Origin of the sequence: Pseudomonas sp. SMN11 (assembly GCF_052041945.1) — a bacterium.
Lineage (GTDB): Bacteria > Pseudomonadota > Gammaproteobacteria > Pseudomonadales > Pseudomonadaceae > Aquipseudomonas.
This window is the reverse complement of record NZ_JBKGGW010000042.1, coordinates 1-53,885: the sequence shown is the minus strand read 5'-3', so window position 1 is coordinate 53,885 and position 53,885 is coordinate 1. Positions and strand designations below refer to the sequence as shown.

The window sequence follows — 53,885 nt, the reverse complement described above, 5'->3', positions numbered from 1 at the left end:
ACACAAGGCCGCTCCTACAGGAGACCGCGATCCCTTGTAGGAGCGGCCTTGTGTCGCGAAAGGAGGGCAAAGCCCTCCCAACACACCGAACCTGCGGAAAACCGAGGCCCAAAGAGGCCCACCGCTCCCCCATCAACTTGCTGACTGCCCCATGTACACCAAGAATTTCGTCAACCCGTGCCCCGACTGGGCCACGGCGCTGCTCAACGGCTTCAGCCAGGTGCTGCTGCTGCGCAACCCCCTGTGCGGCCTGTGCTGCCTGCTGGCCATCCTGCTGACCGCCCCCGACCTGGTCGGCGGCGCCCTGCTCGGCGCCCTGTCCGGCCTGCTCACCGCCCAACGCCGTGGCTACGACCGCGCCGACCGCCAGGCCGGGCTGTATTGCTACAACGGCGTACTGATCGGCATCCTGATCAGCGCCGTGCTGCCCTGGTCGGTCATCCTGCCGCCGCTGATCATCGCCGCCGGCGGCCTGTCGAGCATCATCACCCACCAATGGCGCAAGCGCGGCGGCAAGCTGCTGGTCGCCTACACCGCACCCTTCGTGCTGCTGGGCTGGGTTGCCCTGTTGTTCGCCAGCCCCGCACCCAGCGGCTTCGTCGACGCAGAACCTGTGTATGCCCTGGCGCGGGGCGTCGGGCAGATCTTCCTGCTCGACCAGCCGCTGGCCGGGTTGCTGATCATCATCGGGATGTTCATTGCCAACCCCTATGCGGCCTCTTGGGCCGTGATTGGCTCGATGATCGGTGGCTCAGTGGCGCTGCTGGCTGGTGAGGGGCAAACGGTATGGATGGGCTTGCACGGATTTAATGCCGCGCTGGCGGGGTTGGCATTCAGTCGACACCGCGAACGACCCTGGACAACACTTCTCGCAGTTGGTCTGGCACTTGCGCTCCAGCCGATGTTCGACCTCATGCCGATTGCAGGACTCACTGCACCTTTTGTCATTGCTTGCTGGCTGATGCACTGGACCATCCACTTAGTGCCGTTTGCTAGAAGTAACAGCGGTGATCATTTGCAAAATTAAAGCCGAACTTAAGGGTTTTCGGCCTCTTGCCGGACATCTCTCACCAGCACTGACGCACCACCCAGGATATTCTTGGGCTTCACTGCATTTTCAGAATAATTTGGCCCGGTATTCTGCGTTTGCGCTGTCTTTGCCAAGACACGCCCGCCCGATAGCAATTTAGTATTTCTTACGGTGTGCTTCGAATAAAACAGAACCGTATCAGCTAGTAAGAGGATGCTCCGGAGTCCATCCAGAATCTGAGCCTTCAACGCCACGTTTTCCGGATCGGCTCTCACGATGGCGGAAAATCCTCCTTGACTGTTCCGGAACACAGTCAAAGGGGGGACATTTGGCTCAGCATATCGTGCTACGGAAACATGGGTTTTAGTCTCAGGAATCGGCATTGCTTTGAGTGCTTGCGTGGCGCGTGGCTTGTTGAGACCGTGCTTGGCGATCAGCGCCGACAGCTCTTTTACTCGACCTGATGGGTCAATGTTGTTTATCGGGTCTCCAGAGCAATAGGCGTAGCAATTGAGGCCGCCGGCCCCGAATGGGCTAAGGTCATCTGGACTATGGAAACGGCAAATCCCAGGTTGAAAAAGACGATACCCGTTTCCCAAAAGATAGCCTTTTGTTAGCGGCTCAACAGCTTGGCCGTTGAACCTCATAACGCTTCGTTCCTTATCAGCCGCCTGGTATCCATACACCGTATAGGACAGATGGGCATGCTCCCCGGCCAGTACCCTATCCGCCAGTCCCAGCTGCAACAGGCCGTCGTGTCCCTTCTCGAGATTAGGCATTACCGCTGTCCCCAGATCGTTGAACCGGCTCATATTTTGATGAACCCACAGTCAGATTCAAACTGGTAGTTTTATCAGGTCGGGTACACCCCCGTACCATCATCAACACCAACCTGCCCCTGCTTCTGGAACCAACATAAATGTCCACGCAATCCGCCCTACGGGAACGCCTATACATCATGGTCTTCCAGACCGACACCGTAGCCGGCCGCCGCTTCGACAAGATCCTCCTGCTGATCATCCTGGCCAGCCTGGTCACAGTGATCCTCGACAGCATCGACGAGGTCCACCAAGGCTACGCCGGCCTACTGGCCGCCATCGAATGGGGCTTCACCGCAATCTTCCTGGCCGAATACCTCACCCGCTTGTATTGCTCGCCCAAGCCACTGCGCTATGCCTTCAGTTTCTACGGCCTGGTCGACCTGCTGGCGATCGTGCCGGGGATCATTGCCCTGTACTACAGCGACGCCCAGTACCTGCTGATCATCCGGGTGATCCGGATGTTGCGGATCTTCCGCGTGCTCAAGCTCAGCCCCTACCTCAAGCAGGCGCACTACCTGATGGACGCGCTGCGTGGCAGCAAGCAGAAGATCATCGTGTTTCTGGTGACGGTTTCCACCCTGGTGACGGTGTTCGGCACCTTGATGTATGTGATCGAAGGGCCGGAGCATGGCTTTACCAGCATCCCCAAAGGGATCTACTGGGCCATCGTCACGCTGACCACGGTGGGTTTCGGCGACATCGTGCCGAAGACGCCGCTGGGGCAGGTGCTGTCATCGCTGGTGATGATTACCGGTTATTCGATCATTGCCGTCCCGACCGGAATCTTCACCGCCGAGCTCGCCAACGCGATGCGAGGGGAACAGCTGCAGCACTCCTGTCCGACCTGCAGCAAAAAGACCCACGAACATGGGGCGGCGTTCTGCTCAAGGTGCGGGAATGCGTTGTTTCCGAAGTCCAGTTGATAAATACACTCGTCGCTAGACCCACGTACCAGCGCCAGCTCGCAACAGTTCAAGCTCGGCATCAGCGGCCCATAGCCGTTGCTGATAAGCGGCCAAACGCTGCTCGCTAAGCTTCAAGCGAAATGCTAAAGCGCTAACGTGAAACTGACTGCTGGCTAACGCCTTCTCGGCGAGAATCAATTGATTATCTATGCCCATCGCGCTTGATACGAGGCTCAACTCAAACCCAGACTCACCGCGGACCATGTTGTAAGGCCTGTCATCACCCAGCACTTGGATGCTCGCGCCTGGCACCTTTAGCATCGTCGCATGGCTTTTTACCTCGACAATGTTCAACCCCAGATCTTTGGCGTGCTTGGTAAGCCCAGTTTTTGGTAAAACTCTCAGGAGCTTTAAAAAGCCCGAAATCGATAAATGTCTCAGGAAGAAAGGCGCGCGTCCTGAGGGGTCTACCTTATTGACAGGATCTCCTTTGCAGTAGGCATAAGCATTGATTCCTCCAAACCCGAATGGACTCAGCTGATCAGCACTCAAAAACCTCCCCAAAACTGGACTAAACAACCGATAACCGCTGCCCAGCAGATAGCCTTGGGCAAGACAATCGAAAAACTCACCGTTAAATGCGAGCAAGACAGGGCCACCATGGTATCGATAGCCATACGAGCAATAAGCGTACTTCCGAGACTTGCCTTCAACTCTACTCATGCCATGGATGCTCCCTAATCTCTCGGTTCATCACATCAATTGCACAGCCAGTGCGCAACTGTCAGATCTACCAGGTAAGCCAAACCGCATAAGCAAAGACTCATTCAATCTTTAACCCTCCAAGAACAAAACGGTATAGTCGCTGGCACATTGCCAAACCTTTGATCCACAACAAGGAATGCGTCGTGAAAAAACTCTTCACCGCCTCGCTGCTCGCCGCCGGCCTGGCCCTCGGCAACCTGGCCCAGGCTGCCCCGACCCTGCTGAACGTTTCCTATGACGTGATGCGTGACTTCTACAAGGACTACAACCCGGCCTTCCAGAAACACTGGGAAGCCGAGCACAACGAGAAGGTCAATGTGCAGATGTCCTTCGGTGGCTCGAGCAAGCAGGCGCGTGCGGTGATCGATGGCCTGCCGGCCGATGTCATCACCATGAACATGGCCACCGACATCAACGCCCTGGCCGACAACGGCAAGCTGGTGCCGGACAACTGGGTGACCCGCCTGCCGAACAACAGCGCGCCGTTCACCTCGGCCACCGTGTTCATCGTGCGCAAGGGCAACCCCAAGGCGCTGAAGGACTGGCCGGACCTGCTCAAGGACGGCGTGCAGGTGATCGTGCCCAACCCGAAGACTTCGGGTAACGGCCGCTACACCTACCTGTCGGCCTGGGGCTATGTGCTCAAGCAGGGCGGCGATGAAACCAAGGCCCGCGAATTCGTCGGCAAGCTGTTCAAGCAGGCGCCAGTGCTCGACACCGGTGGCCGAGCCGCCACCACCACCTTCATGACTAACCAGATCGGCGACGTGCTGGTAACCTTCGAGAACGAAGCCGAGATGATCGCCCGCGAGTTCGGCCGCGATCAGTTCGAAGTGGTCTATCCGAGCGTGTCGGCCGAGGCCGAGCCGCCGGTGAGCGTGGTCGACAAGGTGGTGGCCAAGAAAGGCACCCAGGCCGTGGCCGAGGAATACCTGAAATACCTGTGGTCGCCAGCGGCCCAGGAAATCGCCGCGCAGAACTACCTGCGCCCGCGGGATGCGACGGTGCTGGCCAAGTACACCGACCGCTTCCCGAAAGTCGACTTCCTGTCGGTGGAGAAGACCTTTGGTGACTGGCGTACCGTGCAGAAGACCCACTTCAATGATGGTGGCGTGTTCGATCAGATCTACACCAATCAGCAGTAATTGATGTAAGCAGGACCGGCCTCTCGCGGATAAATCCGCTCCTACAGCCGCGAAGAGGCCGGCACAGGCAACACACCAATCGAACTTTCCCCACCCATCACCCTCAGTTTCTTGAGTAACCCTGCCCCGCTCACCCCGGCCCAAGGAGTACTCCAGTGCTGCGCTTTCTCTCCACCCTGCTGCTCGGCTGCCTGCTGAGCACCCATCTGCTGGCCGCAGACCCCGCCCCCGCCGACGAACAACCCGCCGAACCGGAACCGGTACTGCAAGGTGGGCTGCTCGGCGCCCTGGCCGACGGCCTGGACAGCGCCGCCCAGGAACTCGACCTCGACGCTCACCTGGTCGATGCCTGGCGCCTGCGCACCGACCGTGCCGCCCAGGAAGTGGAACGCCTGGTCGATCGTCACTCGGCCAGTGATTCGCTGCAACTGGCCGGCAACTTCATCCTGCTGACGCTGACCTGGGCCGCCAGCTTCGCCTTGCTGACCACGCTCGGCCGCTGGCTCAGCAAACGTCTGGGCGGCACCCCATGGCTGAGCGCGCGCCAACGCGCCAGCAGCCTGCTTGGCTACCTGCTGCCATACACGCTGCCGGCGCTCGCCAGCCTGCCGCTGACGCTGTACCTCAGCCGTTTCCTCGACCCGTCGATTGCCCGCGCCTTGGGCCTGAGCCTGGCCTACGCAACGAGCAGCGGTCTGTTCTCGACCTCGATCATCCTCTGCCTGATCACCCTCTTCGATGCCGGCCACAAGCGCGCGGCGGTGGCGGTGATCAAGCGACTGGCGCCGCGCCCGCTGTTCCTGATCGGTTTCCTTGCCGCCTGGAGCGACGCTTTGACCAGCCCGCAGATCGCCCGCCAGCTGGGTGGCAACATTACTGCCAGCGTCGCCGTGATCACCGGCCTGACCGCCACGTTCGTCTTTGCCAGCCTGGTTATCCGCCTGCGCCGCCCGGTCGCCCACCTGATTCGCAACCGCAACTACAAGGACCGCGTACAGCACCGCGCCGTGCAAGAGACCCTGCGGATCTTCTCGGCGGTGTGGTACCTGCCAATTCTGCTGATGATACTGGTCTCGGCCATCCATCTGCTCGGCGCTGGCGAGGAGAGCCAGAAGGCGCTGCAGAACGCCTTGCTGACCACGGTACTGCTGGTTTCCACCGTGTTCCTCAGCACCCTGCTGCAACATCTGCTGGCACCCCAGGGCAGCGATCCGGCCCAGCGTGTGCGGCCCTACAAGGAACTGCTACGCAGCCTCGCCCATGCGCTGCTGCGCATCGCCATGGCAGTAGCCTTCATCGAACTGCTGGGGCGCATCTGGGGCTTCTCGGTGATCGACTTCGCCCTGAGCAACAGCCTCGGCCAGGCGATCAGCAATTCACTGTCGAGCATCGGCCTGATCCTGCTGGTCACCTGGCTGCTCTGGGTGGTGCTCGATACCGCCATCCAGGAAGCGCTCAAGCCCGCCGTCGGGCGCCGCGCCTCACGCCAGCCGAGCACCCGGGTGCGCACCATCCTGCCCATGCTGCGCAATGCGGTGAAAGTTATCCTGATCGTCATCTGCACCATCACCACCATGGCCAACCTGGGCATCAACGTAGCGCCGTTGCTGGCGGGTGCCGGGGTGATCGGCCTGGCCATCGGCTTTGGCTCGCAGCAACTGGTGCAGGATGTGATCACCGGGTTATTCATCCTGATCGAGGACACCATTTCGATCGGAGACTGGGTGGTGCTCGACTCCGGCCATGCCGGCACCGTCGAAAGCCTGACCATCCGCACCCTGCGCCTGCGCGACGGCAAGGGCTTCGTGCACTCGGTGCCGTTTGGCCAGATCAAGGCCGTCACCAACCAGTCGCGGCAGTTCGCCTATGCGTTCTTCTCGGTGCAGTTCACCTACGACAGCGACGTCGACGAGTCGCTGGGGCTGATCCATGAGGTGGGGCAGTCGATCAGCGAAGACCCACTGCTGCGCATCAACCTGCAAGGGCCGCTGCAGGTGTTCGGGGTCGATCGCATGGACTTGAACGGGTTCGTGCTGACGGCGCAATTCCGCACCATTTCCGGTGGGCAGTATGCTGTGAGTCGGGCGTTCAATGAGCGACTGAAGAAACGCGTGGACCAGACCAACAAGGTGAGTTTTGCCCAGGTGTATCCACTGCCTGTGCAAGCTCTGGGCGCTTGATGTCGCCTGTGCCGGCCTCTTCGCCGGACGATCCCACTCCTACAGGGACCGCGGCCGGCACAGGTAACTTTATACCTGGCGGAATACCAATGCTTTGAGCCCCCCTGCCGGGTCCACATCGGGAAACTCCGGCGGGTTTTCCAACCGCTCGACGAAGGCCAGCGAAGGCGCCTGCTCCGCCATCCCTTCGATCAGAAACTCCGGCCCGATCCCCGGGTCGTTGACGCAGGCCAGCACCGTCCCACCTTCACTCAACAACTCTGGCAAGCGCCGCAGGATCTTGGCGTAGTCCTGGGTCAGCACGAAGCTGCCACGCTGGAAGGTCGGTGGGTCGATGATGATCAGGTCGTAAGGCCCGTACTTGCGCACCTTGCCCCAGGACTTGAACAGCTCATGCCCCAGGTAGGCGACCCGCGATGCATCGTGCCCGTTCAGGCGATGATTATCGCGTCCCCGCGAAAGCGCTGACTTGGCCATGTCCAGGTTCACCACCTGTTCCGCACCGCCAGCAATCGCCGCCACCGAGAAGCCACAGGTGTAGGCGAACAGGTTCAAAACCCGCTTGCCCGCCCCCTGCTCACGCACCCAACGCCGGCCGTAGCGCATGTCGAGGAACAGGCCGTTGTTCTGCCGCACACCCAGGTCGAGCAGATAGGTCAGGCCGTCCTCGACCACCTCGCGCTGCTGGCAAGGTTCGCCCAGCAGCCATTGGCCTGGGCTGTCGGGCAGATAACGATGCTGGATGAGGATCGCCTGGCCGGTCCATTGCGGGCGTTCGGCCAGGTTGCGCAGCATGGCTTCCAGCTCGCCCAGCTGGCCCTCTGGCGGTTCGCGGAACAGCGCCACCGACAGTACACCCTGCAGCCAGTCCACCGTGACCTGCTCCAGGCCCTCCCAGCAACGACCGCGGCCGTGGAACAGGCGGCGGGTTTCTGCAGGGGCAGGGTCAATGGCAGCGAGCAGGTGCTGTTCGAGGGTGTGGATCGGCGAAGTCATGGCGGGTCGCAAGCAAATGAAAAGGCCGCCATTCTACCCCTTGGCCGGCACTTGTGCAGAACGGAACCACCAGCCCTGCTGCATGCCGGCTGCCGCCAGCAGTATCAACGCCACCCCCACCCACTGCAGCGGCGCCAGGCGGTGCCCGAAGGCCACCCAGTCGACCAGGATCGCGGCAATCGGGTAGATGAACGACAGCGCACCGGTCAACGCCGTCGGCAGGCGCTGGATGGCGCTGTACAACAGCACATACATCAAGCCGGTGTGGACCATGCCCAGGGTCACCAGGCTGGCCAGCGCCGACGGCTCGCCAGGCAGCCCGCCCAGTTTCACCCACGGCGCCAACAGCAGCACCCCGGTGGCGACCTGGATCAACGCGATCAGGTGAGGTGGCGTGCCTTTCAGCCGTTTGATGATCAACGCGGCAATCGCATAGAGGAAGGCCGCGCCCAGCGCCAGACCAATGCCTTGCAAGTAGTCCTCACCACTGGCCTGCCCCGCGCCGTGGGCACTGACGATCGCCAGCATGCCAAGGAATGCCACGCTCAGCCAGGTGACCTTGGCGGCGGTGATCTTTTCACCCAGAAACAGCGCCGCCAGCCCCACCAGCATGAACGGCTGGACGTTGTACACCGCCGTGCCGATGGCAATCGACGCCCGCGAGTAGGAGGCGAACAGCAGCACCCAGTTCCCAACGATGGCCACCCCACTGGCGATGGCCAGCAGGAATGCGCTACGGGTCATCACGCCCGGCTTGAGAAAGCCGAACGCCGCGCAGATCGCCACCAAGGTGCCAGTACCGAATACGCAGCGCCAGAACACCACTTCCAGCACCGGCTGCCCCGACACCAGCACGAACCAACCAATGGTGCCGGAAATCAGCATGGCGGCGACCATTTCCAGCGAGCCACGGCGCAATGAACTCTCCATCTCACACCTCCCTTGGATGATGGCCATAGTATGCAGAGGGTAGCCATGCACCTTCCAGCGGATATCCAAGGCAGACCAGCCAGTTCACCTTTACTATCAAGGCAACATTCTTGATTTGCCTGATGAGGTAAGCATGACCGACGCAATCGACCAACTGCTGATCAATGCCTTGATGGAAGACTCACGCCGCTCGCTCAAGGCCCTGGCGCAGATCAGCGGCCTCTCCGCTCCCAGCGTCAGCGAGCGCCTGCGCCGCCTGGAAGAGCGCGGCGTACTGCGTGGCTACACCGTGGAAGTCGACCCGCGCAGCTTCGGCTACCAACTGCAGGCGATCGTGCGCATTCGCCCGCTGCCGGGACAGTTGCAGGAGGTGGAGCGGCAGATCATCGCCATACCCGAGTTCACCGAGTGCGACAAGGTCACCGGCGAGGACTGCTTCATCGCGCGGCTGCATGTGCGCTCGATGGAGCAGCTCGATACCCTGCTCGACCGCATCAATGTCCTGGCCGAAACCAACACCGCGATCATCAAGAAGAGCCCGGTGAAGCGACGGTTGCCGCCGATGGACTGAATGTATCCAGTAGAACCGCAAAATGTCTATTTTTTGTACACAAAAATGTCACCTTAAGTGCCATTTTTGTGTGCAGTTTTCTAGGTAACGCCCCAATACGTTACACATCCCGCGCAACTAATTCTGACCAAATGATCAACTAACAAGCCAACTTGAAAATTAAACCTGTTCATTTGGTCAGCTTATATTCCCTTCATTTCATAAACTTAATTTTCAATCGCTTAGATTCAAACTAATGGCCATCGCCAACTCGTTTTTCTCTGGCATGGAACTCGCTTTTGTGTGTTCGTGTTTTGTATACAAACCTTACGGAACATAAATACACAAAAACTCGCGACGCCGGCACAACACCGGCCGCCGCGCCCAGAACCCAGTGATGCCAAGCTGCACCGACGAGATGGCGAGCCCGTGCGCATGCCCGCTCATCGCAGTCCACGTGCATCAGGAGCCTGCCGGAATGAGTACCAGCCTCGACCTTGCCCCTGAACTATCCGTCGCCAGCACCAGCCCCTCTTCTACCCTTGCAGGCGAGATGCCGCCGCTCGCATTGAGCCCACGCCTGCATAACCGAGACCTTGCCCCCACCCGTATCGAAGGCCGCCGCTGGGGCCGCTACAGCATCTTTGCGCTGTGGACCAACGATGTGCACAACATTGCCAACTACTCCTTCGCCATGGGCTTGTTCGCCCTTGGCCTGGGTGGCTGGCAGATCCTGCTGTCGCTGGCGATCGGCGCGGCACTGGTGTACTTCTTCATGAACCTGTCCGGCTACATGGGACAGAAGACCGGGGTACCGTTCCCGGTGATCAGCCGCATTGCCTTCGGCATCCATGGCGCGCAGATCCCGGCGCTGATCCATGCGGTCATCGCCATCGCCTGGTTCGGCATCCAGACCTACCTGGCCTCGGTGGTGCTGCGCGTGCTGCTCACTGCCGTGTGGCCGCAGGTCGCCGCCTATGACCACGACAGCATCCTGGGCCTGTCTAGCCTGGGCTGGGTGTGCTTCGTGGCGATCTGGCTGGTGCAGCTGGTGATCCTCGCCTACGGCATGGAGATGGTGCGCCGCTACGAGGCCTTCGCCGGCCCGGTGATCCTGCTGACCGTGGCCAGCCTGGCGGTGTTCATGTACTTCAGGGCCGATGCGCGCATCGCCTGGTCGGTGGCCGAACCGCTGACCGGCTATGAGATGTGGCGCAACATCTTCGCCGGTGGCGCCCTGTGGCTGGCGATCTACGGCACCCTGGTGCTGAACTTCTGCGACTTCGCCCGCTCCTCGCCGTGCCGCAAGACCATCCGCGTCGGCAACTTCTGGGGCCTGCCGGTTAACATCCTGGTGTTCGCCATGATCACCGTGGTGCTGTGCGGCGCGCAGTTCCAGATCAACGGCCAGATCATCGACAGCCCGACCCAGATCGTCGCCAGCATCCCCAGCACCCCGTTCCTGGTGCTCGGCTGCCTGGCCTTCCTGATCGTCACCGTGGCGGTGAACATCATGGCCAACTTCGTCGCGCCGGCGTTCGTGCTGAGCAACCTGGCGCCCCGCCACCTCAACTTCCGCCGCGCCGGGCTGATCAGCGCAACCCTGGCGGTGCTGATCCTGCCCTGGAACCTCTACAACAGCCCGCTGGTAATCGTGTACTTCCTGTCCGGCCTGGGCGCCCTGCTCGGCCCGCTGTACGGAGTGATCATGGCCGACTACTGGTTGCTGCGCAAAGGCCGCATCAACGTGCCGGAGCTGTACACCGAACACCCGACCGGTGCCTACCACTACAGCAAGGGCATCAACCTGCGCGCCGTGGTTGCCTTCGTGCCCGCGGCACTGCTGGCCATCATCCTGGCGCTGGTGCCGAACTTCCATGGCATTGCGCCGTTTTCCTGGCTGATCGGCGCCGGCATCGCTGCCGCGGTGTACCTGCTGATCGCCCCGCGCAACCGCCAATACCACGATGTCAGCGGCGAGTGCATCGCCGTCGACCACAGCAGCCATTGATCAAGGAGGACTGCCCATGCGTATTCTGATCGCCAACGTCAACACCACCGAAGCCATCACCGAGGCCATCGCCGAGCAGGCGCGCAGCGTCGCTGCGCCCGGCACGGAAATCATCGGCCTGACCCCTTGGTTCGGCGCCGAATCGGTGGAGGGCAATTTCGAAAGCTACCTGGCCGCCATCGCCGTGATGGACCGGGTGTTGGCCTACGACGGCCCCTACGATGCCGTGATTCAGGCTGGCTACGGCGAGCATGGCCGCGAAGGCCTGCAGGAGTTACTCGACGTGCCAGTGGTGGACATCACCGATGCCGCCGCCAGCACCGCCATGTACCTGGGCCACGCCTATTCGGTGGTGACCACCCTTGACCGCACCGTGCCGCTGATCGAGGACCGCCTGAAGCTGTCCGGGCTGTATGACCATTGTGCCTCGGTGCGCGCCAGTGGCCTGGCTGTGCTGGAACTGGAAGAAGACCCGCAACGCGCGGTGGAGGCCATCGTCGAGCAAGCCGAACGTGCCGTACGTGACGACAAGGCTGAGGTGATCTGCCTGGGCTGTGGCGGGATGGCCGGGCTGGATGAGCAGATCCGCCAGCGTACAGGAGTGCCTGTGGTCGACGGCGTGAGCGCGGCGGTGACCATTGCCGAGTCGCTGGTGCGGATGGGGCTCAGCACGTCCAAGGTGCGCACCTATGCCACACCGCGGGCGAAGAAGGTGCTGGGCTGGCCGATGAAGTTCGGGCGTTAATACCGCTTCGTCTGTTCCGGCCTCTTTGCGGGGCAAGCCCGCTCCTACAGAATCGCGCTGGACCTGTAGGAGCGGGCTTGCCCCGCGAAAGGGCCGGCACATGTCAACACAGTAATCGAGCCAACCGCTCCCCGCTGCCACAGGCCAAGGTAAACCCCAAAGCTCCATGCCCCAGGTTCAGCCACAGGTTGCGATAGGCGCAAGCCCCTACGATGGGTACCCCGGTCGGCGTCGCCGGTCGCATCCCCGCCCATTCCACCGCCCCCGCGTAATCCGCCGCCCGCGGCAACGTCTCCAGCGCCTGCCGGCGCATGCTGTCGAGCCTGCGCGCATCCACCGTTTCGTCGTAGCCGACGATATCCACCATCGCTGCTACTCGCAGTTGCTCGTCGAGCCGCGCGTAGACGATCTTGCGTTCGTAGTCAGTAATGCTTAGCTCAGGCGCCCGATGCTCCGTGGCTATCGGTGCCGTCAGGCTGTAACCCTTGAGTGGGTAGACCGGCAGTCGCAACCCCGGCAGCGCCAGCCCGGCACTTCGATGACCGGCGCACAACACCAGGCGCTCGACATCCATCTGTTCACGCCCCAGTTGCAGTGCCACCACCTGATCATCACGTGTGATCAGGCGCGTGACCGGGTTGCCCAGCAGGAACTGGCACCGCCCGGATGCGCGCAAGCGCTCTGCCAGCCGCTCGCAGAAGCGATGGCAATTGGCGACTTCTTCATCCGGGGTCAGCACGGCGCCGATAAAGGGCGCATCCGCCAACGCCGGCTCCAGCGCCCTGACGTCGCTGGCACCGAGCACTCGTTGACGATCCGGATCGAGCAGATGCTCACGCCCATGGGCGAACGCCCGCTCACTGCGAAAGGCCACCAGCTTGCCGTTCTGCCGCCAGGCAAAGTCGCTCAGGCCGTCGTCTTCACGCCAGCGTTTCAGGATGGCCTGGCTGTGCAAGGCCAGCTCCAGCAGCTGTGCGGCGTTACGGCGATTGACGCTGCTGCGGCAAGCCATCACGAACGCCAGCAACCAGCGCCATTGGGCAGCATCCAGACGCAAGCGCAGGCGCAGTGGCGAGTCGCCCCGCAATAACCAGCCAAGCGCCTGCCACGGCACACCGGCGTCGGCCAGCGGCGCCACATAGCGATAGGAAAGTTGCCCGCCATTGGCAAAGCTGGTCGCCGAGGCCAACTGGTCTCGCGCCTCAACCAGCACCACCGGCAGGCCTTCGCGCACCAGCGCATAGGCCGTGGCCAGGCCGACAACGCCACCACCGATTACCGTCACCCGTTGCGTCATTGCCCTTCCCTGTCATGGCTTCCCTGCCAAGACAGTAACAGCGGATCAGGTCGGGCAGCTATGGGCGCCGCCGTTGAGGCCCTGGCGCACGTTGCGGCTGAGCAGGCTGGCCTTGCCGTCGTGCCAGGTCAGGGTAAGGACGTAGAGGGTATCGAAATCATCGCCATTCCAGTCTTCGGTGATCACCCGCTCATCACCCAACGCCTTGCCGGCCACGGCATTGATCAGTTCCGGCAGGTAGCCATGGGACCAGGCGGTATAGACCGTGGCGTTGCGGTACTTCTCGCTGACCAGTTCGTCGGCGAGCTCTTCGGTGTCGTTGGCAGCGAAGTCGATATTGACCGGCAAACCCAGGCGAATGGCGCTGGGGCTGATGGTCATCAGCGGGCGGATGTAGCTGTAGCTCTGGTCCTGACTCCCTTCCTCGACATGCCGCGTGGGGTTGGCCGCGAACACGTAATCCGCCTTGCCGAAACGCTCCGGCAGCAAGGTCGCCAGGTCCAGCGCGCGATTGAGGCCTTGGCAGTTCAGTTGCCCCAGGCCTTCACCAGGCTTTTCGGCATGGCGCAGGAACACCAGCGTCTGGGTGCCGTCGACCGGTTGAGCGCGGCTTTCGACCACTTCCAGTGCCAGCGGCGCAGCCGCAGCGACGAGGGCCAGGCTGAGCAACAGGTGGCGGCGACGTCGAATGAAAGATGGCAACTTCATGTAGGCAGGCTCTTGTGGCAAAAGGTATCTGGGTACCCGCCACATTGCCCCGCGGCCCATGCCGCAGGGCATCCGTGTTAGTGATTGCCATCCTTGGCAACGAGCAGGACTCAGAGTGTCCGCAACCCGTTTGGTTCCTCCTTGAGTGTGGATGCCGTTCCCTAGGCAAGGATTACGTTAGAGCATGCGTGTTGCGGAATTATGTCGAGTGCGAATCGGTGATGACCACATCGAAGACCTGCTCGATCACCTGTTTCGGCCCCTGGTTCAGACTCCAGGTAAAGAACACGAGAAACCCGAGCAAGAAAACGAAGAGAACAGAGCCGACGAGACTCTGAGCGACGCCCAGCCAAAATCCTGGTTTGGCATTTCTGATTTCGATGCTGGCCTTTTCGGAATAGAAGCGATCGAGCTCAGCAGCCTGGGTGGCAATCGATGCGTCCAGAAACCCCTGAACAAGCTGGCTCGCCTGATTGCGATAGCTTTCCAGCTGCGTAGGGCTGTTACTGACATCGTGAAACGGAGCCATGTTTTCGTCTCTTGGCTCCCTGTCATGCTTGACCTTGAAGGACTGGATAAACTCAATTTTCTGTCGTTTGTACAACGAGTAGGCAATGATCCCGAGCGTATCCTGATCACTTTCCACAAGGACCGAGTAGATGTGGTTGTAACAGCCATCGGCCATGAGACTGTTAGTCCTTCCGTAGACGTGTGTATGCGCTTTCAAACGCCGCGTTCAGCTCCGAACGGGTTTTCCGAGTACTCGTTAGAACACCTGCGAGTTCCCGTGGCAGAGGAACTTCCATTCGGCCACCCGACGCCACCAGCAGAGCGTTCGCTTCACGGATAACCTTCGAGGAAAAGTGCGATTTCATGGGCATGGCACCCTCTTGACTCGTTGAGAGCTGCAAGGTTAGCCGTCTGGCAAAAACACCACAATCAGATGCAAACCAACAGATCGTGTAGTCCTTTTCCGCCAAGTGTAGGAAGCGGACTACTCAATCATCCCGCGTCAGCACTTCCAGCAATTCGATCTCGAAGGTCAGGTCCGAATTCGGCGGAATCGCCCCCACGCTACGTTCGCCATACCCCAGGTGCGCCGGCACCTGCAGCTTGCGCTTGCCACCCACGCGCATGCCCATCAGCCCCTGGTCCCAGCCTTTGATGACACGGCCGGTGCCAATCACGCACTGGAACGGTCTGCCACGCGACCACGACGAGTCGAATTCGCTGCCGTCGGCCAGCCAGCCGGTGTACTGGGTAGTGATAAGGGCGCCTTTGACGGCGGCTTTGCCGTCGCCTTCGACGAGTTCGGTGATCTGCAGTTCGCTGCTCATGGGCAAGCTCCAACGCTGGAATTCAAGGGCGCCCTTTTCTCAGGAATGAACCGGTTTGGCAAGCTCACGTGGTGTTCCATGCTGACGCATCGACCACAACACCCCGCCAATCACCAGCATGATCGCTGCCGCTTCCAGCAGGCTCGGCCCGGCTTGCCGCCAGAGGAAGGCATACAACAGCGCGAACAGGGTCTCGAATACGATCAGCTGCCCGCTCAAGGTCAGCGGCAAGCGTTTGGACGCAGCGTTCCACAGCGCCGTAGCCAGCCACGAACCGAGCACTGCACAGCCCAGGCAAGCGCCCCAGAACAGCCACCAACGCGCCATCGGTGCCTCCACTTGCAGCTGCTGCGGCTGCCACATCGCCAGGGCGGCCACCATCAGCAGGCTGCTCAGGCCGGTCAGCACGCCGATCAACACCGACCACTGGTGGCTGTCGAAATGCCCACTCTGCTTCAGATAACGGCTGTTCTGCACCGCGTACCAGGTCCAGCAGGCGAGCGCGGCCAAGGCGTAGAATAGCCCCATGAGCTTGTCGCCGATGTCGCCCGGGGCGAAGGCAAAGGTCTCCAGGTTGATGCACAGCATGCCGGCAAGAATCAGCGCCAGCGGGCCGACCAGCCGCCGGATCGGCACTGCACCGCTGTCGTTGCGGCCATACAGGGTGATGGTCAGCGGCAACACACCGACGATCAGTGAGGCAGGTGCCACGCCCAGGCGCTGGATTGCCGCCACCAGGCAGATGAAGTACAGCAGGTTGCCGATCACTGCCAGGCGCAGCAGCATCCAGCCATCCGCCAGGGTCAACTGGCGCAGCTGCCGGGCCATCGGCACCGCCAGCAACAACGAGATCAGGCCGACCATCGCATAGCGCACGCTGCTCAGCAGCATCGGGTTGAACTCCGGCAACAGCTCCGGAACCATCAGTACCATGCCCCATAACGCACCGGCCCCGCCGGCATACATCACACCGCGCTTCACGCTTTCCGCTCCTGTTCGTGGATGCGCGCAGGCTAACGCTGTGCAGGGCCGACGGCAAAGGATCTTTGCGCATGCGGGCATTCCTGTGGGAAATGGCTCAGCCAAACTGCTCGAAGGCTTGCTCGCCGGTCAATTCCTTGGTCGGGTTGGCAAAGCAATACCAGGCGGGTTTCTGCTCGACGAATATCTGCAGGTCGAAATCCCAGGCCTCGTCGCCATCCAGCAGGCCTACCGGGACCGCATAGTGGTCCTTGTCCTTGAGCCGGTAAAAAAGGTGCGTGCCACAACGGCTGCAAAAACCACGCTGGGCCCACTCGGACGAGTCGTAGACCGCCGGCGCCCGCCCCTCGAAGACCGGCGTGTGGCTGCAGTCCACGACCAGCAGCGGGCCGCCTGTCCATTTGCGGCACATGTTGCAATGGCAGGCGCTGATGTGGGTATTGTCGACAGTGACCCGCAGACGGGTTTCACCGCAGAGGCAGCTGCCGTTTTTTTCCAGGGTCATGATGGGGCTCCTTGCAGATTGGGTCAGCAAGTATAGATCGGGCCCCACAGCTCGGAGCCCTCAGCCTATCCGTTCGGTCAGATGTACACCCTACCGCGCAGGTACAACGCCGCACGCCCACTAATGATCACCCGGCCATTGCCTGGGACTTCACAGTGCAACTGCCCTTTGCGCGCCCCCCCCTGCTCGCAGCTCAGCGAGGACTTGCCCAGTCGCTCGGCCCACAGCGGCGCCAGCGAGGTATGCGCAGAGCCCGTGACCGGGTCTTCATTGACGCCGACCCGCGGGCCGAACCAACGGGTGACGAAGTCGTAGCCACGGCCAGCGGCAGTGACCGCGATGCCACGCACGTCGAATGCCGACAAGGCGACGAAATCGGGCTTCAGCGGGTCGAGCAGCGCGGCGTCATCGACCACTACCACATAGTCGTCGGAGCGGTAGACGGCCTTCGCCGCGCTCAGGCCCAGCGCCTCCAGCAAGCCGGCCGGCACCTCCACGGCTTGCGGCTGCTTGGCCGGGAAGTCCATGGCCAGCAGGCCGTCGGCGCCACGGCTGACCCGCAACTCGCCACTGCGGGTGTTGAAGCGCAGCACTTCGGCTTGCTCGCCCAGTTGTTCGAACAGCACGTAGGCCGAGGCCAGTGTGGCGTGGCCGCACAGGTCGACTTCAACGGTGGGGGTGAACCAGCGCAGGTCGAACGTCTCGCCATTGCGCACGAAGTAAGCCGTTTCCGACAGGTTGTTCTCTTCGGCGATGCGTTGCAGCACATCGTCCGGCAGCCAGCTTTGCAACGGGATCACCGCCGCCGGGTTGCCACCAAAAGGCTCAGCGGAGAAGGCATCGACCTGGAAGATTTCGAGTTGCATCAAACGCTCCTTGTGATCCGGGCAATGCCGGGTGGGTATCGAAAGAGTTACGCGCGGACCGGCGTGAGCACCGGTTCGCCGGCAAAAAAAGCCTGCAGGTTGCGCAGCACCAGGGCCACGGTGTCACGAGCGGCCTCGGGCGACTGGCCGGCCACATGGGGCGTGAGCACCGTATTGCTGAGGGCCTTGAGGGCATCTGGCACGGCGGGTTCGTCATCGAACACATCGAGTGCGGCACCGGCAAGCCGGCCTTGTTCAAGGGCTGATACCAGCGCCTGGGTGTCGACCACGCTGGCCCGGGCGATATTCACCAGGTAACCCTCTGCGCCCAGTGCCTCGAGCACCTGGGCATCGACCAGATGGCGGGTGTTGGCGCCACCCGGGGTGGCAACGACCAGGATGTCGACGGCATCGGCCAGGTGCAACGGGCTGTCATACCAGGTGTAAGGCACGTCGGTTCGCGGGGTGCGGCTGTGATAGCTGATATTCATGTCGAAGCCCAGGCTGGCGCGTTGGGCGATGGCCTGGCCGACCGCGCCGAGCCCTAGCAGGCCCAGGCGCTTGCCGCTGACCGACGGGCTGATCACCCGGTTCCACTCGCCACGACGGGTGCTGGCATCGGCGCGAGGGATGTCGCGCAACAGCGCTAGCAGCATGGCCAGGGTGTGGTCGGCGACTGCCGCGGCGTTGGCGCCGGCGCCATTGGTGACGGTGATGCCACGGGCGGCAGCGGCGGCCAGGTCGACCTGCTCGTAGCCAGCCCCGATCACGCAGATGATCTGCAGCTTGGGCAAGGCGGCGATTTCAGCGGCGGTCAGGCCCAGCGGCCCACGGGTAAGCACGGCGGCTATCTGGCCGGCATGGCGCTGGATGGCGTCGGCGCGCATTTGCGGGGAGGGGGCACGAATCAGGCGGTAGCCGGCCTTTTCGAGTAATGGCAAGTAATCATCGACGGTTTCTACCAGTACCAGGACTGTCTTGCTCATGCCACCTCCGAGTCAATTCGAAAGGGCATTATGCGGAGTCAACGGCCAGTACAGTCAATCGAAAAATAAGGGGAAACTGTACTGTATGGGTTATCAGGTCAGTAGGAGCGGCCTTGTGTCGCGAAAGGGCTGCAAGGCAGCCCCAGCAATCGATGCTCTGTCGCCGAAATCCTGGGGGCCGCTTCGCGGCCCTTTCGCGACACAACGCCGCTCCTACAATTACTGCCCGTAAGCGCGCCCCAGCCCGCCGGGTACACCGCTGCTGTCGGTTTCCTGCCATGGGCCGTCCGGGTTCAGCGACCAGCTCCAGCCATTGTCATAGCGGTAGTAGGTGCGCTGCCGGTAAAAGACATTGGTCTTGTTCTCCAGCACATACACCCCGAGCTTCGGATCCCAATGGCTGGCACCACCCGGCGGTGGTGCGAAGCTGGCGGAGGTGCGTGGCATCGGCTTGGGAATCGCCGCAGGCTTGCTCGGCTGTGTCGATGGTTGACCACCTGGCAGCGGTTTCACCGCAGGCCCCTGATGCGGCGGCACTGTCTCGATCGGCGGCGATGGCTGCTCATAGGGTTGATGCGCCGTACACGCGGACAACCCCAGGGCCAGGGTGATCAGGGTCAGGCGGACGGTGCTGTGCATGGCATTGTTCTCTTACTGGTCTGGGCTGTCGATGGTCAGGTGCTGGGTGGCCTGGGTGGTATTGGCCAGGGGCGCGCCCTGGCCGACCCACTCGCCGCGGGTCGGCTGGCCGGCGCGCGATACGCGTGCAACCAGTTGGACTTCGGCGAACTGGGACAGTTTCATCTGCGGCAGCATAGCGTCAGCATCGGACAATTCCACCTCCAGCGGCAATTGCGCCACGGTGACCCGCTTGGCCGCCAGCGGCATGGGCGGGCCGTTACTGGCACGGGCGAAGATGAACACGGTGTCGTCAGGCTTGACCTTGTCTTTGAGCGCCGTCGCCAATTCCACCCGCACCTTCAGGCGGGCTGCAGTGGCCTGCACTTTGCTGCCGGTGCTGCCCAGGCGCTCTGCGGCGCGGTCGATGCCACCTTGGAGCGCCGCCCGCGAGGCATCGCGTTCGGGCAGTTGCGCCAGCAGGCGGTTCCAGTAGTCGATGGCTTCCTGGTAGCGCTCGCCCTCGAAGGCGGCGATGCCCCGCAAGCCAAGGCTGGTGACTTCGTTCGGGTCGGCCTTGAGCGCTTCGTCGGTCAGCGCCTGCACCTGCGCGCTCCATTTTTTCTCAGCGGCGAAATACAGCGCCTGGGCCCACTGGCCCAGCAGCTCGGGCTGGCGACCGGCCAGTGCCACGGCGCGCTCGTAGGCCCGTGCCGCATCGGCCGGGCGCTGCTGGGCCATGTAAGCCCGGCCCAGGAAGTACAGGCCTTCGGCCGAGTCCGGCTGTGCCTGCACGGCACGCTCGAGGCGCGTGGTCATTTCGTCCATTGTCTTCGGTGCCGCGGCGAATTCCTGGGTCAGCTCGACCTTGTCCGCTGCGCCGAAGTGCAGGTACAGCCCCAATGCCAGTACTGGCACCAACACCGCCGCCAGCAATGGCAGGGCTTTGCCCAGGTGCCCCTGGCGTGCGGGTTCCGCGCCTTCGGTGTCGGCCAGCAGCTCACGGGCCGCCTCGTCGCGGCCCTTGGCCATTTGCGCCTCGTCGAGCACACCGGCGGCCTGCTGGGCGGCCAGTTCGGCGACGCGCTCCTGGTACAGGGCGACGTTCAACGCGGTGCGGTCTTCTTCCTGCTGCTGGCGACGGCCACGCAGGATCGGGATCAGCAGAAAGCCGAGGGCAGCGAGCAGCAGCAGGCCCGCGCTAAGCCAGAATTCAGTCATGGGTCTGTTCTTTTTCCAGCAGTTTGGCGAGACGTTCGCGTTCTTCGACGGACAATTCCTGAGCAGCCTGAGACGCCGGGCCACGGCGACGGCGAACGATCACCGCCAGCACCACGAAGCCACCGGCCAGCAGGATGCCCGGGCCGAACCACAGCAACCAGGTGCGGCCGCTGAGCGCCGGCTTGTAGCGCACGAAGTCGCCATAGCGGTCGACCATGAAGTCGACGATCTGCTGGTTGCTCTTGCCTTCGCCGAGCATGCGGAAGATCTCGCGACGCAGGTCGGCGGCGATCGGTGCGTTGGAGTCGGCGATGTCCTGGTTCTGGCACTTGGGGCAGCGCAGTTCCTTGGTCAGCTGCTGGTAACGCTCGCGCTCGGCGTCATCGCGGAACTGGTAGGTATCGATGGCCGCCCTGGCCACACCGGCCAGGCTCATGCCCAGCACGGCAGCTGCCAGCCAGCGCCTCATGGCTTGACCTCGTCGACCAGGCCTTGGTACAGCGGCGCCAACTGCTCGCGCCAGACGTCGGCATCGACGATGCCGACGTGCTTGTAGCGGATGATGCCCTTGGCGTCGATGAGGAAGGTTTCCGGCGCGCCATACACGCCCAGGTCCAGCCCCAGGCTGCCCTGTTCGTCGCGGATATCCAGCTGGTACGGGTTGTGGAACTCGGCCAGCCACTTCTGCGCAGCAGCGTTGTCGTCCTTGTAATTGATGCCGTGGATCACCACGCCCTGCTGGGCCAGCTGGTTCAGGTACGGGTGCTCGACCTTGCACGACGGGCACCAGGTGGCCCACACATTGACCAGCGCTGGCCGGCCGTGCAGGTCGGCCTGGGTCAGGTTGCGGTCACCCTGGGTCGACGCCAGGACGAACGCCGGGAACGGCTTGCCGATCATCGCCGATGGCAGCTCGTCGGGCTTCAGGAACAGCCCCTTGTAGAGGAAAACCGCCATCAGCAGGAATACCGCCAGTGGCACCACCATGATCCAACGCTTCATGCAGCAGCTCCAGACACGCCCAGGGCTTCACGCACCCGGGTCTTGACCTTGACGCGATAGCGCCGGTCGAAGGCCGCCAGCAACCCGCCCAGGCCGGTCAACAGACCGCCCAGCCAGATCCAGCGGACGTAAGGCTTGATATGCACGCGCACCGCCCAGGCGCCGTTCTCCAGCGGCTCGCCCAGGGCAACGTACAGGTCCCGGGTGAAACCGGCATCGATGCCGGCCTCGGTCATCATCGACTGCTGCACGGTGTACAGGCGCTTTTCCGGGTGCAGGGTGGTCACTTCGCGGCCGTCGCGGCTGACCACGATGGTGCCTTTGTCGGAGATGAAGTTCGGCCCCTCGAAGTGCTTGGCACCCTCGAACAGGAAGTGGTAACCACCCAGCTCGACGCTCTCGCCCGGTGCCATGCGCAAATCGCGCTCGGCGCTGTTGTTGCTCGACAGCACCACGCCCAAGGCACACACCGCCAGGCCCAAGTGCGCCAGCTGCATGCCCCAGTAGCTACGGGAAAGGCCCTGCACGCCCTTGGTCAGGCCCTTGTGGCGGGTCTTGTCGACGATGTCACGCAACCCTCCAAGCACCACCCAGGCCGCCAGTGCGAAGGCGCTGAGGATCGGCCAGTCGAGATCGTCGACGACGAAGCCGGCGACCGGCGCCAGCACCGCGCTGCCGATCAGCACCGGGGTCATCATGTTTGCCAGCCACTTGCCGGGGGTGTCCTTCCAGCGCACCACCACGCCCACGCTCAGCACTACCATCAGCAGCGCCATCAGTGGCAGGAACAGGGCATCGAAGTAAGGTGGACCGACCGACAGCTTGGCCCCGGTCAGGGCATCGAGCACCAGTGGGTACAAGGTGCCCAGCAGGATCATCGAAGCCGCCACCACCAGGATCAGGTTGTTGGCCAACAGCAAGGTTTCACGCGACCACAGGGCGAAGCCGACCTGGCTCTTGACCACCGGGGCGCGCAGGGCGAACAGGGTCAGCGAGCCACCTACCACGAACAGCAGGAAGATCAGGATGAAAACGCCGCGCGCCGGGTCCGCAGCGAACGCATGCACCGAGGTCAGCACCCCGGAGCGCACCAGGAAGGTCCCCAGCAGGCTGAGCGAGAAGGCAGCAATCGCCAGCAGCACGGTCCAGCTCTTGAATACGCCGCGCTTTTCGGTCACCGCCAGCGAGTGGATCAGCGCAGTACCCACCAGCCAGGGCATGAACGAGGCGTTTTCCACCGGGTCCCAGAACCACCAGCCGCCCCAGCCCAGTTCGTAGTAGGCCCACCATGAGCCCAGGGTGATGCCGACGCCGAGGAAGGCCCAGGCGACGATGGTCCAGGGCCGCGACCAGCGTGCCCAGGCCGCGTCCAGGCGCCCGCCGAGCAGCGCGGCGATGGCGAAGGCGAAGGCTACCGAGAAGCCCACATAGCCCATGTACAGCATCGGCGGGTGGACGATCAGGCCGAAGTCCTGCAGCAGCGGATTGAGGTCACGGCCGTCGGTCGGCACCTGCGGCAGCAGGCGCTGGAACGGGTTGGAGGTAATGATCAGGAAACTCAGGAAACCGACGCTGATCATGCCCATCACCGCCAGCACACGGGCCAGCATCACCTGCGGCAGTTGCCGCGAGAAGATCGACACGGCAAAGGTCCAGCCACCGAGGATCAGTGCCCACAGCAGCAACGAGCCTTCGTGGGCGCCCCAGACGGCACTGAACTTGTAGTACCACGGCAAGGCGCTGTTGGAGTTGCTGGCCACATAGGCGACCGAGAAGTTGTCGGTCATGAACGCGTGGGTCAGGCACGCGAAGGCAAACACCAGGAAGGTGAACTGGCCCCAGGCCGCCGGGCGCGCCAGGCTCATCCACAGGCTGTCGCCCCGCCAGGCACCTAGCAGCGGCACCGTGGCCTGCACGGCGGCGAAGCAGATCGCCAGGATCATCGCCAGCTGACCGAGTTCGGGGATCACCAGTGCCGCGTTCATGGCTTGGCCCCCGCACCGTTGGCCGCCTGGCCGCTTTCCTTCAGGGCCTTGGTGACCTCGGGTGGCATGTACTTCTCGTCGTGCTTGGCCAGCACTTCGTCAGCCACCACGACGCCCTCGCCATTGAGCTTGCCGAGGGCAACGATGCCCTGCCCTTCACGGAACAGGTCCGGCAGGATGCCGCGGTAGGTGATTGGCACCGACTTGTTGAAGTCGGTGACCACGAAGCGCACGTCGAGTGAATCGGAGGAACGTTGCACCGAGCCCTTCTCGACCATGCCGCCGGCACGAATGCGCGTGTCCAGCGGCGCCTCGCCGTTGGCGATCTGGGTCGGGGTGTAGAACAGGTTGATGTTCTGCTGCAGGGCGCTCAAGGCAAAGCCGACGGCTACCGCAACTCCGACCAGCAGGCCGAGGATAATGAACAGGCGTTTCTTGCGCTGCGGATTCACTGGTGGTTCTCCCGGCGCAAACGGCGCGCCTCATCTTGCAAGTAGCGACGGCGGGCCAGCAGCGGTGCAGCGACATTCAGCGCCAGCACCGCCAGGCAGATGCCATAGGCCGACCAGACATACAGGGCATGGTGGCCCATGGCGAGAAAATCGCCGAACGAAGCAAAACTCATCGCGCGGCCCTCCGCCCCAGGCTGTTCAACACTTCATCCTTGACCCAACTGGCGCGCGCCTCGCGCTTGAGCACTTCGAGGCGCATGCGCAGCAGCAGCACGGCCCCGAAGAAGCAGTAGAAGCCCAGCGCTGTGCACAGCAGCGGCAGCCACATCTCGGCCGGCATCGCCGGTTTTTCGGTGAGGGTGAAGGTCGCGCCCTGGTGCAGGGTGTTCCACCACTCCACCGAGTACTTGATGATCGGAATGTTGATCACGCCGACAATGGCCAGCACCGCGCAAGCCTTGGCCGCGCTGTCTCGGTTGCTGATGGCCTGGCCCAGGGCAATGATGCCGAAGTACAGGAACAGCAGGATCAGCATCGACGTCAGCCGTGCGTCCCAGACCCACCAGCTGCCCCAGGTCGGTTTGCCCCAGATGGCCCCGGTGACCAGCGCCACGGCGGTCATCCAGGCACCGATGGGTGCCGCGCACTGCAGGGCGACATCGGCCAGTTTCATCTTCCACACCAGCCCCACCACGCCGGCCACTGCCAGCAGTACATAGCAGGACTGCGCCAGCATCGCCGCCGGCACGTGGATATAGATGATGCGGAAGCTATTGCCCTGCTGGTAGTCCTCGGGGGCGAAGGCCAGGCCCCAGACCACGCCGGTGACCAGCAGCAGCACGGCGGAAACGGCCAGCCATGGCAGCATGCGGCCGCTGATGGCATAGAACCATTTCGGCGAACCCAGTTTGTGGAACCACGTCCAGCTCATTTTCATCAGGTACATCCAGGGTATTAGCCGGGCTTGAGAGCCCGGGACTCGTTATTCGCCGACGCTGATCTTCAGGCCGGCCGCTATCGCAAAGGGCGCCAGGGTAACTGCCAGGGCTGTCAGGCTGGCGAGCCAGAGCAGATGGCCAGTGGCAGGCATATTCTGCAATGCCGCCTGCAGTGCACCACTGCCCAGGATCAATACAGGGATATACAACGGCAGAATCAGCAACGCCAGTAACAAACCACCGCGCTTGAGACCGACCGTCAGCGCCGCGCCAACAGCGCCCAGCAAGCTCAATACCGGCGTGCCCAGCAGCAGTGAGCTGAGCAATACCGGCAGGCAGTGGCTAGGCAAGCCCAGCATCAGCGCCAGCAATGGCGCCAACAATACCAGCGCCAGCCCGGAAAAGATCCAGTGCGCCAGCACCTTGGCCAGCACCAGCATGGCCAGCGGGTGCGGCGACAGCACCCACTGCTCCAGCGAACCGTCCTCGAAGTCGCTGCGGAACAGGCCATCAAGCGACAACAACACGGCCAGCAAGGCCGCGACCCAGACCAGTCCAGGCGACAAGGTTTGCAACAATTGGCTTTCCGGCCCCACCGCCAGCGGGAACAGCGCCACGACGATGGCGAAGAATACCAGCGGGTTGGCCAACTCCGCCGGGCGGCGGAATAGCAAGCGCGCTTCGCGGCGCAGCAACAGGATGAATACGCTCATGCCGCCCATTGCCCCAGATTGAGTTCCCGGTAGCCGGACGGCTTGCGTTCCAGCGTGTGGTGCGTCGTCAGCACCACCGTGCCGCCCTGTTCGCAGTGAGCGGCCAGGTGCGCTTCGAGCTGGGCCACGCCCTGCTTGTCGAGGGCGGTGAAGGGTTCGTCGAGGATCCACAGCGGCGGGCTGTCCAGGTGCAGCCGGGCCAGGGCCACGCGGCGCTGCTGGCCGGCAGATAGGGTATGGCAGGGAACGTCTTCGAAACCGCGCAGCCCGACCGCTTCGAGTGCCGACCAGATGGCTTCAGGGGTAGCCGGTTGGTGCAGCGCACAAAGCCAAGTCAGATTTTCCTCCGCCGTCAGCAGGTCCTTGATACCGGCAGCGTGGCCGATCCACAGGAGGATGCTGGCCAGGGCGTGGCGCTGTTCGCCGAGCGGCTGGCCACCCAGCAGGATCTGCCCGGCAGTCGGCTGCATCAGCCCGGCCAACAGGCGCAGCAGGCTGGTCTTGCCGCTGCCGTTGGGGCCGCTGATCTGCAGCATGTCGCCGGGGCGCAGCTCGAAATCGAGGTGCTCGAACAACAGGCGCCAGTCGCGCTCGCAGGCCAGGCCCACGGCTTGGAGGTGAAGGGTCACGGATTCGCCTTATCTATATGCTTCTCAAGTCGCCCCACTCGCTGCCGTTATACTGGCAGTGACAGGCGGCAGGCATTATTACATGTGCTGCCACGCTGCCAAGAGGGCGGGCTCCACAGGTTGTATACAATCATGACTGAAATCAATAGTCTCGGCGCACAAACCGCCATCAATCCGCAGGCGATCAAGGCCCAGCTGACCGGTGAGCTGCTCAACCTGACCCAGGCCCAACCCGGCTTGCTCAAGCCCGGCGAAACCGCCCAGGCCGAAGTGCTGACGATGCGCCAGAGCGGCAGTAGCTTCCAGTTGGTGCTGCAAGTGATCCAGGCCAGCGGCAGCCATACCCAGGTCCAAGCCACTGCCAGCCAGCCGCTCGCGCAAGGCAGCCAGTTCACCGTCAGTCAGCCCGAGAGCAACCGCCTGGCTGTCATGGTGCAGCAGGCCAGTGCCAACAACGTCGCCACCCTCACCCAGCTCGATACCAGCAAGGTGCCAGTCGGCACCCTGCTGCAGGGCAAGGTCCTGACCAACCAGCCATTGCCCCAAACGGCGGGCGAAGTGGCCAGCTTCCGCTCACTGGTCAGCCTGCTCAACACTGCCCAGGCCGGAGCCACGCTGACCATCGACAGCCCGCGTCCATTGCCAATCGGCAGCCTGCTCAGCGCTCTGGTGCAAGGCGACCAGTCGCTGCGCTTTGTGCCACTCAGCGGTCGCCAGGAACAATTGAACATCGCCCAGCAGCTGCTGACTCAGCAGGGCCGCCAGGCCTCCCTGTCCGGTTTGCTCGGCGCGCTGCAGCAGATTGCCAACAGCCCGGGCAGTGACGGTGAACTGCGCAGCACCGCCAGCAACCTGCTGGCCAGTCTGCCGGATGCCCGCCAACTCAGTGACGGCAAGGCGCTCGCCCAAGCCTTGAGCAACAGCGGCGCCTTTCTCGAGGCCAAGTTGCTTGGCGGCATCAGCGCCAGCGTGGCCACCGACCTCAAGGCACAACTGGTGCGGCTGGTGGCGCAGGCCTCGGTCAGCGCGCCAGCCAGCCCGGTGACTGCCGCCAGCACCCTGGCCCAGGCGCTGCCGGCCATGGCCCGCAGCGCACTGGGCATGCTCGACCGGGTCAGCCCAAGGACACCGCCAGGCGCATTCCCGCTGCCATCACGGTTGCTGCAGGCCATGGAAAACGAAGGCGACCTCCAGCAATTGCTGCGCCTGGCCGCCGCCGCCATCTCGCGCCTGCAGAGCCACGCCCTCAGCAGCCTGCAACAATCCGGCACGCTGGATAACGGCAACCTGCAGACCACCTGGCAAACCGAAATACCTGTCCGCCACGGCCAGGAGTTCATCCCTCTGCAAGTGAAGCTGCAGCGCGAAGAAACCCCGGAACAACAGGCCGAGCGTCAGCAGCGTGAGCAACAAGACCCGCTGCAGGCGCTGTGGCGGATCGACCTGGCCTTTGATCTTGCCCCACTGGGCCCGCTGCAAGTCCAGGCACAACTGGTTCAAGGACGCCTGTACGGTCAGTTGTGGGCCGAGCGCGAGCAGACCGCGCGGCTGATCGACAGCCAGCTCGGCGCTCTGCGCGAACGCTTGCTGGCCCGCGGCCTGGAAGTTGGCGACCTGGAATGCCACCCCGGCATTCCACCACAGGGCCCGCGCACGCGGGTAGAACAACGCTGGGTGGATGAAACTGCATGATCGACAAGCAACCTCGACAGGCCATTGCCCTGAGCTATGACGGCCAGCAAGCTCCGACCTTGACCGCCAAGGGCGATGACGAGCTGGCTGAGGCGATTCTGGCGCTGGCCCGCGAACACGAAGTGCCGATCTACGAAAATGCCGAACTGGTGCGCCTGTTGGCGCGCCTGGAACTGGGTGAGCAGATCCCTGAAGCGCTTTACCTGACCATTGCCGAGATCATTGCCTTTGCCTGGCAACTGCGCGGCCGGGTTCCGGTCGGCTTCAGCGAAGAGCCTGTCGCCGAGCGCGACATCACGCCCGACCCATTGCGCCTGCCCCCAGGCCGATCCCTGTAGATATCTACCGCAGCCAGCGAGCCTCGACGTCGCAGCCTTGCCCGTTCCTCCAACCGAGCAAGGTAAACCCCATGTCTGCCAGCAGAATCAACGCCAGCGGTGTGCAGTACGTCCGCGACCACTTGAGCAACATGCCACGCCCCGATCGCGAGGCAAATCGGCGGATCCGCCAGTGGCTGGCCCAGCGTGGCCTCGACCTCGACCCCGAACAGATCGATGTCGTCACCTTGCATTACCGCGCTGATGGCCCGCGCGCCTACCTGGCGGCAGTGACCCAGCGCCAGAGCCTGGCACAGGCAGTGCTGGGCAACTGGCAAGGTGAATCCAACAATGACCTGCTCGATGCCCTGATCAAGCCCTCTTGGGCCGGCACCCTGCCCGACGGCCCGTTGCGCATGGTCGAAACCTTGCCGGCACCAGCCCTCAATCACTCTGGCGCGGCCTACGAAGTGTTCAATGGCCTGTTCCGGCGAACCAAGCCCGCCCGTTACGACGCCTCGACGCACCTTCCGATAGCTGCCGAGGCCTTTCAACAGTTCATTACCGCGCTGGACTTCCACACGCCATTCAAAGCCATGCTGGACGATTACTGGCGCAACCATCTGCTCAGCTACCGATTGTCCAGCAAGCTCAATTTCATCGCAGCCTGCAACCTTCAGGTCACACAAGGCAGCCTCAGCGACGCCGGACGGCACCTGGCCTGGCGTGCAGCCGACCTGCTGCCGCGCGGCCAGGGCCTGCGCCTGAGCACCCTGAACATTTATGGCTACGCCGCAACCGACCTGCTGTACATCAACGACGCCAGCAGCGATCTGACACTGCTCTATGCCCCAGGCAACAGCGCTCCGCTGCTAGAGTTCGCCAGCGAGACGCTACTCAAGGACTGGGTTGGCCAACAATGCAAGGCCCCCGCCAGCCGCCAGGCCCTCAGGCAGCATTTCAGGCTGGCCGACGGCCCCCAGGGCCTGGACTTCAGTGGCCTCGATACCGCCCTGGAAGGCTTGGGCGAATATCCCCGCAGGCACCGTTTGCCGCCGGAACACGGCTTTTTCAACGACGATGGCACCTGGTCGCCCCGCCACTATGTGAACTATCGGCCTGGCAAATACAGCCCCCGAATCGATGGCGACCTGTTCCAGGCCCTGGCTGAGCGGCAGCGCCAGCGCAGCTACGACGATGCCGACTTCATCATCACCAACGACAGTGACGTCACCAGGGCACGTTGGCGCACCTACCTGAACACCACGCTCAACCTGCTCGGGCCGCTGAGCCTTGTGATACCTGGCCTGGCACCGCTTCTGGCGTTTGGTGGTATCGCCCAGCTCGGCCTTGGGCTGGACCAAGCCATCAATGGCAAGGGCCTGCAAGACAGGCAAGACGGGGTGGCCGACATCGCCTGGGGCTTGCTCAATGCCGTGCCGCTGATCGTGCACGGGGTCGCCCGCGGCAAGGTACTGTTCGAAAGCAAGAGCCAGCGTTTCGTAGTGCCAAGCCGCATCAACGATCAGCTCGGTTACCCGCTCAGCCCACTTTCGCCGCCGCACCTGCCAGACGTCGATATCGCGCCGTACTTCCACATCCCTGACCCCATCCCGCCATTGCCGGAAGGCGACCAGGCCGTGGCCGATTCGGTGATACGGGTGCCTCGCTACGATGGCTCACCCGATAACCTCGACGCGCGTATCGATACCTACAACGCACGCGTCATCTACGACATGGAGCGAGACGCCTTCATTCAGGAATACGCACTCAACGAAGTCGACCCGACTGCCTACATCGCCCGCCCTGGCAGCCACGATCTGGTGCCGGCAGGTACCGGACGGGAAGTCAGCAACGCCACACGCATGCGCACCCTTCGGGCTCTGGGCGTCGACTTGCCACTGCCGGTGGATTTTCCTCTAGTGCCGGACGAGAGCAGCCAGGCAATTCCGAAAACGATCTCTTGCCTTTGGGTTGGCGACAAGGTGATCGGCCCGTCGCTCATCGCCAACCTGGCAAGCAACGCCGCACGCGCCAACGACAGCGCCTACATTATCCGTTTGTTTCTTTCCTCTGAGTCGCCATCGGCCTATGCCGAAAACCTGCGTCTCCTCGCCGAGCAAGCCCCGGGCCTGCAGGTGCTGCCGCTGGAAGAGCAAACCTTCTTCCGCACCTTCCAGCAAAGCCGATACTACGCCCAGTACCAGGCTGCGCTGGACGGTAACGGCGGAGTGGCGTGCAACTACGCCTCAGCTTCCGACGTTCTGCGCTACCCCATGCTGCACCATGAAGGTGGGCTGTACATGGATGTGGACGACTACCTGCTGGCAGCGGGCGAGCCGCCCCTGGTGGTCGGCGGGCAACCCGTCGGCAACCCTGGTGAAGCGCTTGACCAGGTTGCACTGCTCACTGCTGCGGATGGGCTACTGCTGCCGCCGCCGATGTCCAACGAGAAAATGAGCATGAACTGCCTCTACAACACCAGCGTGATCGGCAGCCATGCAGGCAACCCCACGCTCGAGGCAATTTCCGAGGAAATGCTCGCTCGCTTCCAGGCCAATAGTGATTTCTACGACAGCAAGCCGAGCCTGGCCGAAGACCCTGCTGGCTTCTATCGCTACGCCAGGCGCCTAAGCTACCTGACAGGGCCTGACCTGCTCACCCATGTTGTCGATCAACGCCTGCCGGCTCTGCGCACCCTGCGCCAGATCATGAACTTGTACAACATGCCGCGTATCCATTCATGGCAGTTCATTGAACTTGATCAATACCAACAGGCATTGCGCAACCTGCTACCACTGAACCGCTCGGTCAAGGTCGGCGGCAACCATTCCTGGGCCTCGACCTGAGTACATACATACCCCTTGCGGCGAGGGGCCTGTGTCCATCATGCAGGCCCCACGACAATGGCAGGTCAGCACATGACGACTCAATTGCACCCATCCGGGATCCAGCACGCACTCGATCACCTCACCCATATCCCGCGGCCCGATCGGCTCAGCATCGAACGAATTCGGGAGTGGGCCAAGGCCCAAGGCTCGGACTTCGATCCCGACACCACCTTGGCGGTGACCTTGCATTACAAGCCCAACCCTGAGGGAGGCTGGATTGCCAAGGTCGTCGAGCAGCTACCCCTTGGCCAGGCGGTGCTGTCAAAGTGGCAAGAGCAACCCGACAACCTGCCGTACATCGCGCTGAGCACTTATGGTGTGCTCGACTTTCTCGGGCTCCTGCGCGACTGGAGCCTGCCTCAGGAGAGCTGGGCCAGGGCGTTTGCCCAAGGGCACGTGCAGATCGTCGATGAGCTCCCGGAGGGCGGTCTGTTCGGCACAATGGATGATTACGCCGTCTATCAAGGCCTGTTCCGCAAGACGCAGCCCATGCGGTATACCCAGCAAACTCAGATCGCCACCAATACACATGCATTTCAGACGTTCATCTGGGAGCTGGACCTGCACGATGAATACATCGCCAGGCTCGACGACTACTGGCAACACAAGTTCGACGATTACGCGACGCTGTCCCAGGTGAATTTTCTAGCGGCGTGCAACAAGCAGGTCGAGGAAGGCAGCCTGAGCGAAGCAGGTTGCGACCTGGCCTGGCGGGCGATTGGCATCGCACCTGATGGTGAAGCCTCGACAGAGCACGCTGACACAGTCGAGACACGCATGCTCAACATCTACGGCTATGTAGCCACCGATATCGCGTGCCTTACGGATCGGAACTCAGGGCTGACCTTGCTCTACGTACCCGGCAATTCATCGCCTTTGCACGAGTTCGAGAACACCAGCGCGATGAAAGCCTGGCTGGTGCAACAGTGCAAGGACAGCGAAACGCGCAGGTCATTGCTGACGCACTTTCGCCTTCAGGATTTTTCAACCGGGCTCGGCTACACAGGGGTGGAGGACACCCTCAAAGGGCTGGCCAGTTACCAGGGGCCGCGGTTCCTGTATGTCAACAACCTGGTCATCCCGGCCAGTGGCTGGTCAACGCAATACATCAATTACAAGGTCGACGAATACAGCCCGCTGATAACCGACGGCCTGTTCAGCCACATCACCTCGCGGCTGCGCCAGCGAAGCTACGAAGATGCCCAGTTCCTGATCACGACCAACAGCGATGTCATCAAGGCCAGGTGGCGAGGCTACCTGAATCAGACGATGACCCTGCTTGCCCCGTTGACCTTGGTGGTGCCTGGCCTGGGGTGGGTGGTTGCCATTGGCGGAGTCGCCCAGCTCGGCCTGGGCCTGGACGAAGTCATCAATGGCAATAATCTTGAAGAAAAAGCCGATGGTACCCTGAACGTCGCGTTTGGAGCACTGTGTGCCCTGCCGTTGGCTAACAACGTGTGGTCCGCTGGCAAGAGGGTTTTCCGGACACAATTCGATGGGTTCGTCGCCCCTGGCAGAATCAATGGCCAGATCGGCTACCCGCTCAGCCCGACAAGGGCACCCAGGCCGCGCTGGGCCGGTGACAACTTCAAGGCATTCTTCGAACAACCGGTCACCGTCGAGCCACTTCCCGCCCCCCCGCGGCAAATGCTGATCAGCCGCCAGACCACCCACGTCGGCATGGACACGCTCGTGGATGTGCGCGACCCGGCAACGCATTGGTTGTATGAGCTGGAGACCGACGCCTTTGTGAAGACAAGCGATATCGGACACCCCTCGCCCACACGCTATGTCGCGGAGCACACGCAATTGCGTGCCTACCAGGCAGATATCCATGGCCCGCGTTTCGTCACCAATGCCATGCGCGAAAGCACGCTGCGCAACCTTGGCATAGAAATAAGCTTGCCCATCGAAGTCCCCAGGGTTCCAGAGGTAAACCAGGCACACATTCCCAAGCGCGTGATGCACCTGTGGATCGGCGACAAGCCCCTGACAGCCGGCATGCTCACACGCATCGGGCGCAATTCCAGGCTGCTCAGGGATGCCGGTTACGATCATTGCCTCTATCTGTCCGAGCAAAACGCCGCAGCCTTCAACCACAATGCCCGTGCATTGGCCGTCGCCGCACCCGACCTGCAAGTGCTTCCCCTTGAGCGACAAGGGTTCTACACCAACCTGGGATACACCAGGCAGTTTTACGATGCCGCCATGGAGGGCCCTGCCCGAGGTTCCTCCCATCTGACGGCCGCCAACGACATGCTGAAGTATCATGCGTTGTATCAGGATGGCGGCCTGTACATGGACATCGACAATGACCTGCTGGCCACCCCCGCTCATCCTTCGGCAGCAGGCATCATCAACGACGCTTCCCCCAATGACTGGATCGGCAATGTACCACTGCGAACCACCGCCGACGGGTTATTGCTGGAGCAGCCCACATCGAACCCGTTCAGGGGCGCTCATCAGCAATACAACACCAGCGTGATCGGTAGCCATCCGGGCAACCCGACCCTGATGGAGGTCATTCACACGATGAACCTCAAGCTCGATTCCAGGCCCGGATTCTTCACCCAGAATCAGCACTGGCCGGCCAGGGGCGCCCATGCACCCAAGTTCGCCACCTATGCCAAAGCCCTGAGCGAGCTCACCGGCATTGGCATGTTCAATGAAGCCGTGGACCATAGCCTGCCGGCACTGCGGCAGATGAAAAAGATTTACAAGCTGTTCAGTTGCCCCTTGCTGAACCCGCCCACGCTGCTGGGGGCCGACCTGCACCCTGTTTCGACAGACGAGTTGCAGAACACGCTGCAGTCACTGTTCCGTGTTTCACGGGTAGTGCGCGTCAATAACGGGTTCGGTTGGCGCAACCTGAATCATTGACGTAGCGCGTCGCGCCCTGAGCCAGAAAATCAAAGGGCGCCCTCAGGCGCCCTTTGATTTTCACTCGCCGCGGTGCAGCTTGCTCATCAACTCCGCCTCGGCCTGGGTCAGGCCGCAGGTTTCGGTGAGTTCCGCCACGCTCGCCCCCATGCCCACCAGCCTGGCGGCCTGGGTAAAGGTCACGCTGTTGGGGTCGCGCTGTTCCAGCTGCTGCAGTTTCTCTGGCAGCGGTGCCACGGTCGCGCGCAGTTCATGAAGGGCCTCCCCCATGCGCACGGTGCCGTTCTGGTAGTCGTCCAGGCGCTTGGCCAGGTCCTTGATGCGCTGGTCGCGCAGGGCATCGCCCACGGCCTGCTGCGCGGCCAGTTCGCGCTGGCGCTTGCTGTAGTTGAGGAAGAACCACAGGCTCAGGGCCCACAGCAGCGCCAGGAAGATTACCGCTACCTCGAAGATCAACTCAGATGTTCTCCAGCTCAGACCACTCTTCCTCGGTCATCATCTTGTCCAGTTCGACCAGGATCAGCAGTTCGCCGTTCTTGTTGCACACGCCCTGGATAAACTTGGCCGACTCTTCGTTACCCACGTTCGGCGCCGTTTCGATTTCCGACTGACGCAGGTACACCACCTCGGCAACGCTGTCGACCAGGATGCCGACCACTTGCTTGTCAGCCTCGATGATGACGATGCGGGTGTTGTCGGTCACGTCCGACGGCATCAGGCCGAAACGCTGGCGGGTGTCGATCACCGTCACCACGTTGCCGCGCAGGTTGATGATGCCCAGCACATAGCTTGGCGCGCCCGGCACCGGAGCGATCTCGGTGTAGCGCAGCACTTCCTGCACCTGCATGACGTTGATGCCGTAGGACTCGTTGTCCAGACGGAAGGTTACCCACTGCAGGATCGGATCTTCAGAACCTTGCGCAGACGACTTTTTCATTCCCCTAGCCCTCTAAATCCGCTGTTGGCGGTTGTGTTCGGTGTCATTTCTGTTTGGCATGCAACTGCTTGACCGCGCCGCTGGCGATCAGCTCGGCCAGTTCGGCGACGTCGAGCAGTGCACACATGTGTTCGATGACCGTGCCGGCCAACCAGGGGCGCTGGCCGCGCTGGCTGCGCCACTTGATCTCGGCGGGGTCCAGGCGCAGCGAGCGGCTGACCTGATGCACCGCCAGGCCCCATTCGTAGCCCTGCACGGAAATCACGTAATTCAAACCCTGGCGGAAGTCATCGCGGTAGCGGTCGGGCATGACCCAGCGCGCGGTGTCCAGCACCTTGAGGTTGCCGGCCTGGCAGGTCAGGATGCCCAGGAACCAGTCGGGCTGGCCGAACAGCGGTGTCAGCTCCTGGCCTTCCAGGCTGTAGATCGAACCCAGGCAAACCAGCGGCACCGCCAGGGTCAGCCCGGCAACGTCGAACAGCAGGCACTCGAACGGCTCGGCGGCCCAGGCCGGGCGGCCATCGACGCTGGCCGGAGGGGCCGGCGTGTCGGCCATGCCTGCCGCGGGCAGGTGCACGTCCACCAAGGGGGCAACCGGCTCCGGCGTCGGTACCTCGGTCAGCACCGGGATGCTGGCCTCGGCCACCACTTCAGTCTCGACCACGGCCACCACAGGCTGCTCTACCGGCAGCACGGCTGGCAGCACCTTCATCTGCGGCTCGGCAAAAGGCCTGGTTGCGGGCGTTGGCTGGCGAGCGTCCCGCGCCTGCTCTTCGCGCACGGCCGCAGCGAATTCGTCGTTGGCCATGGGCGCCTGGGCAGGCGTTGCCAGGTCGAGGATATCCTCGGCCTCGGTGGCCTCCTGCAACAGCCCATCGAGGTAAGACTGCAGGGCCAGTTGCGGCTTGGTACCCACAGGCCGGTTCATGAAACCACCTGCGCGGCCGGCTTGTAGGTGAGCATGTGCTTGAGCAGTGCCCGGTAGGCGATCACGCCACGGCTCTTGCCATCGAACTGCGACGGCGTGACGCCATTGCGGCTGGCATCGCGCAGTCGCGTGTCGACCGGGATGTAGCCCTGCCACACCTGGTGTTCATAGGTATCGCGCAACACCTTGAGGGTGCCCAGCGAAGCCTGGGTACGGCGGTCGAACAGGGTCGGCACGATCTGGTAAGGCAGCGCCTGCTTGCGCGAGCGGTTGATCATGGCCAAGGTACCGATCATGCGCTCCAGGCCCTTCACCGCGAGGAATTCGGTCTGCACCGGGATCACCAGCTGCTGGCTGGCTGCCAGGGCATTGACCATCAGCACGCCGAGCAATGGCGGGCTGTCGATCAAGGCGAAATCGAAATCCTGCCATAACTGCGCCAGACTCTTGGCGATCACCAGGCCCAGGCCACTCTGACCTGGCGACTGACGCTCCAGCACCGCCAACGCAGTACTCGACGGCAGCAGCGAGATACGCTCATCGCTGGTGGGCATCAACAACTGCCCCGGCAGGCCTTCCGGCACGCTGCCCTTGTGCAGGAACAGGTCGTAGCAGCTGTGCTCCAGGGCATCCGGGTTGTGCCCGAAATAGCTGGTCATCGAGCCATGCGGGTCGAGGTCGACGACGACCACGCGCTTGCCCGCCTCGGCCAGCAGGCCGGCCAGGGCGATGGTGGTCGTGGTCTTGCCCACGCCGCCTTTTTGATTGGCTACTGCCCAGACTCTCATAGGACAACTCTTGCTTCATGGGTGCCGCCGGCTGCCACAGGGCATGCGGTGACGGAGAATTGACGGCTCACTTGGCTGTCGTCGCTGCTGGGGCTGGCGGTGCACTTTGTGTGCCAGCACGGCGCAACGCCGCGTCCGGGGTGGCATTGGCACTGCCCGAGCCGGTCAGGCTGCGGCGCACTTCGAGGTTACGGGAAATCACCAGCACGACCCGGCGATTGCGCGCACGCCCTTCGGCGGTGTCGTTGCTGGCCACCGGCTGGTACTCGCCATAACCCACCGAGGCCATGCGCGCCGGGTTGACCCCTTCCATGGCCAGCAGGCGCACGATGCTCGCCGCCCGCGCCGCCGACAGCTCCCAGTTGGTCGGGTACTGCGCCGTGCGAATCGGCAGGTTGTCGGTGAAGCCCTCGACGTGCACCGGGTTGGCGAACGGTTTGAGGATGTTGCCGACTTTCTCGATGATGGTGAACGCCTGGTCACTGGGCATGGCGTCGCCACTGCCGAACAGCAGGGACGAGTTGAGTTCGATCTCCACCCACAGCTCGTTGCCGCGCACGGTCATCTGGTCGGACTTGATCAGGTCGCCGAAGGCATCGCGCACGTCGTCGCTGATGGTCTTCAGCGGGTCAACGTTGGTCTGGGCCAGGCCCGCATCGGTCTGCTCGCTGTCCTTGATCAAGGGTTCTGCCGGTTTGACGCTGAGCGGCTGCTCGTCGCCGATCGGGATCGGCTTCATGCTCCGCTCAGGGTCGTTGAACACCCCGAGCAGCGCTTGCGAGATGACCTTGTACTTGCCCTCGTTGATCGAGGAGATCGAATACATGACCACGAAGAAGGCAAACAGCAAGGTGATGAAGTCGGCGTACGACACCAGCCAGCGTTCGTGATTCTCGTGCTCCTCGGTATGACGGCGACGGCGCATGGCTTACTCCATGAAGCCTTGCAGCTTCAACTCGATCGAGCGCGGGTTCTCGCCCTCGGCGATCGACAGCAGGCCTTCGAGCAGCATCTCGCGGTAGCGCGACTGGCGCAGGACGATGGCCTTGAGCTTGTTGGCGATCGGCAGCAGGATCAGGTTGGCACTGGCCACGCCGTAGATGGTGGCGACGAAGGCCACAGCAATGCCGTTGCCCAGCTGCGACGGGTCGGCCAGGTTGCCCATGACGTGGATCAGGCCCATGACCGCACCGATGATACCGATGGTCGGGGCGTAGCCGCCCATGCTCTCGAACACCTTGGCGGCCTGGATGTCACGGCTTTCCTGGGTCAGGAAGTCGACTTCGAGGATGCTACGGATCGATTCCGGCTCGGCGCCATCGACCAGCAGTTGCAGGCCCTTGCGAGCATAGGGGTCGGGTTCGGCATCGGCTACGCCTTCCAGGCCGAGCAGGCCTTCCTTGCGCGCCGTCAGGCTCCAGTTGACCACACGGTCGATACCACCGGCCAGGTCGACCCGCGGCGGGAAGAAGATCCAGCGCAGGATCTGCAACGCGCGCTTGAACGCCGACAGCGGCGACTGCAGCAGTGCCGCCGCCAGGGTGCCGCCGAGCACGATCAGGCCCGCCGGGCCATTGAGCAAGGCACCGACGTGGCCACCTTCAAGGAAGTTGCCGCCGACGATGGCGACGAACGCCAGGATCAGGCCAATCAGGCTGAGCACATCCATCAGACACAAGCCTCGACCAGGTGTTTGCCGATTTCATCCAGGCTGTACACCGCGTCCGCCAGGTTGGCTTTGACAATGGCCATGGGCATGCCGTAGATCACACAGCTGGCCTCATCCTGGGCCCACACGGTACTGCCGCCCTGCTTGAGCAGGCGCGCGCCTTCACGGCCATCGGCGCCCATGCCGGTGAGCACCACCGACAGCACCTTGTCGCCGTATGACTTGGCCGCCGAGCCGAAGGTGATGTCCACGCACGGCTTGTAGTTCAGGCGCTCGTCGCCCGGCAGAATCTTCACCGTGCCACGGCCGTCGATCATCATCTGCTTGCCGCCTGGGGCCAGCAGCGCCAGCCCCGGGCGCAGCATGTCGCCGTCCTCGGCTTCCTTGACGCTGATCTTGCACAGCTTGTCGAGGCGCTCGGCAAATGCCTTGGTGAAGGCGGCGGGCATGTGCTGGATCAGCACGATCGGCGCCGGAAAATTCGCCGGCAGCTGGGTCAGCACCCGCTGCAGAGCCACCGGGCCACCGGTGGAGGTACCGATCGCCACCAGCTTGTAAGGTTTGCGCTTGGGAGCCGGGGCATGCGCCGCGGCCGGCGTCGCTGCACGGGCAGGCGCGGCAGGACGGGCCGGCGCGGCGCTGGCCAAGCTGCTGGCGGGTGCATGGCTGGCGGCCGGCGCCGGTGCGCTGACCGGCGCGTGGCTGGTGTAGCCGCCGAAACGGCGGTTGCTGCGCGAGATGGTATGCACCTTCTCGCACAGCAACTGCTTGACCTTCTCCGGGTTGCGCGAGATGTCTTCGAAGTTCTTCGGCAGGTAATCCACCGCACCGGCATCCAGCGCGTCGAGGGTGACGCGGGCGCCTTCATGGGTCAGCGAGGAGAACATCAACACCGGCGTCGGGCAGCGCTGCATGATGTGCCGCACGGCGGTGATGCCATCCATCATGGGCATTTCGTAGTCCATGGTGATGACATCGGGTTTGAGCGCCAGTGCCTGGTCGATCGCTTCCCTGCCGTTGGTCGCGGTGCCGACCACCTGGATCGTCGGGTCCGCCGAGAGGATTTCCGAAACGCGGCGGCGGAAGAAACCGGAATCATCCACCACCAGGACCTTGACTGCCATAAACACTCCATTAGGCGGCGCCACCCGCCAGGGTGCGCCGCCGAAAATCAGATACGCCGTGCCGCGTAACGCTTGAGCATGCTCGGCACGTCGAGAATCAGCGCGATGCGGCCGTCACCGGTGATGGTGGCGCCAGACATGCCAGGGGTGCCCTGCAACATCTTGCCCAGCGGCTTGATCACCACCTCTTCCTGGCCCACCAGCTGGTCGACCACGAAGCCGATCCGCTGAGTACCGACCGAGAGGATCACCACATGGCCCTCGCGCTGCTCCTCGTGCACCTGGCCCTGAACCAGCCAGCGCTTGAGGTAGAACAGCGGCAGCGCCTTGTCGCGCACGATCACCACTTCCTGGCCGTCGACCACGTTGGTGCGCGACAGGTCGAGGTGGAAGATCTCGTTGACGTTGACCAGCGGGAAGGCGAACGCCTGGTTGCCCAGCATCACCATCAGGGTCGGCATGATCGCCAGGGTCAGCGGCACCTTGATGACGATCTTCGAGCCCTGGCCCTTGGCCGAGAAGATGTTGATCGAGCCGTTGAGCTGGGAAATCTTGGTCTTCACCACGTCCATGCCGACACCGCGGCCGGACACGTCGGAAATCTCGGTCTTGGTCGAGAAGCCCGGGGCGAAGATCAGGTTGTAGCAGTCCGATTCGCTCAGGCGATCGGCCGCGTCCTTGTCCATCAGGCCTTTTTCCACGGCCTTGGCGCGCAGGATGTGCGGGTCCATGCCCTTGCCGTCGTCAGAGATCGACAGCAGGATGTGGTCGCCCTCCTGCTCGGCCGACAGTACCACGCGGCCGGTCCGGGCCTTGCCAGAGGCTTCACGCTCGTCCGGCATCTCGACACCGTGGTCGACGGCGTTGCGCACCAGGTGCACCAGCGGGTCGGCCAGGGCCTCGACGAGGTTCTTGTCGAGGTCGGTCTCTTCACCGACCAGTTCCAGGTTGATCTCTTTCTTCAGCTGGCGCGCCAGGTCGCGGACCAGGCGCGGGAAGCGGCCGAAGACCTTCTTGATCGGCTGCATGCGGGTCTTCATCACCGCGGTCTGCAGGTCGGCGGTGACCACGTCGAGGTTGGACACGGCCTTGGACATGGCCTCGTCGCCGCTGTTCAGGCCCAGGCGCACCAGGCGGTTACGCACCAGCACCAGTTCGCCGACCATGTTCATGATCTCGTCCAGGCGTGCAGTGTCGACACGCACGGTGGTTTCCGCTTCGCTGGCAGGCTTTTCCGCGGCCGGGGCCGGGCTGCGGGCTGGCGCGGCCGGCTTGGCGGCAGCAGCAGGTGCAGCGGCAGCCGGCCTGGCGACCGGTTTGCTCTCAGCCACGGCCGCAACCGGTGCGGCCACGGCGACAGGCGCTTCGGCAGCAACGGTTTCACCGGTGAACTTGCCCTTGCCGTGCAACTGGTCGAGCAACGCTTCGAACTCATGCTCGGTGATCTCGTCACTGCTGGCGGGCGTGACCACGCTTTCCACTGCCGCGGTGGCAGCCGGCAAGGCATCGGCCTGGAAGGTGCCCTTGCCGTGCAACTGGTCCAGCAACGACTCGAATTCTTCGTCGGTGATTTCGTCGCTCAGCGGTGCACTGGCATCGACCACCGCTTCGGCAGCAGCCACTTCGGGCGAGAACTGGCCCTTGCCATGCAACTGGTCGAGCAGCGATTCGAACTCGGCGTCGGTGATGTCGTCACCCGCGCCGCTCAGGGTCTCGCCCTGCATCTGCGCTTCGGCGGCGGCCGCTTCGGCCTTGACCGCATCGAGCGAGTCGAGCAGCTGTTCGAACTCGGTGTCGGTGATATCTGCCTCGGCAGCCACCGGCTCCGCTGCAGCCTCGACCACTGCTACCGGTGCTACCGGGGCGTCGGCGCTGGCAGGTTCCGCCAGGCGCGACAGGGCCGCCAGCAACTCCGGGGTGGCCGGGGTCACTTCGCTGCGCTCACGCACCTGGCCGAACATGCTGTTGACCGTGTCCAGTGCCTCGAGCACCACGTCCATCAGTTCCGCGTCGACCCGGCGCTCACCTTTGCGCAGGATGTCGAACACGTTCTCGGCGATGTGGCAGCACTCCACCAGCTCGTTCAGCTGAAGGAAGCCGGCGCCCCCTTTTACAGTGTGGAAACCGCGAAAGATTGCATTGAGCAGGTCGGCATCGTCGGGCCGGCTTTCCAGCTCGACCAGTTGCTCGGACAGTTGCTCAAGAATTTCGCCGGCTTCTACCAGGAAATCCTGAAGGATTTCTTCATCGGCGCCGAAGCTCATTAAACGTGCTCCTTAAAAACCCAGGCTGGACAGCAGATCGTCGACGTCGTCCTGACCGGACACAACGTCTTCACGCTTATCGGCATGAATCTGCGGACCTTCACCCCGAGTCGGATGTTTTTCTTCATCTTTTTCAGCGCGCAGCTGCTGGTGGTCGTGTTCGATACCGGCAAACCGGTCGACCTGGCTGGCCATCAGCACGAGCTTGAGCAGATTGCTTTCAACTTCGGTCACCAGCGCAGTCACGCGCTTGATCACCTGGCCAGTCAGGTCCTGATAGTCCTGGGCCAGCAGAATGTCGTTGAGGTGGCCGGCGACCTTGCGGTTGCCCTCGGCGCTGTGCGTCAGGAAACTGTCGACGCGCTTGACCAGCTCGCGGAACTCCGGCGCTGCGACTTCGCGGCGCATGAAGCGCTGCCAGTCGACGCTCAGGCCTTGCGCTTCGGCTGCCAGGTCGTTGAGCACCGGGGTGCTCTCCTCCACCAGGTCCATGGTGCGGTTGGCGGCACCCTCGGTGAGCTTGACCACGTAGGACAGGCGCTCGGTGGCATCGGTTATCTGCGAGACTTCCTCGGCCTGCGGCATGCGCGGGTCGATCTGGAAGCTGACGATCGCGCTGTGCAGCTCACGGGTTAACTTGCCGACTTCCTGGTACAGGCCACGGTCGCGGGTCTGGTTGAGCTGATGAATCAGCTGCACCGCCTCGCCGAAACGCCCGCGTTCCAGGCTCTCGACCAGCTCCTGGGCATGTTTCTTCAGGGTCGACTCGAACTCCCCCAAAGACGTTTGTGTTGTTTCCATGGCGCCCCCTGACGTGACTCAGCCGTTGACGCGTTCGAAGATCTTCTCGATCTTTTCTTTGAGCACCTGGGCGGTGAATGGCTTGACCACGTAACCGTTGACGCCGGCCTGGGCCGCTTCGATGATCTGGTCGCGCTTGGCTTCGGCGGTCACCATCAGCACCGGCATGGTCTTCAGGCGATCGTGGGCACGGACCTTGCGCAGCAGATCGATACCGGACATGCCCGGCATGTTCCAGTCGGTCACCAGGAAGTCGTAATGGCCGCTTTCGAGCATCGGCAGAGCGGTGGTGCCGTCATCGGCTTCATCGGTGTTGGTGAAGCCCAGGTCACGCAACAGGTTCTTGATGATCCGCCGCATCGTCGAAAAGTCGTCAACGATGAGGATTTTCATGTCTTTGTTCAAGTAGACCTCCAAGCAGTCTCAAACGCGCTCGGCCCCGAGCACGCGTATTCATATTCGGTACAACGTGGAAAACGACTGCAACGACCCCGGGCTCAACGCGCCCGCCATTCCCCCAGGCGGCTGCGCAGGCGCGCGGCACACTGGCTGTGCAACTGGCTGACTCGCGATTCGCTGACCCCCAGCACCTCACCGATTTCCTTGAGGTTCAGCTCTTCGTCGTAGTACAGCGCCAGCACCAGGCGCTCACGCTCCGGCAGGTTGGCGATCGCATCGGTCAGGGCAGCCTGGAAGCGCTCGTCTTCCAGATCGCGCGACGGCTCGACCTGACCACTGGCGCCGTCCTCGTGCAGCCCTTCGTGCTCGCCGTCCTGCAACAGGTCGTCGAAACTGAACAGGCGGCTCCCCAAGGTATCGTTCAAGATCCCGTAGTAATCATCGAGACTCAATTGGAGTTCGGCAGCAACTTCATGATCTTTAGCGTCGCGGCCAGTTCTTGCTTCCACGGCGCGCATCGCATCACTGACCATGCGCGTATTGCGGTGCACCGAACGCGGTGCCCAATCGCCCTTGCGGACCTCGTCGAGCATCGCCCCGCGGATGCGGATGCCAGCGTAGGTTTCGAAGCTGGCGCCCTTGCTGGCGTCATACTTGTTGGCCACTTCCAGCAGGCCGATCATGCCGGCCTGGATCAGGTCCTCGACCTGGACGTTGGCCGGCAGGCGTGCCAGCAAGTGGTAGGCGATGCGCTTGACCAGCGGCGCGTAGCGTTCCACCAACTCGAATTGGGCGTCTTTCGACGCCTTGCTGTACATCTTGAAGCCGCTCGCGTTCATAGCACGGGTCCTGCGCTGGTGGGTTGCACCAGGCGCTCGACAAAGAACTCAAGGTGCCCGCGCGGGTTGGCCGGCAGCGGCCAGCTGTCGACCTTCTGCGCGATGGCCTTGAAGGCCAGGGCGCATTTGGAGCGAGGGAAGGCCTCGTACACCGCGCGCTGCTTCTGCACCGCCTTGCGCACGCTCTCGTCGTAGGGCACGGCGCCGACATATTGTAGGGCGACGTCAAGGAAGCGGTCGGTGACCTTGGTCAACTTGGCGAACAGGTTGCGCCCTTCCTGCGGGCTCTGCGCCATGTTGGCCAGCACGCGGAAACGGTTCATGCCGTAGTCGCGGTTGAGCAGCTTGATCAGCGCGTAGGCGTCGGTGATCGAGGTCGGCTCGTCGCACACCACCAGCAGCACTTCCTGGGCCGCGCGCACGAAGCTGACTACAGAGTCACCAATGCCCGCAGCAGTGTCGATCACCAGCACGTCGAGGTTGTCGCCGATCTCGCTGAAGGCCTGGATCAGCCCGGCATGCTGGGCCGGGGCCAGGTGCACCATGCTCTGGGTGCCGGAGGCGGCTGGCACGATGCGCACCCCGCCAGGCCCCTGCAACAGTACATCGCGCAGCTCGCAGCGCCCTTCGATGACATCGGCCAGGGTGCGTTTTGGGGTGAGACCCAGCAATACGTCGACATTGGCCAGGCCAAGGTCGGCGTCCAGCAACATTACCCGGCGGCCAAGTTCGGCCAGCGCCAGGGACAGGTTCACTGAAACGTTAGTCTTGCCGACGCCACCTTTGCCACCAGTGACGGCGATCACCTGTACGGGATGCATGCTACCCATGTTCGTTGTTTACCTTGTCTCGCTTGGACCCAAGCCACACGCGGGGTAGCACTGCCAGCCCCGGAATGTAGGTACTTTGCATACGCTTCATCCTCAACCTGCGCGCCGCGGGTTGTGGTAGAGATCAGCGAACATGTCGGCCATCGCCTCTTCGCTGGGCTCGTCCTGCAACTGCACGTTGACCGCGCGGGTCACCAGCTGGTGCGGGCGCGGCAGGTGCAGGTCGTCAGGAATGCGCGGGCCGTCGGTGAGATAGGCCACGGGCAGTTCATGACTGATGGCCAGGCTCAGCACGTCGCCGAGGCTCGCCGTTTCATCAAGTTTGGTCAGGATGCAGCCAGCCAGGCCGCAGCGCTTGTAGCTGTGGTAGGCAGCGGTCAGCACCTGCTTCTGGCTGGTGGTGGCCAGCACCAGGTAATTCTTCGCGGCAATGCCACGCCCGGCCAGGGTCTCCAGTTGCATGCGCAGGGCCGGGTCGCTGGCCTGCAGGCCGGCGGTATCGATCAGCACCACGCGCTTGCGCAGCAGTGGCTCCAGCGCGGCTGCCAGCGACTGGCCCGGATCGACGTAGGTCACCGGCACGTTGAGGATGCGCCCCAGGGTCTTGAGCTGCTCCTGGGCACCGATGCGGAAGCTGTCCATGCTCACCAGGGCAAGGTTCTGCGGGCCGTACTTGAGCACGTAACGCGCCGCCAGCTTGGCCAGGGTGGTGGTCTTGCCCATGCCGGCCGGGCCGACCATGGCGATCACCCCGCCCTCTTCGATCGGTTCGACCTGGGGCACTTCGATCATCCGCGCCAGGTGCGCGAGCAGCATGCGCCAGGCCTGGCGCGGCTCTTCGATCTCGCTGGTGAGGTCGAGCAGCTCGCGGGCGATCGGGCCGGACAGGCCAATGCGCTGCAGGCGACGCCAGAGGTTGGCCTGGGCCGGTTTGCTGCCCTGCAGCTGGTTCCAGGCCAGCGAGCCGAGCTGCACTTCGAGCAGCTCACGCAGGCCCGACAACTCCGAACGCATGGCGTCGAACAGGCGCGGGTCGACCGGGGCAGGGGCAGGTGCGGCAGCCACTGCCGGGGCATCGACATGCGGTTCGATCAATGGCTCGGCCGCGGTCAGCGACTGGCCGGCGAACAATTGGCGGCTGCCTTCGGTGGCCTCGGCGCGGTTGTCCAACTCGGCCTGGGCAGTGGCGATGCGCGATTGGGTCTTGCGCAGCTCTTCTTCCAGCTCGACGTTGGGGACGCGCGGGGCCAGTGCGGACAGCTTGTAGTCCAGCGCGGCGGTCAGCTCGACACCACCGGCAATGCGGCGGTTGCCGATGATGGCGGCATCGGAGCCCAGCTCATCACGGACCAGCTTCATGGCCTGACGCATATCGGCGGCGAAAAAACGCTTGACTTGCATAACCCACTACCTCAGCCGTTGGGGCCCACTGTGGCAACGATGGTGACTTGCTTGTTATCCGGTATTTCCTGATACGCCAGAACATGCAAATTCGGTACAGCCAGGCGACCGAAGCGCGACAACATGGCACGGATCGGGCCAGCTACCAGAAGAATGGCCGGTTGGCCTTGCATTTCCTGGCGCTGGCAGGCGTCGATCAGCGAACGCTGCAGCTTTTCGGCCATGCTCGGCTCAAGAAGAACACCGTCTTCCTGACCTTGCCCGGCCCTTTGCAAACTATTGAGCAAGATCTGTTCCAACCTTGGCTCAAGGGTGATCACAGGCAGCTCGGACTCAACGCCGACAATGCTTTGGACAATGGCACGACACAATCCGACGCGCACTGCCGCCACCAGCGCGGCGGTATCTTGACTCTTGCTGGCATTGTTGGCGATGGCCTCGGCAATACTGCGGATGTCACGCACCGGTACTTGCTCGGACAACAACGCCTGCAGGACCTTGAGCAGCCCCGACAAGGAAATGACACCGGGCACCAGCTCTTCAGCAAGTTTAGGCGATGCCTTGGACAATACCTGCAACAGTTGCTGGACCTCTTCATGGCCGATCAGCTCGTGGCAGTGCTTCTGCAGGATCTGGTTGAGATGGGTGGCAACCACGGTGCTGGCGTCGACCACGGTATACCCCAGCGACTGCGCCTGAGCGCGCTGAGCGATGTCGATCCACACCGCCTCGAGGCCGAATGCCGGATCGCGCGCGGCGATACCGTTGAGGGTGCCAAACACCTGCCCTGGGTTGATCGCAAGCTCGCGGTCCGGGTAGATCTCGGCCTCGGCCAGAATCACGCCCATCAGCGTCAGGCGATAGGCACTGGGCTGCAGGTCGAGGTTGTCGCGAATGTGCACGGTCGGCATGAGGAAGCCCAGGTCCTGGGACAGCTTCTTGCGTACGCCCTTGATCCGCGCCAGCAGCTGGCCACCTTGGTTGCGGTCGACCAGCGGGATCAGGCGGTAGCCCACTTCCAGGCCGATCATGTCAATGGGCGTCACGTCATCCCAGCCCAGTTCCTTGGTGTCCAGTGCACGCTGCGGCGACGGCAACAGGTCCTGCTGGCGCTGCGCCTCCTTCTGCGCTTCGACCTTGGCCTTCTGCTGCTTCTTCCACACCAGATAGGCACCACCACCGGCCAGCAGGCCTAGGCCGAGGAAGGCCACGTGCGGCATGCCTGGCACCAGGCCCATGATGATCATCAGCCCCGCAGACACACCCAGCGCCTTGGGCGAGTCGAACATCTGGCGATTGATCAGCTTGCCCATGTCCTCGGAGCCCGAGGCACGGGTAACCATGATCGCGGCGGCGGTGGACAGCAACAGTGATGGCAATTGCGCCACCAAACCGTCACCGATGGTCAGCAAGGCGTAGACCTTGCCCGCATCGCTGAACGACATGTTGTGTTGCAACATACCAATCAGCATGCCGCCAATCAGGTTGATGAAGAGGATCAGCAGGCCGGCGATGGCGTCACCGCGGACGAACTTGCTGGCACCATCCATCGAACCGTAGAACTCGGCCTCCTGGGCCACCTCGGCGCGGCGCATCTTGGCCTGGGCCTGATCGATCAGGCCGGCGTTGAGGTCGGCGTCGATCGCCATCTGCTTGCCGGGCATGGCGTCAAGGGTGAAGCGCGCGCTCACCTCGGAAATACGCCCGGCACCTTTGGTCACCACCACGAAGTTGATGATCATGAGGATGGCGAACACCACCGCACCCACGACGTAGTTGCCGCCGATCACCACCTCACCGAAGGCCTGGATCACCTTACCGGCAGCGCCGTGGCCTTCCTGGCCATGGAGCATGACCACCCGTGTAGAGGCCACGTTCAGCGCCAGGCGCAGCAAGGTCGCTACCAGCAGGATGGTCGGGAACGCGGCGAAGTCCAGCGGGCGCAAGGCGTACACGCACACCAGCAGGACCACGATCGACAGGGCGATGTTGAAGGTGAAGAACACGTCGAGCAGGAACGGCGGTATCGGCAACATCATCATTGCCAACATCACCAGCAGCAGCAACGGCACGCCCAGGTTGCCCCGGCCGAGCCCGGCCAGGTTGTTGCGGGCGTTGCTGATTAACTGAGTGCGATCCACCGCGAGTCCTCTTGATGCAAAACTTTGACGCCCAAGGGGCGCTTGGGCGTGGCTCTGCAAGAAGCCTTCCAACTTTCCTCGGCCATGGATTTATGTTGCCTGTACCCGCGAAGAGGCCGGCACAGGCTGCAATCAGTTATCGCGCCGCAGGTCCGGTGGAATCGGCAGGTCTTCTTTGAGCGGCTCTGGTCGCTTGCCCTTGCCGGAGCGGTACTGGCGGATCTGGAACACATAGGCCAACACCTGCGCCACCGCCAGGTACAGCCCCGCCGGGATTTCCCCTTCGACCTCGGTGGAGTAGTAGATCGCCCGCGCCAAGGCTGGCGATTCGAGGATCTGGATCTTGTGCTCGACACCGATCTCGCGAATCTTCAAGGCGATGAAATCGGTGCCCTTGGCCACCAGCAACGGCGCCACCCCACCCTTCTCCGGGTCGTACTGCAGGGCCACGGCATAGTGTGTCGGGTTGGTGATGATCACGTCAGCCTCGGGCACGGCGGCCATCATGCGCCGCTGCGACACCTCGCGCTGCAGCTGGCGGATGCGCTGCTTGACCTCGGGTTTGCCTTCGCTGTCCTTGTACTCGTCCTTGATCTCCTGTTTGGTCATCTTCAGCTTCTTCTGGGTCTGCCACAGCTGGAACGGGACGTCCGCCGCAGCAATCAGCAGCAAACCGGCAGCCATCCACAAGGCACTCCAACCGACCACCTGGACACTGTGGATGATCGCCTGCTCCAGTGGCTCGTTGGCAATTGCCAGCAGTGCCTGGCGATCATTGCTCAACACCACCAGCGCGACGATCAGGATGACGAAGAACTTGGCCATCGCCTTGAGCAGCTCAGTCAGCGAGTTCAGCGAGAACATGCGCTTGATGCCCGACAACGGGTTCATCCGGCTGAACTTTGGCTGCAACAGGCTCCCGGAAAAGATGAACCCGCCAAGGGCAATGGGTGACACGAATGCAATCACGAACAGCAGCATGAGAATCGGCTGCACCGCCCAGATGGCCATCTTGCCCGAGGCCAGCAGAAACGTTCCCATCGACCGCTCGTCAGTCAGCACCTCGCGGGTCAGGGAAAAATTCATGCGCATCAGCGTCATCAAGGTTTCCGCCAGGTTGCCGCCGAAGGCCAGCAGCGCCCCGGCACCGGCCAGTGTCGAGGCAACGGTGTTGAGCTCCTTGGAACGGGCGATCTCACCTTTCTCGCGCGCATCACGCTTGCGTTTGTCGGTGGGGTCTTCCGTCTTGTCCTGACCGCTCTCGCTCTCAGCCATGCTCAGCGCGCCCTTGCCAGTTCACGCAGCCACTGCAGAGCTTCACTGGCCAACGCCTGATAGTGGGAAAGAATATCGGCCAAGCCAACCCAGAAGATGCCCATACCCAGCACCAGCGTCAGGGGGAAGCCGATGGAGAAAATGTTCAGCTGCGGCGCGGCACGGGTCATGACACCGAATGCGATGTTAACCACCAGCAGGGACGCGATCGCCGGCAGAATCAACAGCAGGCCGGCACCGAACACCCAGCTCAGGCGCCCAGCCATCTCCCAGAAGTGATTGACCACCAGCGCGTTGCCCACCGGCAAGGTGGTAAAGCTTTCGGTCAGCACCTCGAACACCACCAGATGGCCGTTCATCAGCAGGAACAGCACGCTCACCAGCATGGTCATGAACTGGCTGATCACCGCCACGTTGACACCGTTGGCCGGGTCGACCATGGAGGCAAAGGCCATGCCCATCTGCACGGCGACAATTTGCCCGGCGATGACGAAAGCCTGGAACAGCATCTGCAGCGAGAAGCCGAACAGCGCACCGACGATGACCTGTTCGCCACACAGCAACAGACCGCGCAGGCTCAGCGGGTCGAATTCCGGCAATGGCGGCAGTGCCGGCACGATGACCACAGTGATCGCCACCGCCACGTACAGGCGGATGCGCGCGGGCAGCATGCGCGTGCCGAAGATCGGCATGGTCATCAGCACCGCAGCCACCCGGAACAGCGGCAGGATGAATGTGGCGACCCAGGTGCCGATCTGCGCGTCGGTCAGCTCCAGCATGGCAGGCTCAACCGATCAGCTGCGGGATGCTGGTGTACAGGCCGGTGATGTACTCCATGAACTTCTGCACCAGCCACGGCCCGGCGACGATCAGCGTGACCAGCATCACCAGCAGGCGCGGCAGGAAGCTCAAGGTCTGTTCGTTGATCTGCGTGGCCGCCTGGAACATCGCCACGATCAGGCCGACCAGCAGGCTGGGTATCACCAGGATGGCAACCATCAAGGTGGTCAGCCACAGCGCGTCACGGAACAGGTCGACTGCTACTTCAGGTGTCATGCAGGGCTCTCCTTGGCGGCGTCAGACGCCGCCGAAACTGCCGGCCAGCGTGCCCATGATCAGCGCCCAGCCATCGACCAGGACGAACAGCATGATCTTGAACGGCAGCGAGATGATCAGCGGCGACAGCATCATCATACCCATGGCCATCAGCACACTGGCCACCACCATGTCGATGATCAGGAACGGGATGAAGATCATGAAGCCGATCTGGAACGCGGTTTTCAACTCCGAAGTGACGAACGCCGGCACCAGGATCGTCAGCGGGACCTGGTCGGGGCCGGCAATATCGGTGCGCTTGGACAGGCGCATGAACAGGTCGAGGTCGCTCTGCCGTGTCTGTGCCAGCATGAAGTCCTTGAGCGGGCCCTGGGCCTTCTCGATGGCTTGCTGGGCCGTCATCTTCTCGCTCAGGTACGGCTGCAGGGCGTCCTGGTTCACCCGGTCGAACACCGGCGCCATGATGAACATGGTCAGGAACAGCGCCATGCCGGTCAGCACCTGGTTCGAGGGCGTTTGCTGCAGGCCCAGGGCCTGACGCAGGATCGAGAACACGATGATGATACGGGTGAAACTGGTCATCAGGATGACGAACGCCGGAATGAAGCTCAGCGCCGTCATGATCAGCAGGATCTGCAGGCTGACCGAATACTCCTGCTGCCCGTCCGCAGTGTTGGACAGGGTGATGGCCGGGATCGACAGCGGGTCGGCGGCCAAAGCCAGTGGCGCGGCCAGCAGCAGCGCGAGGGTCACTACAATGCGCAGCGCGCTGCTCATCACTTCTTGTCCTTCTGATCCTTGCCCATCAGCTCCATCAGCCGCTGGGCAAATTCCGGCGTCGCCTGGCGGGCGCTGGCGGGCACTTCGACGGGTTCTGCCAATACATGCAAGGCCTCGATGCTGCCCGGGGTATGCCCGATGAGGAGCTGTTCCTTGCCGACCTGCACCAGCAACAGCCGGTCACGCGGGCCGATGGCGCGGCTACCGACGATCTCGATCACCTGGCCGCCCTTGGGCGAGGCACCCTGCATGCGGCGCAGCGCCCAGGCCAGGAAGAAGATCAGCCCCACCACCAGCAGCAGGCCGAACACCATCTGCGCCAGCTGCCCGCCCAGGCTGCCAGGCGCAGCGGCCGGCGCCGCAGTCGGGCTGGCTGCAGGCGTGGCGGCGGCGATGGCCAGCTCGCTGACCAGCAGCGTGGCCAGGGCCATCACGGCCCGCATCGTGCCCTTCACTCAGCGCAGCTTCTTGATACGTTCGCTGGGGCTGATCACGTCGGTCAGGCGGATGCCGAACTTCTCGTTGACCACGACCACTTCGCCATGGGCGATCAGCGTGCCATTGACCAGCACGTCGAGCGGCTCACCGGCCAGGCGGTCGAGTTCGATCACCGAGCCCTGGTTGAGCTGCAGCAGGTTGCGGATGTTGATTTCGGTACTGCCCACTTCCATGGAAATGCTCACCGGAATGTCCAGGATCACATCCAGGTTCGGGCCTTCGAGGCTGACGTTCTCGTTCGGTCGCGGGGAGCTGGCGAACTCTTCCATCGGCAGGCGACCGGCACTGGGCTTGCCGCTGTCGCCGGCGAGCAGCGCGTCGATATCGGACTGGCCGGCATCACCGGTTTCTTCCAGGGCCGCAGCCCATTCATCGGCCAAGGCCTGGTCTTCCGGGGAAGTGATCTCGTTTTCGTTAGCCATGATGTCCTCGACAGGCATTCAATTCGTTAAGAGCGACCGGCACGCGTTCAGCGGCGTTCGATCGGGTCGATGATCTGCAGGGCCAGGTTGCCCTTGTGCGAGCCCAGGCGCGCCTTGAACGACGGCACGCCATTGGCGCGCAGCACCAGGTGCTCGGGCAGCTCCACCGGGATCACATCGCCTGCCTGCATGTGCAGGATGTCGCGCAGCTTCAGCTGGCGACGGGCAACCGTAGCGGTCAGCGGCACGGAGACGTCCAGCACGTCCTCGCGCAGGGCCTTGACCCAGCGCTCGTCCTGGTCGTCGAGGTCGGACTGGAAGCCGGCATCGAGCATTTCCCGCACCGGCTCGATCATCGAGTACGGCATGGTCACATGCAGGTCGCCGCCACCACCGTCCAGTTCGATATGGAAGGTCGACACCACCACCGCCTCGCTCGGGCCGACGATGTTGGCCATCGCCGGGTTGACCTCGGAGTTCATGTACTCGAAGTTGACCGGCATGATCGCCTGCCAGGCTTCCTTGAGGTCGACGAAGCACTGGTCCAGCACCATGCGCACCACGCGCAGTTCGGTGGGGGTGAATTCGCGGCCCTCGATCTTGGCGTGACGGCCGTCACCACCAAAGAAGTTGTCCACCAGCTTGAATACCAGCTTGGCGTCGAGAATGAACAGCGCGGTGCCACGCAGTGGCTTGATCTTGACCAGATTGAGGCTGGTCGGCACGTACAGCGAATGCACGTACTCGCCGAACTTCATCACCTGCACGCCGCCTACCGCCACATCCGCAGAGCGGCGCAGCAGGTTGAACATGCTGATGCGGGTGTAGCGGGCGAAACGCTCGTTGATCATTTCCAGGGTCGGCATGCGACCCCGCACGATCCGATCCTGGCTGGTCAGGTCGTAGCTTTTGATGCTGCCAGGCTCGGCAACGCTCTCGGTCTGCACCAGACCGTCGTCGACGCCATGCAACAGGGCATCGATCTCATCCTGGGACAGCAGGTCCTGTACGGCCATTGCGGACTCCTACTGCAATACGAAATTGGTGAACAGCAGCTGGTCGACCACCGGCTTGCCGACTTCCTTCTGCGCCACTTCCTGGACCACCGCGGTGGCTTTCTGACGCAGCATCTCCTGGCCCACCGAACTGGCCGCCAGGGTGTCGAAGCCCTGCCCGGAGAACATCATCACCAGGTTGTTGCGGATTACCGGCATGTGCACCGAGAGTGCATCCAGGTCAGCCTGGCTGCGGCCTTGCATGGTGATGCTGAGCTGCATGTAGCGCTGGCGGCCGTTCTGGTTGAAGTTGACCACGAAGGCGGGCGCCAGCGGCACGTAGATCGCAGGGGCCTTGACGTTGGTAGCAGCCGCCTCAGGGGCCGGTGCCGGTTCACTCTTGTGCATGATGAACCAGGTGGCACCCACCGACAGGCCGACTGCCAGCAGCAGGGCCAGCACCAGCAGCAGGATCAGCTTGAGTTTGCCTTTTGCGGCGGGGTCTTTCACTGCGTCGCTCTTCGCCATGCCAATAATCCGTCGTCCATCGGGGTTTCAAAGGAGGATGACGTGGCTTGAGCAAGTGTTATGCCATGTTTGGCTTAAGAGATGTGTCGGATGTGGGGGGGGGGGGGGGGGGGG

55 protein-coding genes are annotated in these 53,885 nt (G+C 62.9%); 11 read left to right on the top strand and 44 right to left on the bottom strand.

Annotation, left to right across the window (positions count from 1 at the left end; translation table 11 throughout):
- The first annotated feature begins 151 nt into the window (after nt 1-151).
- Nucleotides 152-1,027 carry an urea transporter gene (locus ACLEJU_RS25295; protein ID WP_435423755.1) on the top strand — a complete coding sequence of 292 codons (876 nt, stop codon included), beginning with the start codon at nt 152-154 and terminating at the stop codon, nt 1,025-1,027.
- Nucleotides 1,028-1,035: 8 nt separating this feature from the next.
- Here ACLEJU_RS25295 and ACLEJU_RS25290 read toward each other — a convergent pair whose 3' ends face one another.
- Nucleotides 1,036-1,809: an RHS repeat-associated core domain-containing protein gene (locus tag ACLEJU_RS25290; RefSeq protein ID WP_435423754.1), complete on the bottom strand. Its 774-nt coding sequence runs from the start codon at nt 1,807-1,809 to the stop codon at nt 1,036-1,038.
- Nucleotides 1,810-1,949: 140 nt separating this feature from the next.
- On the opposite strand from ACLEJU_RS25290, the gene ACLEJU_RS25285 reads away from it, so the two are divergent.
- Entirely contained in the window at nt 1,950-2,774 is an 825-nt protein-coding gene (locus tag ACLEJU_RS25285) for an ion transporter (protein ID WP_435423753.1), read from the top strand.
- Between the two features lie 15 nt (nt 2,775-2,789).
- Here the strand turns inward: ACLEJU_RS25285 and ACLEJU_RS25280 are convergent, their stop codons facing one another.
- A complete protein-coding gene (locus ACLEJU_RS25280) occupies nt 2,790-3,479 on the bottom strand; it encodes an RHS repeat-associated core domain-containing protein (protein WP_435423752.1) in 690 nt (229 codons plus the stop codon).
- A gap of 185 nt (nt 3,480-3,664) precedes the next feature.
- On the opposite strand from ACLEJU_RS25280, the gene ACLEJU_RS25275 reads away from it, so the two are divergent.
- Together ACLEJU_RS25275 and ACLEJU_RS25270 are read left to right on the top strand one after the other, a co-directional pair.
- The gene (locus ACLEJU_RS25275; RefSeq protein ID WP_186603284.1) at nt 3,665-4,666 is read left to right on the top strand and encodes a sulfate ABC transporter substrate-binding protein; all 1,002 of its coding nucleotides are present in this window, start codon (nt 3,665-3,667) and stop codon (nt 4,664-4,666) included.
- A 155-nt stretch (nt 4,667-4,821) separates the two neighbouring features.
- Nucleotides 4,822-6,846, top strand: coding sequence for a mechanosensitive ion channel family protein (locus tag ACLEJU_RS25270; RefSeq protein WP_435423751.1), 2,025 nt, complete (start codon nt 4,822-4,824; stop codon nt 6,844-6,846).
- Nucleotides 6,847-6,915: 69 nt separating this feature from the next.
- Here ACLEJU_RS25270 and ACLEJU_RS25265 read toward each other — a convergent pair whose 3' ends face one another.
- On the bottom strand, nt 6,916-7,842 hold the full coding sequence (locus tag ACLEJU_RS25265; protein ID WP_435423750.1) for a class I SAM-dependent methyltransferase: 927 nt from the start codon (nt 7,840-7,842) through the stop codon (nt 6,916-6,918).
- 33 nt (nt 7,843-7,875) lie between these two features.
- Nucleotides 7,876-8,772 (bottom strand): DMT family transporter, encoded by an 897-nt coding sequence (locus ACLEJU_RS25260; protein ID WP_435423749.1) that lies wholly within the window; start codon nt 8,770-8,772, stop codon nt 7,876-7,878.
- Nucleotides 8,773-8,905: 133 nt separating this feature from the next.
- Here ACLEJU_RS25260 and ACLEJU_RS25255 point away from each other — a divergent pair, with 133 nt between their 5' ends.
- The 3 genes from ACLEJU_RS25255 to ACLEJU_RS25245 all read left to right on the top strand — a co-directional run bounded on the left by ACLEJU_RS25255 (nt 8,906) and on the right by ACLEJU_RS25245 (nt 12,078).
- Nucleotides 8,906-9,343, top strand: coding sequence for an Lrp/AsnC family transcriptional regulator (locus ACLEJU_RS25255; protein WP_103446532.1), 438 nt, complete (start codon nt 8,906-8,908; stop codon nt 9,341-9,343).
- Nucleotides 9,344-9,800: 457 nt separating this feature from the next.
- Nucleotides 9,801-11,333 (top strand): NCS1 family nucleobase:cation symporter-1, encoded by a 1,533-nt coding sequence (locus ACLEJU_RS25250; RefSeq protein WP_435423748.1) that lies wholly within the window; start codon nt 9,801-9,803, stop codon nt 11,331-11,333.
- Between the two features lie 16 nt (nt 11,334-11,349).
- Complete coding sequence (locus tag ACLEJU_RS25245; protein ID WP_435423747.1) at nt 11,350-12,078, top strand: aspartate/glutamate racemase family protein; 729 nt, start codon at nt 11,350-11,352, stop codon at nt 12,076-12,078.
- Between the two features lie 103 nt (nt 12,079-12,181).
- On the opposite strand, the gene ACLEJU_RS25240 is transcribed toward ACLEJU_RS25245, so the two are convergent.
- The 18 genes from ACLEJU_RS25240 to ccmA all read right to left on the bottom strand — a co-directional run bounded on the left by ACLEJU_RS25240 (nt 12,182) and on the right by ccmA (nt 26,316).
- Nucleotides 12,182-13,375, bottom strand: a complete 1,194-nt coding sequence (locus tag ACLEJU_RS25240) for a D-amino acid dehydrogenase (protein ID WP_435423746.1) — start codon at nt 13,373-13,375, stop codon at nt 12,182-12,184.
- A 45-nt stretch (nt 13,376-13,420) separates the two neighbouring features.
- Nucleotides 13,421-14,083 (bottom strand): histidine phosphatase family protein, encoded by a 663-nt coding sequence (locus ACLEJU_RS25235; RefSeq protein WP_435423745.1) that lies wholly within the window; start codon nt 14,081-14,083, stop codon nt 13,421-13,423.
- 199 nt (nt 14,084-14,282) lie between these two features.
- On the bottom strand, nt 14,283-14,768 hold the full coding sequence (locus ACLEJU_RS25230; RefSeq protein WP_435423744.1) for a hypothetical protein: 486 nt from the start codon (nt 14,766-14,768) through the stop codon (nt 14,283-14,285).
- Nucleotides 14,769-15,081: 313 nt separating this feature from the next.
- Nucleotides 15,082-15,420, bottom strand: a complete 339-nt coding sequence (locus ACLEJU_RS25225; protein WP_435423743.1) for an FKBP-type peptidyl-prolyl cis-trans isomerase — start codon at nt 15,418-15,420, stop codon at nt 15,082-15,084.
- A 39-nt stretch (nt 15,421-15,459) separates the two neighbouring features.
- On the bottom strand, nt 15,460-16,401 hold the full coding sequence (locus ACLEJU_RS25220) for a DMT family transporter (RefSeq protein WP_435423742.1): 942 nt from the start codon (nt 16,399-16,401) through the stop codon (nt 15,460-15,462).
- A gap of 97 nt (nt 16,402-16,498) precedes the next feature.
- Nucleotides 16,499-16,906 (bottom strand): GFA family protein, encoded by a 408-nt coding sequence (locus ACLEJU_RS25215; RefSeq protein ID WP_435423741.1) that lies wholly within the window; start codon nt 16,904-16,906, stop codon nt 16,499-16,501.
- Between the two features lie 77 nt (nt 16,907-16,983).
- A complete protein-coding gene (locus ACLEJU_RS25210; protein WP_435423740.1) occupies nt 16,984-17,772 on the bottom strand; it encodes a PhzF family phenazine biosynthesis protein in 789 nt (262 codons plus the stop codon).
- A gap of 47 nt (nt 17,773-17,819) precedes the next feature.
- Complete coding sequence (locus ACLEJU_RS25205; protein ID WP_435423739.1) at nt 17,820-18,758, bottom strand: 2-hydroxyacid dehydrogenase; 939 nt, start codon at nt 18,756-18,758, stop codon at nt 17,820-17,822.
- A 219-nt stretch (nt 18,759-18,977) separates the two neighbouring features.
- A complete protein-coding gene (locus ACLEJU_RS25200) occupies nt 18,978-19,397 on the bottom strand; it encodes a hypothetical protein (protein ID WP_435423738.1) in 420 nt (139 codons plus the stop codon).
- A 12-nt stretch (nt 19,398-19,409) separates the two neighbouring features.
- Nucleotides 19,410-20,597 (bottom strand): c-type cytochrome biogenesis protein CcmI, encoded by a 1,188-nt coding sequence (gene ccmI, locus ACLEJU_RS25195; protein WP_435423737.1) that lies wholly within the window; start codon nt 20,595-20,597, stop codon nt 19,410-19,412.
- Complete coding sequence (locus ACLEJU_RS25190; protein WP_435423736.1) at nt 20,590-21,066, bottom strand: cytochrome c-type biogenesis protein; 477 nt, start codon at nt 21,064-21,066, stop codon at nt 20,590-20,592. The genes ccmI and ACLEJU_RS25190 overlap by 8 nt, the downstream gene beginning before the upstream one ends.
- Nucleotides 21,063-21,599, bottom strand: coding sequence for a DsbE family thiol:disulfide interchange protein (locus ACLEJU_RS25185; protein WP_435423735.1), 537 nt, complete (start codon nt 21,597-21,599; stop codon nt 21,063-21,065). Before ACLEJU_RS25185 ends, ACLEJU_RS25190 begins: the two co-directional genes overlap by 4 nt.
- On the bottom strand, nt 21,596-23,569 hold the full coding sequence (locus ACLEJU_RS25180; protein ID WP_435423757.1) for a heme lyase CcmF/NrfE family subunit: 1,974 nt from the start codon (nt 23,567-23,569) through the stop codon (nt 21,596-21,598). The genes ACLEJU_RS25185 and ACLEJU_RS25180 overlap by 4 nt, the downstream gene beginning before the upstream one ends.
- An 11-nt stretch (nt 23,570-23,580) precedes the next feature.
- A complete protein-coding gene (ccmE, locus tag ACLEJU_RS25175; RefSeq protein ID WP_435423734.1) occupies nt 23,581-24,036 on the bottom strand; it encodes a cytochrome c maturation protein CcmE in 456 nt (151 codons plus the stop codon).
- A complete protein-coding gene (gene ccmD / locus ACLEJU_RS25170) occupies nt 24,033-24,209 on the bottom strand; it encodes a heme exporter protein CcmD (RefSeq protein ID WP_103446517.1) in 177 nt (58 codons plus the stop codon). The genes ccmE and ccmD overlap by 4 nt, the downstream gene beginning before the upstream one ends.
- A complete protein-coding gene (locus tag ACLEJU_RS25165) occupies nt 24,206-24,973 on the bottom strand; it encodes a heme ABC transporter permease (protein WP_159411485.1) in 768 nt (255 codons plus the stop codon). Before ACLEJU_RS25165 ends, ccmD begins: the two co-directional genes overlap by 4 nt.
- Nucleotides 24,974-25,018: 45 nt before the next feature.
- Nucleotides 25,019-25,696 carry a heme exporter protein CcmB gene (gene ccmB / locus ACLEJU_RS25160; protein WP_435423733.1) on the bottom strand — a complete coding sequence of 226 codons (678 nt, stop codon included), beginning with the start codon at nt 25,694-25,696 and terminating at the stop codon, nt 25,019-25,021.
- Complete coding sequence (ccmA, locus tag ACLEJU_RS25155) at nt 25,684-26,316, bottom strand: cytochrome c biogenesis heme-transporting ATPase CcmA (RefSeq protein ID WP_435423732.1); 633 nt, start codon at nt 26,314-26,316, stop codon at nt 25,684-25,686. Before ccmA ends, ccmB begins: the two co-directional genes overlap by 13 nt.
- A 132-nt stretch (nt 26,317-26,448) precedes the next feature.
- Between ccmA and fliK the strand changes: the two genes are divergently transcribed.
- The 4 genes from fliK (at nt 26,449) to ACLEJU_RS25135 (ending at nt 34,096) form a co-directional block, all read left to right on the top strand.
- Nucleotides 26,449-28,008: a flagellar hook-length control protein FliK gene (fliK, locus tag ACLEJU_RS25150; protein WP_435423731.1), complete on the top strand. Its 1,560-nt coding sequence runs from the start codon at nt 26,449-26,451 to the stop codon at nt 28,006-28,008.
- Nucleotides 28,005-28,346, top strand: a complete 342-nt coding sequence (locus tag ACLEJU_RS25145; protein ID WP_435423730.1) for an EscU/YscU/HrcU family type III secretion system export apparatus switch protein — start codon at nt 28,005-28,007, stop codon at nt 28,344-28,346. Before fliK ends, ACLEJU_RS25145 begins: the two co-directional genes overlap by 4 nt.
- Nucleotides 28,347-28,417: 71 nt before the next feature.
- Nucleotides 28,418-31,174, top strand: coding sequence for a dermonecrotic toxin domain-containing protein (locus tag ACLEJU_RS25140; protein ID WP_435423729.1), 2,757 nt, complete (start codon nt 28,418-28,420; stop codon nt 31,172-31,174).
- Nucleotides 31,175-31,246: 72 nt separating this feature from the next.
- Complete coding sequence (locus ACLEJU_RS25135; protein ID WP_435423728.1) at nt 31,247-34,096, top strand: dermonecrotic toxin domain-containing protein; 2,850 nt, start codon at nt 31,247-31,249, stop codon at nt 34,094-34,096.
- Nucleotides 34,097-34,156: 60 nt separating this feature from the next.
- Here ACLEJU_RS25135 and ACLEJU_RS25130 read toward each other — a convergent pair whose 3' ends face one another.
- The 22 genes from ACLEJU_RS25130 to fliL all read right to left on the bottom strand — a co-directional run bounded on the left by ACLEJU_RS25130 (nt 34,157) and on the right by fliL (nt 53,771).
- Nucleotides 34,157-34,552, bottom strand: a complete 396-nt coding sequence (locus tag ACLEJU_RS25130; RefSeq protein WP_435423727.1) for a DUF2802 domain-containing protein — start codon at nt 34,550-34,552, stop codon at nt 34,157-34,159.
- A gap of 1 nt (nt 34,553) precedes the next feature.
- Nucleotides 34,554-35,033 (bottom strand): chemotaxis protein CheW, encoded by a 480-nt coding sequence (locus tag ACLEJU_RS25125; RefSeq protein WP_016393802.1) that lies wholly within the window; start codon nt 35,031-35,033, stop codon nt 34,554-34,556.
- Nucleotides 35,034-35,076: 43 nt separating this feature from the next.
- On the bottom strand, nt 35,077-35,961 hold the full coding sequence (locus ACLEJU_RS25120; protein WP_435423726.1) for a chemotaxis protein CheW: 885 nt from the start codon (nt 35,959-35,961) through the stop codon (nt 35,077-35,079).
- On the bottom strand, nt 35,958-36,749 hold the full coding sequence (locus ACLEJU_RS25115) for a ParA family protein (protein WP_435423725.1): 792 nt from the start codon (nt 36,747-36,749) through the stop codon (nt 35,958-35,960). Before ACLEJU_RS25115 ends, ACLEJU_RS25120 begins: the two co-directional genes overlap by 4 nt.
- Before the next feature lie 67 nt (nt 36,750-36,816).
- Nucleotides 36,817-37,674 carry a flagellar motor protein MotD gene (gene motD / locus ACLEJU_RS25110; protein WP_435423724.1) on the bottom strand — a complete coding sequence of 286 codons (858 nt, stop codon included), beginning with the start codon at nt 37,672-37,674 and terminating at the stop codon, nt 36,817-36,819.
- A gap of 3 nt (nt 37,675-37,677) precedes the next feature.
- Nucleotides 37,678-38,418, bottom strand: coding sequence for a flagellar motor protein (locus ACLEJU_RS25105; protein ID WP_152958862.1), 741 nt, complete (start codon nt 38,416-38,418; stop codon nt 37,678-37,680).
- The gene (locus ACLEJU_RS25100; RefSeq protein WP_435423723.1) at nt 38,418-39,542 is read right to left on the bottom strand and encodes a protein-glutamate methylesterase/protein-glutamine glutaminase; all 1,125 of its coding nucleotides are present in this window, start codon (nt 39,540-39,542) and stop codon (nt 38,418-38,420) included. Before ACLEJU_RS25100 ends, ACLEJU_RS25105 begins: the two co-directional genes overlap by 1 nt.
- Nucleotides 39,543-39,589: 47 nt before the next feature.
- Entirely contained in the window at nt 39,590-41,806 is a 2,217-nt protein-coding gene (locus tag ACLEJU_RS25095; RefSeq protein WP_435423722.1) for a chemotaxis protein CheA, read from the bottom strand.
- A gap of 12 nt (nt 41,807-41,818) precedes the next feature.
- Nucleotides 41,819-42,607: a protein phosphatase CheZ gene (locus tag ACLEJU_RS25090; protein ID WP_422763236.1), complete on the bottom strand. Its 789-nt coding sequence runs from the start codon at nt 42,605-42,607 to the stop codon at nt 41,819-41,821.
- Between the two features lie 18 nt (nt 42,608-42,625).
- A complete protein-coding gene (locus ACLEJU_RS25085) occupies nt 42,626-43,000 on the bottom strand; it encodes a chemotaxis response regulator CheY (RefSeq protein WP_103446503.1) in 375 nt (124 codons plus the stop codon).
- 104 nt (nt 43,001-43,104) lie between these two features.
- Nucleotides 43,105-43,845 carry an RNA polymerase sigma factor FliA gene (gene fliA, locus ACLEJU_RS25080; protein ID WP_103446502.1) on the bottom strand — a complete coding sequence of 247 codons (741 nt, stop codon included), beginning with the start codon at nt 43,843-43,845 and terminating at the stop codon, nt 43,105-43,107.
- Nucleotides 43,842-44,675 (bottom strand): flagellar synthesis regulator FleN, encoded by an 834-nt coding sequence (gene fleN / locus ACLEJU_RS25075; RefSeq protein ID WP_054884183.1) that lies wholly within the window; start codon nt 44,673-44,675, stop codon nt 43,842-43,844. Before fleN ends, fliA begins: the two co-directional genes overlap by 4 nt.
- 93 nt (nt 44,676-44,768) lie before the next feature.
- The gene (flhF, locus tag ACLEJU_RS25070; RefSeq protein ID WP_435423721.1) at nt 44,769-46,076 is read right to left on the bottom strand and encodes a flagellar biosynthesis protein FlhF; all 1,308 of its coding nucleotides are present in this window, start codon (nt 46,074-46,076) and stop codon (nt 44,769-44,771) included.
- 11 nt (nt 46,077-46,087) lie between these two features.
- Nucleotides 46,088-48,217 carry a flagellar biosynthesis protein FlhA gene (flhA, locus tag ACLEJU_RS25065; protein ID WP_435423720.1) on the bottom strand — a complete coding sequence of 710 codons (2,130 nt, stop codon included), beginning with the start codon at nt 48,215-48,217 and terminating at the stop codon, nt 46,088-46,090.
- A gap of 132 nt (nt 48,218-48,349) precedes the next feature.
- Nucleotides 48,350-49,492: a flagellar biosynthesis protein FlhB gene (gene flhB, locus ACLEJU_RS25060; protein WP_435423719.1), complete on the bottom strand. Its 1,143-nt coding sequence runs from the start codon at nt 49,490-49,492 to the stop codon at nt 48,350-48,352.
- A gap of 2 nt (nt 49,493-49,494) precedes the next feature.
- Nucleotides 49,495-50,271, bottom strand: a complete 777-nt coding sequence (gene fliR, locus ACLEJU_RS25055) for a flagellar biosynthetic protein FliR (RefSeq protein ID WP_435423718.1) — start codon at nt 50,269-50,271, stop codon at nt 49,495-49,497.
- Between the two features lie 7 nt (nt 50,272-50,278).
- Nucleotides 50,279-50,548: a flagellar biosynthesis protein FliQ gene (gene fliQ / locus ACLEJU_RS25050; protein ID WP_400723002.1), complete on the bottom strand. Its 270-nt coding sequence runs from the start codon at nt 50,546-50,548 to the stop codon at nt 50,279-50,281.
- A 21-nt stretch (nt 50,549-50,569) separates the two neighbouring features.
- Entirely contained in the window at nt 50,570-51,325 is a 756-nt protein-coding gene (gene fliP / locus ACLEJU_RS25045) for a flagellar type III secretion system pore protein FliP (protein ID WP_103446495.1), read from the bottom strand.
- Nucleotides 51,325-51,771 (bottom strand): flagellar biosynthetic protein FliO, encoded by a 447-nt coding sequence (gene fliO / locus ACLEJU_RS25040; protein WP_435423756.1) that lies wholly within the window; start codon nt 51,769-51,771, stop codon nt 51,325-51,327. The genes fliP and fliO overlap by 1 nt, the downstream gene beginning before the upstream one ends.
- 12 nt (nt 51,772-51,783) lie before the next feature.
- Nucleotides 51,784-52,248: a flagellar motor switch protein FliN gene (gene fliN / locus ACLEJU_RS25035; protein WP_435423717.1), complete on the bottom strand. Its 465-nt coding sequence runs from the start codon at nt 52,246-52,248 to the stop codon at nt 51,784-51,786.
- Nucleotides 52,249-52,295: 47 nt separating this feature from the next.
- Entirely contained in the window at nt 52,296-53,264 is a 969-nt protein-coding gene (fliM, locus tag ACLEJU_RS25030; protein ID WP_027921190.1) for a flagellar motor switch protein FliM, read from the bottom strand.
- A 9-nt stretch (nt 53,265-53,273) separates the two neighbouring features.
- Entirely contained in the window at nt 53,274-53,771 is a 498-nt protein-coding gene (gene fliL, locus ACLEJU_RS25025; protein ID WP_110636535.1) for a flagellar basal body-associated protein FliL, read from the bottom strand.
- Nucleotides 53,772-53,885 lie beyond the last annotated feature (114 nt).

What these genes read in the sequence shown, in the direction of transcription:
- ACLEJU_RS25295 (WP_435423755.1), top strand. Translation starts at nt 152, where the DNA reads ATGTACACCAAGAATTTCGTCAACCCGTGCCCCGACTGGGCCACGGCG.
- ACLEJU_RS25290 (WP_435423754.1), bottom strand. Translation starts at nt 1,809, where the DNA reads ATGCCTAATCTCGAGAAGGGACACGACGGCCTGTTGCAGCTGGGACTG.
- ACLEJU_RS25285 (WP_435423753.1), top strand. Translation starts at nt 1,950, where the DNA reads ATGTCCACGCAATCCGCCCTACGGGAACGCCTATACATCATGGTCTTC.
- ACLEJU_RS25280 (WP_435423752.1), bottom strand. Translation starts at nt 3,479, where the DNA reads ATGAGTAGAGTTGAAGGCAAGTCTCGGAAGTACGCTTATTGCTCGTAT.
- ACLEJU_RS25265 (WP_435423750.1), bottom strand. Translation starts at nt 7,842, where the DNA reads ATGACTTCGCCGATCCACACCCTCGAACAGCACCTGCTCGCTGCCATT.
- ACLEJU_RS25260 (WP_435423749.1), bottom strand. Translation starts at nt 8,772, where the DNA reads ATGGAGAGTTCATTGCGCCGTGGCTCGCTGGAAATGGTCGCCGCCATG.
- ACLEJU_RS25255 (WP_103446532.1), top strand. Translation starts at nt 8,906, where the DNA reads ATGACCGACGCAATCGACCAACTGCTGATCAATGCCTTGATGGAAGAC.
- ACLEJU_RS25250 (WP_435423748.1), top strand. Translation starts at nt 9,801, where the DNA reads ATGAGTACCAGCCTCGACCTTGCCCCTGAACTATCCGTCGCCAGCACC.
- ACLEJU_RS25245 (WP_435423747.1), top strand. Translation starts at nt 11,350, where the DNA reads ATGCGTATTCTGATCGCCAACGTCAACACCACCGAAGCCATCACCGAG.
- ACLEJU_RS25240 (WP_435423746.1), bottom strand. Translation starts at nt 13,375, where the DNA reads ATGACGCAACGGGTGACGGTAATCGGTGGTGGCGTTGTCGGCCTGGCC.
- ACLEJU_RS25235 (WP_435423745.1), bottom strand. Translation starts at nt 14,083, where the DNA reads ATGAAGTTGCCATCTTTCATTCGACGTCGCCGCCACCTGTTGCTCAGC.
- ACLEJU_RS25230 (WP_435423744.1), bottom strand. Translation starts at nt 14,768, where the DNA reads ATGGCCGATGGCTGTTACAACCACATCTACTCGGTCCTTGTGGAAAGT.
- ACLEJU_RS25225 (WP_435423743.1), bottom strand. Translation starts at nt 15,420, where the DNA reads ATGAGCAGCGAACTGCAGATCACCGAACTCGTCGAAGGCGACGGCAAA.
- ACLEJU_RS25215 (WP_435423741.1), bottom strand. Translation starts at nt 16,906, where the DNA reads ATGACCCTGGAAAAAAACGGCAGCTGCCTCTGCGGTGAAACCCGTCTG.
- ACLEJU_RS25210 (WP_435423740.1), bottom strand. Translation starts at nt 17,772, where the DNA reads ATGCAACTCGAAATCTTCCAGGTCGATGCCTTCTCCGCTGAGCCTTTT.
- ACLEJU_RS25205 (WP_435423739.1), bottom strand. Translation starts at nt 18,758, where the DNA reads ATGAGCAAGACAGTCCTGGTACTGGTAGAAACCGTCGATGATTACTTG.
- ACLEJU_RS25200 (WP_435423738.1), bottom strand. Translation starts at nt 19,397, where the DNA reads ATGCACAGCACCGTCCGCCTGACCCTGATCACCCTGGCCCTGGGGTTG.
- ccmI (WP_435423737.1), bottom strand. Translation starts at nt 20,597, where the DNA reads ATGACTGAATTCTGGCTTAGCGCGGGCCTGCTGCTGCTCGCTGCCCTC.
- ACLEJU_RS25190 (WP_435423736.1), bottom strand. Translation starts at nt 21,066, where the DNA reads ATGAGGCGCTGGCTGGCAGCTGCCGTGCTGGGCATGAGCCTGGCCGGT.
- ACLEJU_RS25185 (WP_435423735.1), bottom strand. Translation starts at nt 21,599, where the DNA reads ATGAAGCGTTGGATCATGGTGGTGCCACTGGCGGTATTCCTGCTGATG.
- ccmD (WP_103446517.1), bottom strand. Translation starts at nt 24,209, where the DNA reads ATGAGTTTTGCTTCGTTCGGCGATTTTCTCGCCATGGGCCACCATGCC.
- ACLEJU_RS25165 (WP_159411485.1), bottom strand. Translation starts at nt 24,973, where the DNA reads ATGAAAATGAGCTGGACGTGGTTCCACAAACTGGGTTCGCCGAAATGG.
- ccmB (WP_435423733.1), bottom strand. Translation starts at nt 25,696, where the DNA reads ATGGGCGGCATGAGCGTATTCATCCTGTTGCTGCGCCGCGAAGCGCGC.
- fliK (WP_435423731.1), top strand. Translation starts at nt 26,449, where the DNA reads ATGACTGAAATCAATAGTCTCGGCGCACAAACCGCCATCAATCCGCAG.
- ACLEJU_RS25145 (WP_435423730.1), top strand. Translation starts at nt 28,005, where the DNA reads ATGATCGACAAGCAACCTCGACAGGCCATTGCCCTGAGCTATGACGGC.
- ACLEJU_RS25140 (WP_435423729.1), top strand. Translation starts at nt 28,418, where the DNA reads ATGTCTGCCAGCAGAATCAACGCCAGCGGTGTGCAGTACGTCCGCGAC.
- ACLEJU_RS25135 (WP_435423728.1), top strand. Translation starts at nt 31,247, where the DNA reads ATGACGACTCAATTGCACCCATCCGGGATCCAGCACGCACTCGATCAC.
- ACLEJU_RS25125 (WP_016393802.1), bottom strand. Translation starts at nt 35,033, where the DNA reads ATGAAAAAGTCGTCTGCGCAAGGTTCTGAAGATCCGATCCTGCAGTGG.
- ACLEJU_RS25120 (WP_435423726.1), bottom strand. Translation starts at nt 35,961, where the DNA reads ATGAACCGGCCTGTGGGTACCAAGCCGCAACTGGCCCTGCAGTCTTAC.
- ACLEJU_RS25115 (WP_435423725.1), bottom strand. Translation starts at nt 36,749, where the DNA reads ATGAGAGTCTGGGCAGTAGCCAATCAAAAAGGCGGCGTGGGCAAGACC.
- motD (WP_435423724.1), bottom strand. Translation starts at nt 37,674, where the DNA reads ATGCGCCGTCGCCGTCATACCGAGGAGCACGAGAATCACGAACGCTGG.
- ACLEJU_RS25105 (WP_152958862.1), bottom strand. Translation starts at nt 38,418, where the DNA reads ATGGATGTGCTCAGCCTGATTGGCCTGATCCTGGCGTTCGTCGCCATC.
- ACLEJU_RS25100 (WP_435423723.1), bottom strand. Translation starts at nt 39,542, where the DNA reads ATGGCAGTCAAGGTCCTGGTGGTGGATGATTCCGGTTTCTTCCGCCGC.
- ACLEJU_RS25095 (WP_435423722.1), bottom strand. Translation starts at nt 41,806, where the DNA reads ATGAGCTTCGGCGCCGATGAAGAAATCCTTCAGGATTTCCTGGTAGAA.
- ACLEJU_RS25090 (WP_422763236.1), bottom strand. Translation starts at nt 42,607, where the DNA reads ATGGAAACAACACAAACGTCTTTGGGGGAGTTCGAGTCGACCCTGAAG.
- ACLEJU_RS25085 (WP_103446503.1), bottom strand. Translation starts at nt 43,000, where the DNA reads ATGAAAATCCTCATCGTTGACGACTTTTCGACGATGCGGCGGATCATC.
- fliA (WP_103446502.1), bottom strand. Translation starts at nt 43,845, where the DNA reads ATGAACGCGAGCGGCTTCAAGATGTACAGCAAGGCGTCGAAAGACGCC.
- fleN (WP_054884183.1), bottom strand. Translation starts at nt 44,675, where the DNA reads ATGGGTAGCATGCATCCCGTACAGGTGATCGCCGTCACTGGTGGCAAA.
- flhF (WP_435423721.1), bottom strand. Translation starts at nt 46,076, where the DNA reads ATGCAAGTCAAGCGTTTTTTCGCCGCCGATATGCGTCAGGCCATGAAG.
- flhB (WP_435423719.1), bottom strand. Translation starts at nt 49,492, where the DNA reads ATGGCTGAGAGCGAGAGCGGTCAGGACAAGACGGAAGACCCCACCGAC.
- fliR (WP_435423718.1), bottom strand. Translation starts at nt 50,271, where the DNA reads ATGCTGGAGCTGACCGACGCGCAGATCGGCACCTGGGTCGCCACATTC.
- fliQ (WP_400723002.1), bottom strand. Translation starts at nt 50,548, where the DNA reads ATGACACCTGAAGTAGCAGTCGACCTGTTCCGTGACGCGCTGTGGCTG.
- fliP (WP_103446495.1), bottom strand. Translation starts at nt 51,325, where the DNA reads ATGAGCAGCGCGCTGCGCATTGTAGTGACCCTCGCGCTGCTGCTGGCC.
- fliO (WP_435423756.1), bottom strand. Translation starts at nt 51,771, where the DNA reads ATGCGGGCCGTGATGGCCCTGGCCACGCTGCTGGTCAGCGAGCTGGCC.
- fliN (WP_435423717.1), bottom strand. Translation starts at nt 52,248, where the DNA reads ATGGCTAACGAAAACGAGATCACTTCCCCGGAAGACCAGGCCTTGGCC.
- fliM (WP_027921190.1), bottom strand. Translation starts at nt 53,264, where the DNA reads ATGGCCGTACAGGACCTGCTGTCCCAGGATGAGATCGATGCCCTGTTG.
- fliL (WP_110636535.1), bottom strand. Translation starts at nt 53,771, where the DNA reads ATGGCGAAGAGCGACGCAGTGAAAGACCCCGCCGCAAAAGGCAAACTC.